This is a genomic window from Ekhidna lutea (assembly GCF_900188325.1).
Classification (GTDB): Bacteria; Bacteroidota; Bacteroidia; order Cytophagales; family Cyclobacteriaceae; genus Ekhidna; species Ekhidna lutea.
Genome location: NZ_FZPD01000007.1, coordinates 1 through 57,671 on the forward strand (window position 1 = coordinate 1; position 57,671 = coordinate 57,671).

Genomic DNA, 57,671 nt, shown 5'->3' on the forward strand with positions numbered 1-57,671 from the left:
AGGTCGGAACTCCTGAACGCGAACAGTATGAGGTTGAACTCAAATTGGAACTGATTGGAGACATGATCCAACAAGCCAGGAAGCAGCGTAACCTAACGCAGCAACAACTCGGTGAACTTATTGGAGTTAAGAAGGCACAGATTTCAAGACTTGAGAACAACACAGGGAACGTAACTATCGAAACGATTCTCAAAGTATTCAACGCTCTTGAAGCGAAGGTGAACTTCAACGTTAAGATGCTGAATAATAGAATAAACGTGGCGTAAACGGTGTGTAACAAACACTAGCAGGCATGGCCACATGAGCCATTTGCAGATTTCATTGGGCTAACCGCTCACCTTCCGCCAGGCAAATTTTGTTGCGTTCTACCCTGCCCTTCTGCTGGGGTTTCTTGTGTTTCGCAGTGTCTTTCTGGAAGTTAATCGCACCGTTCATGTTCGCTCTTTCTCCGCTATTTATTACTTTTATGGCCACAGCCCGCTAGTTGGGCGATATCTATGGTAAAATCAAGTCATTTGCACTTTATTTTGTCCAACTCGATCCTCATAAGGTGTTCCACGCTTCACAACCGCCACAATCCGATGTAATAGTTTGTTTCTAATAGCATTTAGGATGGTCATCTTCCCTTTCCCTTCTTCTCGTTTGCGCTTGTAGTATTCCTTCAATTCCGGACAATGTCTAATCGCACTCATAGCTGCCATGTGCAGGTGATATTTCAACACCCTATTAGCAAAACTCGATGTTCCCGGTGATCCTTTGATACTTGTTCCACTACTGTACTCAAACGGAGCTACGCCACAATAGCAGGCCAGCTTCTTCCCGTCCAGCATCCGGGTAAACCCATGCGTATAAACGATCAGGTCTGTAGCCAATACTTTGCCTACACACTTAACCGAGGTAATCAGCTCATACAATGCCCGCACTTCTTTGTCGATCTCAATGACCTCCAGCATTTTGTCTTCTACTTTCTTCAGCGATTGAGCCAGCCCTTCCAATGCTGTTTTACTCAATCGTTTCAGCTCATTGGCAGCTTTCTTATCAATCACTGAGCTCAATTGGATTAATTAGTTTTCTTGAAAAGAGTATCTGAACCATCTACTCTTGAGATATCAGAAAACTATGCAGACAAAGCTTACTTAGACGTTGAAGTGCGTAACCAAACCGCACAAAAGAAATACAATACTTTAAAGTTGAGTAAAACTATGTAGTAAAAAGCTCCTACTTTCGCTTTTCAACTATTTTATCCATGGATACACTCGAACTCATTGGCTGGCTGGGGGCCGGCTGCCTGCTCATCGGATTTGCACTTAATATCTTTCAGAAGATTCATGCAGAATCTAATACCTACCTCTTACTGAATCTCTTTGGTTCCATCCTCCTACTTTACAATGCATACATGAATGGTGCCTTTCCATTCGTAGCAGTAAATTTTGTTTGGGTAGTTTTTTCTTCTTTTAAGTTGATCCAAATGAGACTAAAAGCGTAATGGACGGGACAAAAAGAAGTGATATTCAAATTGGTTCTGAAGTAGCTGTTGTTCAGAAACATCATCAACGATCCGGCGAACTGACCGAAGGAATCGTCAAACGAATTTTAACCAAATCACCAAATCACCCTCATGGGATAAAAGTGATGCTGGAAGATGGGATAGTCGGGAGGGTGAAGCAAGTATTCTGATTGAGTGAAGCCACCAAAGCTTAGCCGTTGTATTTGCTGATTGATCGATGGCATAATGCACTCCGTCTTATAATTAATTCTAAAGGCTATTTCAGGGTATATATTAGTGAAACTAGTTAGTCACTATACCAAAAATAACCATGAGAAAAATTCTTAGTCTGTCAATTATTGCATGCTTTTGTTTCAACCTTACAGCGCAGAATATCCCTGATCATAATAAAAAAATATACAAGAATGAAGAGGGGAAAGTCTATGTAAATAAGGAACTTCCGCTTTACCTAAGTATATCCACAAGCCCGGATGGATCAGGCGGACAGGTGCTTGACGGAAAAGATCCTAAATACAGTAGTCCCATGTATCTGGATTCAGAGGGTTACAATACAATACGTACACCTTGGAAAGTAGACCCGGAAACCAAAAAAACCATCTACCCAAAAGAAGAGGTAATCTTCGAACTTTATGCCGATAGCAAACCACCAACCTCAAGTATTTCATTTGATTCGGATAAACCTGCCAGACTGGATAACAAAGTCATTTTAAAGGCTTGTGCAATCAGTTTGTCATCAAAAGATGAAACCTCCGGAATCGAATCTATTTACTACTCATTGGACAATGCTCCTTTTCAAAAATATGCCTCTCCGATTTCTTTGACGGATGAAAAAACTTATTCATTTACATACTATGCAGTGGACAATGTTGGGAATGTAGAGGAACAGAAAAGTTTATCCATTCAGGTTGATAATAGCGCACCAACTACGTCTATGGAGGTTGAGGGTGATCTTTCAGAAAACATCGTTTCATCCAGATCAAGCATTTCTCTAAACGCAAATGATAAAATTTCTAACGTTTCCAAAACTTTCTATACCATAGATGAAGGAAGAACATTTGAATATGGTTCGCCAATATCTTTAGCCGGATTGAGTGAAGGTGAGCATACCATTACCTATTTCTCAGTGGATATGGTAGATAATAATGAGGAAAAGAAAACTTATAGCTTCTACTTAGATAAGTCAGCACCTCGGGTTATCGATGAAATCATCGGTAATACATTCATTGCAAACGGCAAAGAATACTATTCCGGTAGAACGAAACTGAAATTGGTAGCCATGGATAATAAAGCTGGTGTTAAAGAAATTAGATACTCAGTCAATGGTGGAGAGTTTAAACTATATGAAGCTCCATTTTACCTTACCCAATCAGGAAATCTTAATATTGAAGTGTTGGCTATGGATAAAGTGAACAATAGGGTTCGCTCGACGGAATTTTCTGACAAAAACAACCTGTTGAGTTACGTTGATTTATCAGGACCATCCCTGAATTTTAATCTTTCAGGGCCTTCTTTCACTGTAAAAGACACGGTATATATCTCCAAAGAAACGGCGATTTCTTTAAGGGGAACAGACAATGATTCCGGATTCAAAGAGATTGACTATCAGATTGATAATGGCTCAGCTACTACATATAGCGAACCATTTAAAATTGAAGACGAGGGATTTCATGCTGTAACGTACAATGGCTATGACAATCTATCCAACTCCAGCACTGAATCTATTTTATGCATTGTAGATAATAGTGGACCTGAAGTATTTAGTCGATTCAGCATCGATTCGAATAAATCAAAAATGGTAGAAGGTAAAGAAATGAAGGTCTATCCACCACATGTCGTTTTGTTCTTATCATCGACTGACAGCTATGCAGGACTTGATAAAATCAGTTATCAGATAAATGATGGTCCCGTGCTTCCTTACAAAAGCCTGATCGAAAACTTCAAAAAAGATACACCATACAAAATAACGGTACTGGTTGTAGACAAGCTTGGCAATGAAAATCAGAAAGACATAATGTTCTACATTGATTAATGAATGACTTAAATTTGAAGTATGAACTATAGAAAAGCTGTACTCGTATGTGTAGCTTTCTTACACACCGCCTATTTGTGTTTTACTCAGGAGTTAAGTGAAGAAACCCAGAGCCAGCTCACACATTATGAGCAAGCTCTGAAAGTGGCACAAGACGAGGGTAAATACGATAATGCTGCAGGAATCTGTGGGAAAGTTGCATATATCTATTGGGACAATAGAAAGTACGCTGAAGCCATCTCCTATTTTGAGAAATCCATTGAATACAATGAGAAAGTAAATAATAGAAATGGCGTAAAAAGTGCCTACTACAATCTTGGACTTCTGCGCATTGATAATGAGCAATACGTGGAGGCACTTAATGATTTTAACAGCGGAATTGCCATCGCTAAAGAACTGAATCAAAAGAACCATGTGCTTTCGGGGCTGATAAATGCTGCTTCTGTAAGTCAAAGCTTAGGACAAAATCAGGAAGCAATCAATCTAGCTCTTGAAGCTTTGGATATCGCCAAAGAGATGGAAAACCTTAATTTGACAAAACGATGCTACGGCATACTTTATGAAAGCTATCAGTCTGTTGGTAATTCTGAAAAATCAATCGAGTACTTCGATCTTTATTCCACTGTAGACAGATTCCTAAGAAACGAGCAGGAAAAGAAAGTGAAAGAAGAGTCAGAGCGTCAAGTCGCAGTGATTTCCAGTCAAAAAGCACAGTCCGACCGAGACCTACTGAGCAGTAATCAAAAACTGCAAGTAGCAAAAGATTCGTTACAAAGGGCACGCGAGATCACCGAACGTCAAAGACTTCAGCTAAAGTTGAATGAAGTAACCTTAAGAGAGCAGGAAGCCCAGTTAGAAAACGAGCGATTGATTCGTAATGGACTAATCATTATTACGTCTTTAACCTTCCTTTTCCTGGTAATTCTGTACCTCCAATACCGACAAAAGCAGAAGAAAAACAAGCTGCTTAGCAAGCAAAACGACCAAATTACCAAGCAAAAAGAAGAGATTCAAAAGCAAGGGAAAAACCTTTCCATTAAAAATGAAGAACTCTCTGCTGTAAACAAAGAGAAGAATTTAATGATGAGTATGGTAGCTCACGATCTAAAAAAACCAATAAATGACCTGACTTCTCTTTCCCAAATTCTGGAACAATACAAGGACAAATTACCCGAAGACTTCAATCACCTGGTGAGCGTTCTGAAAAAATCCTCAAGTGGCTATCGGGAGATGGTACATAAAATTTTGGATGCAGGGGCAATTGAAAGCAGAAAGCTTAACGTAGTTCAGGAAAAGCTTAACGTAAGAGAGGTTTTGGAGGATAACGCACAGTCCCAAAGCCTAACTGCAGGTAAAAAGAGTATTTCTTTCGATTTGGGAAATATTCCTGATAACTCCTTCGTCAAAGGAGACCGAATTTATCTAACTCAGGCCATTGAAAATGTGCTTTACAATGCAGTGAAATATTCTCCGGAAGGATCTGTCATTGAACTTGGTGCAGCAGCTTCGAACGGAGAAAGTCTTGAGATTTTTGTAAAAGACCATGGACCGGGTATAACAAGTGAAGATCAAAAATATTTGTTTGAAACCTTCAAGCCATTGAAAAATGGAGATATGGAATCTACAGGCTTAGGCTTATCCATTTCCAAAAAATACATTGAAGCAATGAGTGGAGCCATCCGATTCGAAAGCAGTGAAGGTGAAGGCACGACCTTCTTCATGGAATTGCCAAAGTGGGATAGCTAAACTTTCCCTTGTTTCACCCATTCTTTTCGGTTTAGCTTAATTATAGGTTATTATAGGAATAGAAGACGAATTTTATTATTTCGATTTCTTTAACCGCTCTCCTTGCTCATTCATTATAATTCCGAATATTTACTATTTTAGATGATTAGGTTAATTTTTAATAAACCGTCGGATAGTTAAATAAATGGAAACTAGACCCAAAGAGGGGATTCAGGGATTAATTGAAAATTGGCGAAGTGATTTAATTGCGGCGGTGAGTGTCGCACTCATTGCTTTACCACTTTCATTAGGTATTGCGTTAGCAGCTGGGGCACCTGCGATGGCTGGTATCTTTTCAGCAGTTGTGGGTGGGGTGGTCACAACCTTTTATCGGGGAGGCCATATATCAGTCAACGGACCTGCCAAAGGAGTCATTGGCGTAATACTTTTGGGTATTACATTGATGGACGATGGTACAGGTCAGGCCTTTAATTATGTATTGGCAGCTGTAGTTGTTTCCGGGGCAATTCAAGTGTTATTAGGATTATTGAAATTGGGTCGATTAGCGGATATCTTCCATTCTTCCGTGATTCACGGCATTTTGGCAGCCATCGGAATTATCATTTTTGCGAAACAGATCCATGTTGCCCTTGGCACACATTCTGATAGTTCGAGCATCATACAAAACCTCATCGATGCGGTTGTATACTTACCTCAAGCCAATCCGTTTGTCGTGATCATTTCTTTGGCAGGCTTGCTTTTACTATTGTATCATTCCAAAATAAGCCTCCGGTTTTTTCATTTTTTACCTGCACCCATGTGGGTCATAGCCCTCTCCATTCCATTTGCCTATGCCTTCAATTTCTTTGACCAACATACCCTTTCATTCTTTGGAAAAGCATATGAGGTAGGTCCTCATCTATTGTTGGACATCCCCGATACCATCAAGGATTCAATCATGCACCCGAATTTCAGTAAAATCGATACACTGGATTTTTGGACAACTGTATTCTCCATTTTGATTATCACAAGCATTGAATCCCTGACTATAGCGAAAGCTGTTGATAAAATCGATCCTTATAAACGGAAGACTGATTTGGATAAGGATTTAACAGGTATTGGATTGAGTACCATGGCAGCTGGTTTGATTGGTGGTATGCCAATCATTGCAGTGATTATTCGGAGTACGGTTAATGTCCATAATGGTGCGAAGACCAGGTGGTCGAATATGTATCAGGGACTTTTGTTGCTGCTTTTTATTGTGGTTTTGAGCCCAATAATGAGACAAGTACCGCTATGTGCTTTTGCTATTCTACTCGTTTATACAGGATTTAAATTGGCATCACCTTCGGTATTCAAACAAGCCTATAATCAAGGAACTGAGCAACTAATATTCTTTATAGCGACGATGATTCTAACCCTCTATACCAATTTATTAATTGGTTTACTCGGTGGATTATTGTTGGCACTTGTCATTCACATGCTATTGGCAAGGCTGTCCATTTCTCAATTTTTTAGAATGGTTTATAACTCGCGCACAAAATTGCTAAAGCAACCAGATGGCAGTTTCGATTTAAAAATTAGAGGGATTGCAAATTTTTTAGGCATTCTGAAAGTCGACAAACTAGTAGCTCAAATTCCTCCCGGGGCTAATGTCAATATTGATTTATCAGAAACAAGACTGGTAGGCATGACCTATATGGACTACCTGGTGGAATTCTTAAAAATGCAAAGGAATACAGGTGGTAGCGTCTTTATAACAGGATTGGATTCACATGTTTCATCAACGACGTATAACAGAGCTTTAAAAATCAGTTTATCCGATTCAGCCGCTAAATTATCGCAAAGGCAAAAGCGATTACGAAATTTAGCAACCAAGAAAGATTATCAATTCACGAGTCATGTTGATTGGAATACGCTATATCTAAAGAAGTTCCACTTTTTTGAAATCAGGCCTATTGAACGCAAATACAATTGCCTCAAAGGAACATTTAACGATTTGAATGTGTCTTGGGAAATTGCGGACGTCACATTCAATGAAGGTCAGGCTTTTACAGCTGAGACGTTTAATACAACGCTAATGGTCATAAAGTTGAATAAAAAAATACCCATTTTCACAATGGAAAAAGAAGGGGTATTTGATAAAATATTTGATCGGGTGATTGCCTTTACAGGCTATAAGGATATTGATTTTGAGATGTACCCGGATTTTTCTAGAAAATTCCTGCTTAAGGGCAAAAGAGAATCTCAGATTCGGTCATTTTTTACAGATGAAATCATTCGCTTTTTCGAAAATCATCAAATTTATCATTTAGAAAGCAATGGCGAGGCGCTACTCATTTTTGATAAAATTAAACTGGCCCGAACCGATGAAACCATTAAGTTTATTAATTACGGTGAAGAATTGGCCCGGCTTTTAGTTGCAAAAACACCATAATCAAGATGCTATAACGAAAGCCCTCCAGTGTCATAGAATCAACACACTCGCACACTCATAGCATCAATGTCAGAAGGTCGTTTCTTTGGTCGTGTGAAAGTAATATTCATTTAATCCCTCACAATTGGGGGGAGCAACTATTTCTAACTACTTTGGAGGTTCGATGCTATTGGTAAAACCTAACTATGGATATTAATTACACACCTTTATTCATCATTATCGCCATCGCATGGCTTGTACCTCTTATACTCTCGTGGCTTCAGATTTCAGGATCTTATGCGGTCATACTAAAGATCATCTTAGGAGTTGTTATAGGCCCGTATGTGTTGGACTGGATGGCAGAAACACCTTACATGGACTTTCTGTCCAAAACCGGCTTCCTGTTCCTTATCTTTCTGGCAGGATTAGAAATAGATGTGAATAAGATTATCGCATCATTGCCTCGGAAATTAAGACTATCCGATATGGTCAGCAACACCCTAATAATGGCTACCATCATCTATTTTGGCTCATTATTGCTTTCAATTCCGGCCGCCTGGCTAATGAATCAGATGCTAGGTGTAGATATCGTCTTTTTCACTCTGCTTCTCCCAACAGTTGCCGTAAGCATCACTGTGCCTATCCTCAAGTCTGAGGGCCAGTTGACAAGGAGATTTGGGCAGGTATTGCTGATGGAAGGTGCCATTGCTACCGTGATGAGTATCATTTTGATCTCTATATATTCTGGGGTTCTTAACAAAGGTTTTCAGGTAGAATTGCTCCTGTTTGCGGTAATATTTGTTGTATTTGTTGTCACATACATAGTGGGCAAACGCTTGCTCAAAGTCCGTACCTTTCAAAAGCTGCTCTATACATTAGAACATGCAGCCAGTCAAATCCGAGTAAGGGGCGCAGTTGCATTGCTACTTTTCTTTGTAATCGTCGCACACCTTATCAACACAGAACTGGTGATGGGTGCCTTTTTTGCAGGAACATTACTTAGCATGTTTGTCAGTAAAGAACGTTCTGCGTTGCTGTTTAAACTAGATGGAATGAGCTATGGGTTCTTCATTCCAATATTCTTTATCATGGTGGGGGTAAATTTGGATCTTTCGGCACTTAGCAATTTTCAGGAATCCATTCCCTTAATTTTTACCCTGGTAGCCGGATTTTATATTATCCAGATTATTCCTTCTCTTATTATGACCAGGATATTCGGCATTAAGAAGGCTATCGCTGGAGGTATGCTCAATACAGCTCGAATGGGATTATGCATTGCTACAGCTCAAATCGGACTATCCCTAGGTGTAATTTCAACTGCAGATAACGCAGGAATTGTGGCTTCCGCTATCATTGTCAGCTTAGTCTCTCCGATGATTTACAGACTCCTGAGCAGTGAAAAAGAAGAGCACCATGGTATCTATATTTTCGGGGGTAGTAAGGCCAGTCTACACCTGGCAGAAAGATTAAACATGCATGATTCGTCATGCATCACCTATCTTCAGAATAAACAAATGGCTCCAGAGTTTGACCGCAAAGGCATCAACCATGAAGATGCAGATAAACTTGACACTGATTTTCTCAACACCCTTAACATTAGAAGAAGTGATTTAGTCATCGTGCTAACAGAGTCTCGTGTGCTTAATCTGGAACTCACACGACATTTAAAAAATGAACTAAAACACACAAAAATCATTACTCGAAAACAGTCAGCTGCTCATGACCTGATCGACCCGCAAGGTGAACTGAAAATTGTGGATCATGATGAAGTACTGGCTGGACATATTGAAGAAATGGTTACACGGCCTAATGCTGTGGGTACCCTGCAAGAAAGCTTTGGTACTTATAGAGTGGAAGAAATACATATAAAAAGGAAAGATATCCACCGAAAACTAGTGAAAGAAGTAGCTTTCCCTCCATCAGGATCGCTCGTTATCCAAAGAAGAAACGGGGAGGTATTTATACCACATGGTGATACTCACTTGCTCTTAGGAGATATAATCACAGTAATTGGAAACACGTCGGCTTTGCATGACTTTAGGGATATTCTTGAGGGCTGACCTGAATTTTAATAAACGCATTGGTCTGATCGGTTATCTTATACAGATCTGATATTCGGTACCCAACAACCCATGCGATCTGGTTATCTGACTCAACAACCAGCACTTTATTTTTTCGTGTTATTGGCACTTTCTCATCAATCAATAGATCACTTATCCTTTTCTTCCCCGTCATTCCTAAAGGTTGAAACTTGTCTCCTTCCTTCCATGACCTTATCACCAAGGGGAAACTGATCTTCTCGGCATCAAAAAAAGCTATCTCTGAATTGTTAAAAACAACCTGATCACTTTCAACCCGGCTAATTTCAAATGACAGGTCTCCAATCAAATATTCACCTGTGTTATTAACTTTGACACTCTTTAGTTGTAGGGAATGATCTTTATCAATGAAAATAGATTCACGATCCATCGTAATGAGCCAGTTCTCAACCGGAAAGCTTTTTCCGGATTTTCCTCTAGCTTCAAAGATTTCCTTTGAAGTGGCATAATTAGCACCAAAAACAGAAGCAATCTCGGCTAATATTAAAACATCTGATTCACCACTGATCCAATCTAACCTGAGCTCATAACTTCCTGATTTTTCTAAAAGAAACTTAGACTTAATTTCATCAACTCTTCGTTGAATGAGATCATCTGCATAATTCAAACGTTCAGCTGTTTTCGAAAAAGTGCTGATCAGAGAAATATTTAATTTTTCTAACTCTGGAATTACTTCATGTCGGATCAGATTCCTGTCATAATCGGACTTATTGTTACTGGAATCCTCCCTCCACTCAAGCCCTACATCCATAGCATAATTGTGTAAATCTTGTTTTGAAGAGAAAAGCAAAGGCCTGATGATTCGTTCATTTTTAATCGGAATACCTGAAACACCCTTTATACCTGTTCCGCGACTCAAGTTCAGAATAACAGTCTCTAAAGAATCATTTAAATGGTGTGCGGTAGCAATTTTATTTAGCTGATATTCAACAGCAAGTTCATTAAACCATTGATAACGGGCATTTCTTGCTTCAAGCTGGATAGATCCTGATCCAAGATCAAAGGCTTTTACAAAGCAATTAATGTGATGATCGTCTGCCCATTTCATCACAAAAGCTTCATCTGCATCGGATTCATCACCTCTCAAACCGAAATTGCAGTGGGCGAGGGAAACTGAAATTCCTTCATCCATGAAAAGCTTAGCCATAACCATGCTATCGAGTCCACCACTGACCGCTAAGAGTACTTTTTCATCTTTCTCAATCAAATGATTGGAATGAATGTAATCATGGAACTGTTTTTGTAAAGAATGCACAACTCGATCAGTTAATTTTGCCGCATGTGGAAGTTACTCCAAACCATTTTAGTTTTAATTTCCCTGTCCTGTACCTCTGGCCTCTTAGCTCAGAAGGTGGATAGGATCAAATACAAAGCTGATGATTTATTTGAATTTCGTAAAGATGGCGAAAAGATCAGAAGGTTAATTGGCAATGTGGTTTTCGCGCAGGAGACCTCTACCATGTATTGTGATAGCTCATATTACTATGTGAAGGATAACATAATGGAGGCCTTTGGCAAGGTGAGAATAGTGGACGATTCAGTAACCATTACTTCTCGGAAATTAATTTATAATGGACAGGATCGCACCGCCAAACTCCGGGAAAATGTTGTCTATGTAAAAGGCGATCAGCGACTTACCACAAATTTCCTTGACTATAACATGGATACCGAAGTAGGTAATTACTTCAATGGTGGCAAGCTTAAAGATTCAGTGAATGTGCTTACCAGTGAGACAGGCTACTACTACGGCATTCAGAAATATGCACTTTTCTGGGATGGTGTAGTACTCACTGCACCGGATTATGTATTAAAATCAGACACCCTCAGATACAATACCGTTCCGAAAATTGCCATTACCGAAGGGAAAACGACAATAATCACTGAAGATGAATCAATTCTTCATGCAAAAGGAGGAACCTTTAGAACCAAAATAGAACAATCAGAATTCGTTGATGGAACAGTCGAAACTAAAGATTACTATATGGAAGGTGACGAGCTTTTGTTCGATGACCTTAAGAAATACTATGATGCCAAAGGAAATGTAAAACTCACTTCCAAAGAAGATGATGTAGTTATCACCGGTGATAAAGGATTTGCTGATAAAGCCAATGGCATTAGTAAAGTGTACGGTAATGCACTGATGAGAAGATTTCTGGAAAAAGACACCCTATACCTTGCTGCTGATACCCTTGTTTCCATCGAGAGTGACTATGATTCAGCGAAGCGAATCCTGGCATATCATAATGTCAGAATATGGAAAAGAAACCTTCAGGGATTAGCAGATTCAGCCGCCTATTTCCTTCAAGACTCAATGCTGTACTTTTATAAAGATCCTATATTCTGGAATCTCAAAAATCAACTTGAGGGAGACACCATAGCTATGGAGGTTACAGAAAAAGAAATCAAAAACATGTCTTTGCTTCAAAATGCATTTCTTGCCACAGAGGACACCCTTCAGAACTACAACCAGATAAAAGGGCGTACAATGCTGGCGTCTTTTAAACGATCGGAAATTAAGCGGATCGATGTGAATGGAAATGGTGAAAGCATCTATTATGTGCTTGATGAAGATGATCCGAATAATATTATCACCCTGGGTATGAACCGAATTTTATGTAGTGACATGACCATCCGCTTCCAAAATGAAGAGTTGAAGAACATTTCGTTCTATGTAAAACCTGAAGCCAGATTTATCCCCCCTCATGAGTTAACAGATGGTGTCCAAAAATTAGGTGGCTTTGAGTGGCGTGGAGCTGAGAGGCCAAAATTGGAAGATTTACTTAGCGACCACATCACGCTTCAAACAGAAGAAGAAAAGCCCAAACAAATCATACCTCCGAAGAGGTTGAACATAGAAGGTGGCCCTAAAAAAGGAAATGATTTGTTAAAATCCCTTAAAGAGGGCGGTGAATAATAAACGCTTGTTTTCGTTTAAGGTATAAGTCCTTAGTTTTGCCGACCTATTAAAAAATTATGAGGGAAATTCGAATTCTTTTCTTGTTAATCATTGCCGTCAGTATTGTAGGGTGTGGCAAGTTTCGCAAGATTCAAAAAAGTGGAGACTGGAAAGTGAAGTATGAGGCAGCCCTTGCCTACTATGAAGAAGAAGATTATCACCGATCAATCATGCTGCTTGAAGATATTCTACCCATCATTCGTGGTACAGAGGAGGCTGAATTAGGTAATTTCTACCTCGCATACAGCTATTTTCATCAAAAGCAATACATTCTAAGCGCTCATCACTTCAGTGAGTTTGTGAAAATCTATGGACGATCAGAGTATGTCATGGAGGCAAGCTATATGAATGCATACTCCTTGTATCTTCAGTCACCTGACTATCAATTGGATCAAACAGTGACATATGAAGCCATTGCAGCCATGCAAAATTTCATCAATAGATATCCAACCTCAGATTATGCTTCTGATGCCGATCGAATCATTGATGATATGCAGCAAAAGCTTGAAAAGAAGGCATATGAGCAATGTAAATTGTATTACAAGCTAAGAAGGTATAAGTCAGCATTGGTCGTGTATCAAAACTTTGCCAATGATTTCCCGGACTCTCATTACAACGAAGAAGTTTCTTACTTAAGAATCGAAACTTCATATGATTATGCGAGAGAAAGTATCCGATCCAGACAAAAAGAAAGGTATCAAAATGCCATTGATCACTACCTGGCATTCATTGACAAATACCCAAATAGCAAATATTTGAAAGATGCTGAGAGAATTTATGATGAAAGCATCAAAGAAATAACTAAATTTGCAGATTCAAATTAAAAAGAGCGAAATGCAGCACGTAACTTCTTCACTTATTACCAGAGACAATCAGGACATTTTAGAGCCAACAGGCAATTTGTACGAATCTTTGGTGATTATCGCTAAAAGAGCAAGACAAATCAGTGCAAATCAGAAAGAAGAGCTTAACGCTAAGCTTGCTGAATTTGCTTCTTCAGTAGATAATTTGGAAGAAATCTTTGAAAATAGAGAGCAGATTGAAATCTCTAAGTTTTACGAGCGTATGCCAAAGCCTACCACCTCAGCAATTGAGGAGTTTCTTAATGGCGAATTAAATTTCAGATTACCTGAAGAAGAAGACGAGTCTCGCTCAGATTTAGCATAAATTAGTCGCCATGTTGGCGGGTAAGAAAATATTATTAGCGGTTTGTGGGTCAATAGCGGCCTATAAAACCGCTTTTTTTGTGCGTTTACTAAAGAAGGAAGGTGCTGAAGTGAAGGTTATTATGACCGAAAGTGCCAAAGACTTCATCACTCCTCTTACACTTGCTACACTTTCTAAAAATCCTGTCTTTTCGGAATACTTCAATAAAGAGAGTGGCGAATGGCACAACCATGTAGAGCTAGGTATGTGGGCCGATCTGATGCTAATAGCTCCGCTTAGTGCTAATACATTAGGGAAGATGGCCAACGGGATTTGTGACAACCTCCTTTTAGCTACTTACCTTTCAGCCAAATGTCCGGTAATGGTAGCTCCTGCAATGGACCTGGATATGTATCAGCATCCTTCTACGAAAGAGAATTTAAAAAAGCTTCAATCTTTTGGAAACGAAGTGATCGAAGCTCGAGATGGGGAGCTAGCCAGTGGCCTTTCAGGTCAGGGTAGAATGGCTGAACCGGAAGAATTACTTGAGATAATAAAAAAAAAGTTTGAAAGCTTCGAAGCACTGAGGGGCAAACGTGTGCTTATTACATCGGGACCTACTTTTGAAGCGATAGACCCGGTGAGATTTATTGGAAATCACTCATCTGGCAAAATGGGAACTGCCATTGCAAAAGCATTTCAAAATGCAGGTGCTGAGACTACCATGATATCCGGTCCGGCAGACTACTTTCCAGATCATGGAAACCTAATAAAAGTTCAATCAGCTAATGAGATGTTGGCTGAAGCAGAAAAACATTATTCAGAAGCTGACATTGTTATCTTTTCGGCTGCAGTATCTGACTACCGACCTGAAAATCCTGCAACGGAAAAAATCAAGAAAAAGGATGATACACTACAAGTCAACCTGGTAAAGAATCCGGACATTGCTGCGGAGCTTGGAAAGAAAAAGAAAAATCAATTCCACATTGGATTTGCACTGGAAACCAACAATGAAGAAGTCAACGCAAAAGAGAAGCTTAAAAAAAAGAATTTTGATCTGATTGTGTTAAACTCCCTCAACGATAATGGGGCTGGATTTCAACGTGACACGAATAAGGTTACCTTCTTTGACAATAACAATAACACATACAAATTTGAGTTGAAGAGTAAGACGGATGTGGCAACAGATATCGTGGATTATGTAATTAAAAACCTTAAATGAAATACTTAGGAGTTATCCTTCTTTTTATCACCTCACTCTCTCATTCACAGGAGCTCAACTGTAGGGTGATTGTCAATGCCCAGCAAATTCAAACTACTGAACGTGCCATTTTCACGGAAATGGAGACTGAATTCGCTCAGTTTCTTAATACAACCAAATGGACCAATGATGAATTTCAGGAAGAAGAAGTGATTAATTGTAACCTGGTGATTACTATGACTGATATGCCGAGTATAGGGGTATTTAAAGCATCGGTTCAGGTCCTTTCCAGCCGCCCTGTTCACGGAACCAGTTACGAGTCTGTAGTCATGAACTTCGCTGATCGTGACTGGGACTTTGAATATGTACAATCACAGCCACTTAGATTCAACGAAAACACTTTCACCAGTAATATCACATCTATGTTGGCGTACTACGCCTACATGATTATCGGATTTGATTATGACACGTTCTCTGAACTTGGCGGCACACCACATTTTGCAAATGCGTTCAAAATTGTAAATAATGCGCAGCAAACAAGCTACCCGGGTTGGCAGCAATTTAACAGTGTAAGAAACAGGTATTGGCTGGTTGAAAACGTACAAAATCCACAATTGGAGCCCATACGCAAAGCCTTGTACACTTATCATCGGCATGGATTGGACATCATGGCTGACAATCGTGAAGAAGCTGAAAAAAATATATTGGCTGCACTTTCTGAAATTCAAAAAGCAAACAGAGCACGACCGAGATCTATTCTTACCATCAGCTTCATGGATGCAAAAGCCGGTGAAATACAACAAATTTTTACCGAATCTAGCCTGGCTACCCGCAGACAGGCATACAACCTACTCAACAATGTAGATCCATCAAGAACAGATGAATATAAGGCGTTGATTGAGTAGTCTCTGATATCTTTGTGATCCTTTTATGATCAAGTCGCTACAGATAAAGAACTACGCACTTATTCGGGAATTGGAAATGTCCCCTTCTTCCCGATTAAATATCATAACCGGCGAGACCGGTGCAGGTAAATCGATCATGCTTGGCGCAGTAGGTCTGCTTCTTGGCAAGCGGGCAGATACAAAGGTATTGTTGGATGAAAATCAAAAGTGTATAGTAGAAGGAGTATTTGACATCTCTTCATACGCACTTCAAAGTATTTTTAAAACAGAAGACTTGGATTATGAATCCGAATGTGTCATCCGAAGAGAGATAAACCCTTCAGGAAAGTCACGTGCATTTGTAAATGATACACCTACCAACCTCAGCACATTAAAAGCTATTGGAGAGAAGCTCATGGATGTACACTCTCAGCATGAGTCACTGCAACTTGGTAGTAATTTATATCAACTCAATGCACTCGATGCTTTTGCTGCACATCCCGAATTGATAAGCAACTTTAAGCAGGCTTATAAAAGCTACTCAGCTGCAAAAAAGGATCTGGATAAGCTGCAGGCACTTGCTGCTCAAAGTGCAGAAGATGCTGACTATAAGCAGTTCTTGCTTAATGAGCTACTAGAAGCTAACCTTGACGACCTCAATCAGGAAGCATTGGAAAGTGAGCTTGAGGTGCTTGAAAATGCAGAAGATATCAAGCTCAAGTTATCACAGACAATTCATATGCTTGATGAATCTGAGGTTGCCATTATTCAGCAATTGACTGAATCAAAATCACTCATTCACTCTATTGCGTCTTTCTCAAAGGAGCTGGAAAACATTAGTGAACGTATTGACAGTGCTTCTATTGAACTTTCAGACATCTCCAATGAGATGCAGCGAATACAGGATAAAGTAGAACATGATCCTGAAAAGATTCAGGAACTAAAAGACCGACTGGATTTGCTGTTTAGACTACAAAAGAAACACACTGTTCTTACTGTATCAGAACTGATTCAAATTCGGGATGATTTAGATCTAAGTCTGAGTAAAGTTGCAAACCTGGATAGCGAAATAGCTAAAGCCCGGAAGGAGCTGGATGAAGCTGAGCGAGGAATGAAAGAAAAAGGAGCCAAACTTTCTGAATCAAGAAAACTCTCTGCTTTGAACTTCTCAGATGAAATCGAAAAGATCATTCATCAAATTGGAATTGAAAATGGGACAGTGGAGATTCAGGTAAATCCCGGCGAACCTTCTTCCAATGGCCTTGATACCATTGATATGCTTTTTAGCGCAAACAAAGGCATTAAGCCTCAGGAGTTAAAAGAGGTAGCTTCAGGAGGAGAATTTTCCAGATTAATCTTTGCTGTAAAGTACCTAATCGCAGATAAGACGGCTATGCCTACTATCATTTTTGATGAAATAGATACAGGTGTTTCAGGAGAGGTGGCTTTGCAGATGATTCGTATGATGAAACATATGTCTCAAAACCATCAGGTGATTAGCATTAGCCATCTTCCGCAGTTCGCAGCTGGCGGTGATGCGCATTACTTCGTATACAAAGATCACAGCTCTGATAGATCTGTAAGTAGAATCAAACGTCTTGCTGATGAAGATCGCATCGCGGAAATAGCTAAGATGATTGGCGGGGAAAACCCTGGTGCCTCTGCTTTAGCCAGTGCGAAGGAGCTACTGCAAATGTCCCCTGAAAGATCAAATTAAAAATCTGTCACCCCGAATATATTTCAGGGTCTATTTTTACTGAAATATATTTGAGCTCTGAAATAAGTTCAGAATGACAATTAATTGAAGAAAATATTATGTCAAATAACCTACTAAAAGGAAAAAGAGGAATTATCTCCGGTGCATTGGATCAAAATTCCATAGCATGGAAAGTTGCTGAAAAAGCGCATGAACAAGGAGCAACATTTACACTAACAAACGCTCCTATCGCCATGAGAATGGGAGAAATCAATAAGCTCGGTGAACAATGTAATGCAGAAATCATCCCAGCAGATGCCACCTCAATGGAAGATCTTGAAAACCTTTTTACCAAGTCCCAGGAAACACTTGGTGGAAAAATTGATTTTGTATTACACTCAATCGGGATGAGTCCTAATGTAAGAAAAGGCAAAGATTATGGTGACCTTAACTATGATTGGTTTCAAAAAACATTAGATGTTTCTGCTTTGTCCTTTCATAAAATGATGCAAACGGCAGAGAAGCTGGATGCGATGAATGAATGGGGATCGATTCTTGGGCTTTCCTATATTGCTGCACAGCGAACATTCCCTGATTACTCCGATATGGCTCAAGCCAAAGCTTTACTGGAGTCTATTGCAAGAAGCTACGGCTATCGATTCGGAATAAGCAAAAAGGTACGAGTAAATACCATCTCACAATCCCCTACAATGACAACCGCAGGTTCAGGAGTGCCCGGTTTTGATGTATTCTTTAACTATGCTGATAAAATGTCGCCTTTAGGAAATGCCGACGCAGAGAGCTGTGCAGATTATTGCATCAGCATGTTCTCTGACCTTACCCGCATGGTGACTATGCAGAACCTGATGCATGATGGTGGATTCTCTACTTCTGGCATTACGGATGCATTGGTTGAGGAACTTAGTAAGTAGCAACTTATTTGTCATCCTGAGCCTGTCGAAGGAGACATTATAGTAATTTTTCAAAGAACGTGTCATTCTGAGCCTGCCTGTCGGCAGACAGGCGTAGCGAAGAATCTTCTTAATTAAGGGTAGATCCTTCACTTCGTTCAGGATGACATCCTATAAAAATCACGTAAATGATATCGTTTCCCAACGCAAAAATCAATCTTGGGCTCAACATTGTGAGCAAGCGGGGGGATGGCTATCACAACATTGAAAGCTGTTTTTATCCTATTCCATGGCACGATTGCCTGGAAGTGATAGAAGCAGCTTCTTTTACTTTTCAAAGCTACGGGTTGAGCATTCCGGGAGGTGCTTCTTCCAATCTGTGCGTAAAAGCATACGAACTTCTAAAAGCAGACTTTGACATCCCTCCTGTAGAAATTCATTTACTCAAGAACATTCCTATGGGTGCAGGACTTGGGGGTGGTTCGGCGGATGGAGCATTTACGTTAATAATGCTGAATGAACTATTTGCTTTAGGAGTCTCTGACTTGCAACTTGAAAATTACGCATTGCAACTTGGTAGCGATTGCCCGTTCTTTATCAAAAACCATCCTGCAATTGCAAAAAGTCGAGGAGAAGAGTTGATGTCAATTGACCTGAAGCTATCAGGGCATTACTTAGCCATTCACAATCCAGACATCCATATATCTACCAAAGAGGCCTATGTCGGAGTGTCCCCAAAACAATCTGACCTCTCTGTTACTGAAATAATCAAGCGCCCCATTAGAGAATGGAAAGACACCTTAAAAAATGATTTTGAGGATTCAATATTTCCTAACCATCCCAAGGTCGAGCAGCTAAAAAATGAAATGTACGAAGCAGGAGCAACATATGCCTCAATGACAGGGAGTGGCAGTACGGTATTTGGGCTTTTTGAAGTGGCTCCTGAAAATTCAAATTGGAAGTTGATCAAGTTGTAAATCAGCTGATGGAAGTAGCTAAATTCACTCAATGAAATTTCGTTCGAATTTTTTCTCGGCTTTATCCGACTTATGAACTCCTATGCTACTCACAGCGCCACTTAACAACGATTTGCCCCAATAATTAAAAATAGCTCTGGAGCTGTCTCTACGTTGAAAAATGGTGCCCTTTCGTAAAAAAACAAGATAACTTGGATTCTTATTTTTAACCACGAACGTATTGGCAAAGAATGTCTTTATACCCTGTCCGAATCCTTGCGTATCATGGGTCTTCGTATTCAGAATTTGGATTTTTAGGTCGTCGTATCGGAAACGCATTTCACCTCTCGAAAGCGTATCATTTGCCCTGAAATTAAAATATAAATCCCTTGCATAGCCGCTCTTAATATTGACATTGGCCACCGGTCCAAGCATACGATTCATTGAATCAAGCTGAAAATCTTTCACCGTGCCGTTTAATGAAAAAGGCTCATTTTCATCTTTCAAATTAAACGCTCCATTGACTTCAAATCTGCCAGATTCCATCAATTTACCGTTAGCATGTAACAGCATCATATCTGCTGAGGTCATATCAACATTCCCTACATTCCGTAAGGTGACATCCAGGCTATCAAATGAAATCTCACCATAAGTGAAATAATTATCCGGCTTTTCCCTGTATTTGATTGCTCCCTTTAAACTAATAGTATCTATATGAAAGGCGGTTTCCAGCTCTCTGATATAATGCTGAGGCAGATGACGAATCTGATTTTCCGGAAATGGTACCCCTTTATCGCGATAAATGAGCGCACTCAGATCATCAACATTAACTTTTCCCACCTCATACCTCTTTTCTGAAAGTATTGCTTTTAGATCAATTTCATCTACGTAAATTGATCCGACAGATACATCAAACCAGTCATTTTGCCTTTCGAGGTTTTCAGAATATTCTAACGCTGAGTATTTAGGAATTAAATGAATATCATCCATGCCAAGTGTGTTTGCAGGATAATCAAATTGATACCTTTCAAGGGATAGGTTATAGTTTTCTCCAATCGGCATAAAATAGGGTCCGGCTTTAAACGACAGACGGTCCAGTCGATCCATAATTTGGTCTGCAGTCAATGTATCTTCAGACTGAAACGATTCAATTAAGAGGTCTCCATTTTGAACTAAATAATTCCGTTGATTTGTAGTGTCACTAAAATTAAAATTGATACCCGTTATAGATGTGTACCCGACCTCTATGGGTGAAGTAAATGGATTGTTTTTACCACTATTACCTATTTGCAAGTCACCAGATGGATTTCTTACCAAAAGAGAATCGACTTTAAATTTCTTGCTCTCATAAAGCCCTTCCAAATCGAGATTTTTGAATTGAATTGATGGAACCAGCAAGTGTGAGAACTGCTTATGATCAGCATAATAAAAAGAGTCAATAGTTAGGTTTTTGGTGGCGCTGTGATATGAAGTACGATTTAAGCTTAAAGAATCTCCAGAAGGTAGATATGGGCTAATCCGATTAGCAATAAAAATCATTGAATCTGAATAAATAGCTCCATCAGTAAATGGCTTGTCCCTGGGGAAACTCAGGTCGAATAATTCCACATTTAATACATCCAACCTAAGTGAATCGAGATTAGCCTCTCCTTGTGGGACGATCATTACATTTGACGAATCTATTTTAAGCCGCTTCATCACCATGGTAAATGGATTTCTTGATTGCAATGAGTCTGAACCTGCTTTCTTTCCCATTTTAGCTAATTGAAGTCTAATATTAGGACCGATTAAATGAACCAAATCAGTAAACAGGTGATTTTCATCAAAGAATTTGGATTGCTCAAATGCAGTTAATCTCACGAAAGGAACATCAGCATTCAAAAGCATACGGGAAGTATCGTGTGAATTGATTGGTTTAACCAGCAGGTCATAAAAGAGCATCTCACTATTGGAAGTATCATAGCTCCATTTCGCAAGCTCAACCTGATGATTATAGGCCGCCGATCGTAGGCTGATATTTTCAATACCCATACTCCTAAAAGCAGTAGAGTCTCCAACAAATATATCTGCATCCAGCCCGTCCATTGAGAGTTCTAGCGAATCGACATTTCCACTTAAGCGCCCACCACTTACGATCAATTCTTTCTCGATTCCTAAACCTCCTTTTTCACCTCCTTTTACCATGTGGACGTCAAATTCAAAATCTGGGTTTACTAAAAAAGCACGCCGAAAAGCAGTGTAGTTACCATCAATCAAGCTATCGATGCTGATTTCTGAAATCATCAGCGAATCAAAGCGCCCGTGTACATGCTGGTTATTTGTTTCAATGTCCACTTCCCAATCGATCAGCTGAAAAGCGGACATTCGATCATCGATTAAAAGGTTTTCTCCGATCACTTTAATGCTATCGCGATCGAAGGAAAAATTTCTGGCAATTAATTTTGAATCATTAAACAATCGCTGAAAACTGCGACTAGCGGCACTCACATGAATGTATCTCATGTCCAGATCAATCCGATTTACGTTGATGCCTTTTGGTAAGGTCAACTCCACATCCGAAAATCGTATCTGGTCAATTGAAATTTCCCTGAAGAAAGGAGCAATTGATTGGTATAGATTATTAACGGTAACCTTCTGCTGCTTTGTGGTACTTCCTGTATTTCTAACCACTAGTAAAGCATTGGAGAGTTCCATTGTTCCCGCGATAAGTACCTTATCAGCAATAGCCCGCTGAAAGTCTATATTCTTTAGCTTAAAATTGGGTACCTCAGCATCTACCAGGATTTTTGTTTCATTGCCCTCCCTTTCATGACTTATCTGCATGTTTTTAAAACTCAGCTCAGAATCAAATGAATTGACGCGCAAAAGCTCAAAGAAAACCGTATGGGTGCTGTCAGGCAAAAGATAGGAATAGTTGTGAATATCTAGCTCTATGTCTTCAAAATATTTGAACCGATGATCAAATCGATAATTGCTTGTATCCAAATGGATATTATGAAATACAACACTTGACTCCTCCACCTTCAACCGCTGATAGGTATCTACCTTGTCTATCTTAATATCTACGTGAGCGTTGTTCACTCTAAGCTTACCTACATCCAATGATCCGAAAATGTTGAAAATAAGTGTAAGCAAGGAATTATCAGTTTTATCCTTTTGCTTGATTGTGTGTGATTCATCATCCACAAACACGATTGGTTCATCCAAAATCAACTCTTCAATAATCAGGTGATTGTCCTGATAGGCTGATACATAATCAACCCCTTTAAAACTCAATTTAGGAACATGGATATCATATACGTTTACATCATTTTGTCCTTCAAATGTCACTCCTGACGAGGCTAATGGCTGTACTCTCAGATTCTCAAAAGTGAGAATAGAATCAGCAGTGGAAAGGATAAATTTGTCAAAGGTGATTTGGTGGATACTATCTGGTAGATGAAAGTGCTGGTTACGTATTTCCAGTTGGATTTGCTCCGAGTAAAAGACTTGATTTTTTCGAGCAGTTGAATCCATTAACAAATTCTTTACAAGAAAATCAATTTCTCCCAGTGCAAACTGATCCCCATCATATTGCAGATCCCCATCCTGAATTCGGAAATAGTCGATCTTAAGCACTTTGAGATAATCTGATATGGCCTTATACATATTACCAGCCTCAAAACTGAATTTTGTACGTTTGTCCGTTTCCAGACTGACCATATCAATGTCAGGATCCACCACACGCACACTTTTTATGATCAGCTCTTTGTCGAGGTATAGTTCATAGATAGACTCCAGATCGATGACCAGTTCAGCAAGATGAATTTCATAGATATTGTTGAGTCCCAGTTTGCTAAAATCGTGTGTAGAATCTGCTTGCAGATGCAGGTTATTGACCTTGATTCTACTTTCAAACGCATCAAAATCCAATGACTCAAATTTTATCTGATAAAATCCATTTGTCTCCCTTTTGATGACTTCATTGAGGATGGTGCCTGCATAGCTTTTACCCACAAAGAAAAGGGTAGCCCCCAGCCCAAGAATAAACAGTATTATTCCCATGCTCCAGAGGATAGTCCTCCTTGTATTAGGCTTGAATGGGTTAGGCATATTTCAGTGCCGATTTGGCGGCAACCTAAAATACGAAAAGAAATGCAGAACGTGTCTGCTCAGAGAGCATTATGGAATAAACATTCCATACATCCGCTATTTTTGAAAGGTGTATATCACGCATATACGTGATATATTAATGTTATATGCCATAAGTGCTACTTCAAAAATTTTCACCTCATGAAAACCAGCAGCCTCACAAAACTCATTTTTACTCTAATAACTCTTCTACTTACCAATCATATTTATGCTCAATCGGATTCTAAAAAATTGAAAAATATTACGTCTGAACTTGCAGATCTTTCAAATCAAACTTTTCATTCGTTTGTTGAAGACAAGGCATTTAAATTAATCCAAAATGGAAATGAGATTTACGATAACTCAAATACAAAAACGGACTTGGAAAAGCAATATTCGAAGTTCTTGGAAGTACAAAATGATATAAAATCAGTCGTCAAGGGAAAGTATCATTCAGCATATGAACAAGGAAAGCAAAACGTTCTTGCTGGAACAGTCCCAGGGTTTACTTCTAGGTCTTTACCGAAGGAAGAAGCTCAAAAATTGATCAAATTCTCTGTGAACCCCGCGTTAAATGAAGACTGGAATAGTTTGACAGAATATAGCCATATAATGACAGAGATGGAGCAGCTCTATCGTAACATTCAAGTCAATGGAGCAAATAAGTCTTCTAAAATAGAATATGATTCCCTTGACGCAATCTTTAAGAAGAACAAATACTACAAGAAGGTGGACATTAAAATTGAAGAATCAATATGTTCAAAAAACAAAAAATATCTTCAAACTTTAAAGCTAAACTTTGGATGGATAGCGGAACACACTAAGAATAAATCCAGACCCATTGCAGATATCACAGAGAGATTTAACCAATCCAAAAGAATTGCTGATGAATTGATTGGAAATGATTGCCTTTACGGTTTTTCAGTGCAGGACACTTTGACCAAATACCAAGAACGAATTAAAAACTTTAACAGCATTTCTCCCAAACATGAAATCCAAACTGAGGAACTTGATGTCAGTTCTTTTAGCGAACAAGAAAAAAAGGTTGATTGTGCCATTGCAAATAAATTCCTCGAACTAACTGGAGCAATTAAAACACATTTCTCATCAAATAAGCCGTCAGCACTCACATTAATTAACTTTTATAAAGATGGTTTAGGAATGGAGTACTATCGCTCTTACAGGGAACAACTAACCGAATCAGGGGCTCTATTTTATGATGAAATTCTTAAGATTGTTGGCTTGATAATGTACGACATAGAGAACGGGGCAAGTTCTAACCGTCAAGCTGGAATAGTTATGCAGACTTCATTTGCGAACTCAGACTTAACAACTAGAAAAGAGAAGCTTTGTGGAAAATAAAGGCATATAACAGACGCTCATCCGCCATGTGTCTAAGTGCTTTCTGAGAGAGCATTGGTACTCGCCCGCTACCCTGCCCATTCTGAAACTTCATCTCCCGCCCCCCTTCCTTCTTTCTGGACTTAGACTTGTAGAACGCATTTCTTCGTAGACACTTCATCGGTGTTGGGCAGTTTCGCTAGTTTAGTGCTCTTTACAACTAGTGGGCATACTCTCGCTAGTTAAGCGTTGTGATCCATTGACTGCAAATCGGAAATTCTCTAACTTTACTGTATGGCAACTAAGGAAAAACTAAGAAAAGCGATCCTCAACAAGATCAAGAAACTTTCGGACGACAAACTTTCGAACCTGGATGCCTATATCTCTGATTTAGAGTCGCACTTGTCAACTGAGAAATCAACTTTGTCATTCAGCGGAATTTTCAAGGAACTTGAATTAACCGAACTAACTTCTGAACTCCATAAGTCAAGAGAAGATAATAACGAGCGAATTCCACAGTTTTGAACCCTTCACTTATTGACACAGACATTCTTTCATACTTTTTGAAAGGCAACAAACAAGTGACCGAGAACTTTGAACTTTATCTTAAGGAACAATCGAAAATCACTATTTCAGAAATAACCTATTTTGAGGTTCTGTCCGGCTTAACTTTCAAAAAGGCCACTAAACAAATCCAAGAATTCGAAGACTTCATTTCAACATGTGAAGTTCTGAAACTCTCAACAACTTCATTGCGTATTTCGGCGAACATCTACGCTGAGCTGAGAGAAAAAGGAGTAACAATCGGAACTGCTGACCTGTTGATTTCTGGTATCGCCCTTGCTAATAAGCTAACACTGGTTACGAACAACCAGAAACATTACCAGCCTATTACGAAACTTGCAACTTCCAACTGGAACGAGTAAAACCTGACTCCCGAATATCTATCTGAAACTTAAGATGGGAAAGCAGGTACCAAATCGTCCAATAGGCCTCAATACCTTGGTTAGCGCATGGTTCTTTACCTGACTTTCCTATCTTTAAGTTACAAAATCAGTTTCTTGGAATATTTATACGAAGGGAAGCTAAAGGTTATCAGCAATATCCTTACAGAATTGAGATCTACTTATCAACTAATACTAGTTTCCTTTTTGATACTGAGTTGTTCTAGTTCAACAACAGAAGAATCCAGTGAACGTCGTACTATCGATAGTCTTTATTCAAGTGATATGTCCTACTTGGCCCTTTTGAACTCAGAGGACAAAAGATATATTCTGACCATACTTCAGGATACACTTCACATTTTAGATTCAACAATAGCTTCGGAAGGTTACCATACCCCTTTGATTAATATGTCTTGGTCAGACTTGGCTTTGACCGTCAAAGTTGATAATGATTTTGGTGATAACATAAGAGAATTGAAATTTGACTACTCATCAAACTATACACCTAAAAAAGATCCAAAAACAAAGATCAGTCAGATAACACTCACAGATAAGATTTACTTGTCTGGTTCAGAGAGACATTTTAACAATAGTGAGAATTGTGAATTCTATTTTCCATGTGACTGCTGCATGGGTAAGTTACTGTTCACTAGTGCTAGTAACTATATGCTTGTCAACTATTGTATGTCCGACTTTGTAGTGACCAAAGGAACCTATGAGATGAGAGACGGAAGTATAACCCTGAACTCCGACGGATCACGAATTGATGTAAAGTACAACTATGAGCGTGAGGCTAACCCAGATGCAAAGCCAGCTTTTTTCGTAGAGGGCTCAACAACTTCAGGATATCAACTCAACTACAGAATTGATACCTGTACGCGAACTATGCTAGTAAGCGAACGGGATAACGGAACATTTATCGCAATAGAGACGGATTTACAGTTAACAGATGAACTTGAACATCTAAAGGAGTTTCAACTAGCAGAACTCCTGGAATTGAAATGAAGCTGATAACAATTGCTAGCACGAATGCGCCTGAGTGCTATTCACAAATTTTATCTGATCTTCACAGCTCCGCTACCCACCTGCCTGCCGGCAGGCAGGTTCTGAAAGTGTCTGCTCTCCTAGCAACTTTGGTGCTTCTGGCATTTGTCTTTTAGAAGCATTTTTCCTTAGATAGCTTTTGAGGGTGGTGCACCTTCGTTACTTTTAGTGGCATTGTACTCAATTAAAACTACACAATGGATTCAAAATTCTACATACCCAGCGGACAAGGAGAAAACTATGACTACTCGCAGGATCACTGCTTTATCAAAGTTTCATCCAAAGACACTAATGGTGAATTATGCTTGATTGAGGACACAATTAAACCTGGCTTCCATCTAAAAAGACATCATCATAAAATAATGACAGAAGTGTTTTATATGCTGGAAGGTGAAATGGAATTGATTTTTGACGATAGTACAATTCTGCTAAAATCTGGAGATACGATCACAGTAGCTCCTAATGTCTGGCATGAGGCTAGATGCAGTAAAGGTGGTAAGATGCTCACCATTTTCAAAAATGGTCAGTTCGATGTTTTCCTGGAACAGCTTTCTACAATGTCACAAGAGGATTTTTCCAACGTTGAATTGATGAAATCGTTTTCGGCTAAATTCGATATTTACGAAGAGTAAAACTGAGTACAACAAACGATTTTGTGGTATGATAAACTTTTTTCTGAAACTTGTTTTAATCAGTTTGGCAAATACCTAGAAATCCCATCTTCATCGAAAACCGTTTTTGATTTTAATAGCCAATTGCCTTTTATCCCATCATTTAGTTAGCTTAGTGAAATCTCATTTTTGTTAACGCCTAGCCAATTAAAACCATGAAAAGAATCATTGCAATAGCTTTCATCGCTATTTTCAGTTTAACACTATCAAATCAAACCATAGCCCAAGTCAAAATCTCCAAAGTGCCCATAGAATGGCTGGCTGGGGAACAGCCTAAACTACTTAGTGCTATGGCCAATTCGCCATCTTCCAGAGAGCAATTGGCAGGTAATAGTAGAAGCCTAACCTCTCTTGCCGGAGGCTGGCATGCACAGGCCATTAGTCAATACAAAGACTATGTATATGTCGCATTCAGTGACGGCACAAAGGGAAAAGGAGACCTTGCTGTTGGAGAAAAGAACCCTGCAGGAAAGCTTTGGATCTACAATATAAAAACCAAGGAGAGTAAAATTATTGACCTGGAGAAAGGATACGCTCATCCATGTTCCATTCAGATCACAGGGAATTACCTGGCTATTACGACAGAAGCAGAATATGGAGTGAGTCAGGGTCTTGGTGTAGAGCGAGAAAGACGTTCATTGATTCAGATTTTCGATCTTTCAAAAGATCCCAATTGTTCGGTGGAAGTAGGAAGAATTTCACAGGATGACACAAACAGTGGAGGCGGTGGCCTTACGTATAGTCCGGTGAACAAGTGCTGGTATATGCTGGTGGATATGCTCAACCATAAAAAGGTAGCTTTATATAAGACCACTGATGAAAAATTAGATTCCTGGCAAAAGGAACCAGTAGCCTACTACAAAAGGTATGGAACAGGTGCAGGCCTAAACCTGATCACTGCCTCTGACAATTCCATCTGGGGTCTGTACTATGGGAATTCTGAACTTCACGGAAAGAATCTGGAAAATTTCGATATCGCATCAGACCATGTGAGGCTGTTTAAAATCATGAACCCGGATGGTAAAACTGTGGCGCAGCGGGATGTTTACAAGCAAATAGTAAACGTAAGCTCACCGCGTGTAAAAGGTGCGGGAGAGCTACTTGCAGATAGACCTGGAATGCGATTTGGAGCAAGCCTAAGGTATGAGGGGAGCAATCTTGAATTGCTTGTATGCCAGCGGAACATGAATGAAATATTCAACATTGATAGAGTCCCTCTAAAAGAGGGGAACCGATCACAAGTAATGTTTGCCAATCTTGCAAAAGCAAAAGGTGAGATTTACGCGTCTTCAGTTTCAAATGCTTCTCAAAGCTTTCACCTCAAGAAAAATCAATCAGAATCAGAGAGTGTGATCCTACAATCACCTATTAAAGGCGATGTTAACTACTTCTCAGAAAAAAGTGTTTCTTCGTCCGGTTTTGGAGGACTTAAGAGCCTGAAGAAGGCAGTTGAGTGGACCGATGCTTTGGAAGCACAATCTAACGCACCATTGGTTTTCTTTTACCTTGAAGGGCTCACAGATATTAATGCTCAAATGATTGAGTTTAAAGCTGAAAAAGAAACTGACACTAAACTAGAATAGAAGTATGGGAGGCTAAAATTTCTCCTCCACTCCTAATCCAAATAAGGCAAAATCATATTTAACTGGATCCAATGGGTCCAGTTTTTTTAGGTTTTGAGTAAGCTCTTTGGCTGTCAGCCAATCTGTTTGCTTCCGCTTGATCAATCCCAGCTTACGAGCAACTCTATCTACATGAAGATCGCAAGGACAAACCAATTGATCGGGCTTTATTTTTTTCCAAATCCCAAAATCAACTCCTTTATCATCTTGTCTCACCATCCAGCGAAGAAACATGTTGATCCGCTTACATGCAGATTTACGTGCCGGATTCGGAATGTGTTTGTAAGTGCGGACCGGATGATCGGGCAAGGAGAAAAACAGTTCAAAAAAATGTGTCAGCATGGCTTCCATCTGTGCACCTTCACCAAGGTTTCCCACAAATGCCTCCTCCAGGGAATCGTGTCTTTCATAAAACCAACGAAAGAAATAAAGAAAATAAAGGGCATCTGTGCTGTTGAACGTCCGGTGCTTAAAAGCAAGGAAGGGCTTTAGGTCATTCTCTGAGTAATTAAGGACGAACTCATGAGGCTTGTCATCCATTAACCTAAGAAATTCATGGCTCTTATTGATGATCGTTTTTCGCTGACCCCATGCAAAGACAGCAGCCATAAGTCCGGCTATCTCTATGTCTTGCTTCTTTGTAAAAGAATGCGGAATACATACCGGATCGTTCGCAATAAACCCGGGCTGATTATACTCCTCAACCTTTAAGTCTAAAAAGTCCTTTAGCTGATGTTGGTTCACTGCTGATTGTATGAAACCTCAACACGAGATTTAGAATCGAGTATGCCCAGCTGATCATAAGCCGGCTGAGAGAGTCTAAGTAACAAGTTTTTATTCAACCCTGTATTGGGGAGCTTGCCTACCACTTTTACATGGACCACCTGATTGTTCATAAGATTTCTCACCTCCAGGTTAGTTCCAATTGGCAGTGTGCGATGAAGCGCCAAATATCTTGAAGTATTCATCGTTTGGATCACCGAAGCTACTCCCTCTTCATATACTCTTCTGAATCCTTTTTCATCAATCTGAGTTCGTACTTTTTCTTTCGGTGCATTGATTGATGAGGTATCTCCCTCCTTCGATTCTTTAAAAAAAAGCTGCTGCCCAATCTTCAGGTAATCGCTTCTCATATTATTCCAAACCTTCAAACTATCTATACTTACTCCAATTTTATGTGCTATTGTCGATAAGGTTTCGCCAGTTTGGACCAGGTATTTTCCAAAATCAGCGTAGGGATCGCTTTCCACATCCACACTGTCTTCTTCAACTTCCTCAATAACTGTAGGTGAGGTCTCTTTCTTCACCTCGTCCTTTCTGGTGTCAGGCTCAGCATCTTTGCTAAGCTTAAGCTGCATCCCCGGAGAAATATTGTTATCTGGCAGATTATTCCATCTTCGCAAGTCTTTTAACTTAACATCATGTTTGCGTGAAATACTATAGAGGGTTTCGCCCAGCTCAACTATATGAATTCCATCAGAAGATGAAGGTTTTTCGACCACAACCGCCTGAACCGGATTTTCACTTTCAATCAGGACATAAATGACCTGACCTATTTCAATCCTATTGTCAACGATTTGATTGTGCTTAACAATTCCATGTACCGATCCGCCGTATCGTCTTGCTATTGAATAGATAGTTTCCTCCTCTTCAACCTGATGAACGACGAACATGCCTTCTTCCCGCTGTTCTGCTCTCAAGCTATCCATGGAATTTGCCAGAGAAACAAATCCCAAAAACATACTAGCCAGTGTAAACGCAAACTTCATTTCGATTTTTTATAAATATTAATTGATCTTGAAATACAAAAAATGCGCCAGGTGAGAATCCTTTCATTGCAGTGTCCTGTTTCAGCTTCCACTTCTTCTCCTCTCCTTCCAAAAGCAGCAAATATCGATCATATCCACCACCAGAACGAAGATAGTAGCTGATTATGATTTTATCATCCCACTCTAGGTATTCGCAAGACAATGGTAGCTCCAACGCAAGAAAGGATGCAACAGTTTTATGGTACGCAGTTCCTTGTTCATAAACATTTGGAGGCCAAATAGCTGGTGTTTTCTCCGGTATTGCGTCAACCTTGCTCAAGGTATCATCACCCCATTGCATTTTAAAATACGATTGATTAGCAGGGTCATTCTGATCTTCGTATTTCACAAAATAGATTTCTTGCTCATATACATCCATCATTTGGCTCCACCATGAGTTACTAACTGACTGAGTTGCTGCTTTAAGCTCATTTAGATCTATCTGAACGAGCTGGATTGTTCGATTTTTCACATCTCTTACATCGAGGTATAAGATTTTGGATTCCTCATCCAGTACAGTTCCCCATACTACACCTTCCAGTTTGATTTGATTTACAGAATCGGGAATCATTCACCAGAGAAAATTAGTCGCTCGTTCAATTTTAGGATAACTTTAACCTCCGTTCTTCAGTTTCAAAGTTGAAGCTTTTGTATGGATTTATGTATCTATTATGAGAAAACTATTTGCACTACTTGCATTGCTCTTTTCATCCATTTTAATGGCACAGGACAATGAAAAACCCACGGTTCTTCACCTGAAAATTAATGATGTCATTGATCCAAGAACAAACCGCTATTCAGAGCTTGGCCTAGAAAGAGCAGAGGAAATTGGTGCTGATTATGTAATACTTGAATTGGACACGTATGGAGGCGCCCTCAATGATGCCGACGATATTCGTACCCGAATACTGAATTATGAACGACCCATTTTTGCTTTTATCAATAAAGATGCCGCCTCTGCCGGCGCGCTGATTTCGATAGCATGTGATAGTATCTACATGGCGAAAGGGTCAAGTATTGGCGCTGCGACTGTAGTAACTCAAGACGGAGCTGCTGCTCCGGACAAATACCAGTCATATATGAGATCTATTATGCGATCTACTGCAGAAGCTAAAGGTCGAGACCCCCGAATGGCCGAAGCAATGGTGGATGAGGATATTGAGCTGGATAGCATAGCTTCAGAGGGCAAAATCCTCACACTTTCTACTTCTGAAGCTATCAAATTCGGCTTCTGTGAAGCAGAAGTCAGCAGCATTGATGACATCATGAGTCGAGTGGGTGTGAATGAATATGAGCTGGAAGAATTTAATCTTGGGGCAACAGAAAAAATTATATCCCTTTTTCTCAACCCGTTTGTTAGTGGCATCCTAATCCTGATTATCATAGGTGGGATTTATTTTGAGCTACAGACGCCCGGTGTTGGATTTCCAATATTGGCCTCTCTTATAGCAGTCATCCTCTACTTCGTACCAAACTACCTGAATGGGCTCGCAGAAAATTGGGAAATTATCCTGTTTGGAGTTGGTGTCATTCTTATCGCGATGGAGGTTTTTGTTATCCCAGGATTTGGAATCGCGGGAATCGCAGGATTGATATGCACAATTGGGTCTTTGGTCTTAGTAATGTTAAACAATGATGTATTCGATTTTTCTTTCGTTGGCGAAGAGCAAATTTTTATCTCTGTTACTACAGTTATTGCAGGTATGTTGGGCGCCATAGTAGTTATGTTTTTTGGAGGTGCAAGACTTCTCAATAGTAATGTTTTCAAACGTATTGCTTTACAAGAAGTACAAAACAAAGATGAAGGATATACTTCTACCTTTTACAAATCAAAATCACTTGTGGGTAAGAAGGGAAAGACATTTACCCGCCTCAGACCTAGTGGGCGCATTGAAATAGAAGGTGAAATCTATGATGCATTTACCAGGGGTAATTTCATCGATGAAGGAGTGGAAATTGTTGTTGTCTCAGATGAAGGTACTAGTTTAAAAGTGAAGGAGGCTTAAGTCTTTAATCACAGAAAAATCTGAGAAATAACATTGAGCTTTCTGAGTTATTCTCTGCGTCCTTTGTGGTTACATTTGTGGACATGAAGCTATTCCCAACCCTTATCTGGACATTCACCATATTGGCGTTCGCTTTTCTTTTCTTCTCATTACGAACTGAAACCAACCAATTAATTTATAGTTTAGTCGCTTTGGGCATGTGGGGCATAGCATTTTTACTCAACAAGTTTAAACCCGGTGAAAAAGAGAAGGAAACATAAAGCTTGCCTCAATTGCGGTGAGCTACTTCAACAAAAACATAATTATTGCCCTAACTGCGGTCAGGAAAACACTGACAACCATGTGAGTATTGGGCTTTTACTCAGGGAGTTTACCTCTAATTTCTTTTCATTGGATTCGCGGTTTGGAAGGAGTTTTAAACCTTTTCTAATTAGACCCGGGGACTTAACCAATGCTTTTAATCAAGGTAGAAGAGTACTCTATGCCAATCCCATTCGCTGGTACCTGGTTATCAGTATTTTCCATTTTTTCTTCCTCTCCAAAGTATTTGAGCCTACAATCAAGGATAAGCAGCAACGAACTTTTATTGGTGAAGACCTGGAGTTATCTGAAGCAGAGTTTGACAGCCTATATAATATAACTGACACGACAGATTCATGGCCTTTTTCAAACGAGCAACAGAAGCTAGTCAATCATCTGATAAACCATTCCAGTTTGCCTGATGAAAAAATTTATGACACATTGAAGTTGGAGCGGTCATGGATAAGTGAATTTGCTACGAAGAAATCAATCAGGATATCCAGAGAGACAACTGCTTCATTAAACGCTTACATCTTACGCCAAATCCCTATAATCATATTCTTTATTCTCCCCATTTACGCCTTTTTACTTAAACTATTCTTTTGGCGTAAGGGGCTCTATATTAAACATTTGATCCACTCCCTTCACTTACACTCTTTCTTTTTCTTCGTCTTAGGATGGATATGGGTTATTGCTTTGTTCTACACTCCTTTGAAAGATTCGGTAGGAAGTATTGCTTCCCTTATAACCATTATCTACATCGTCATAAGCTTCAAACGTGTCTATCAGCAAAAAACGATTTGGTGTATCCTTAAGCTTTTTATGATCGGTTTGATCTATGCGATACTCCTGGGAATCACGCTCCTGCTAGGCGTATTACTATCCCTGGCTTTGTTTTAGAAATTGATCAAACGTTTGAATGATTTTCTGCACTTCTTCACCACCAATACAGGTTGAAATAAACCAGGTTTCAAATTGTGATGGTGGCAGGTAAACGCCATTTTCAAGATTAAACCTAAAATATTTACCAAAAAGCTCAGTATCACATGATTTTGCAGTTTCAAAGTCAAATACTTTTTGATCAGTGAAAAATAAACTGATCATACTCCCAATCTGGTTCATAGTGTAGTTTAGCTTGTGCTTTTTCAGCACTTTCTGATAACCTTCCAGTATCTGCTTTGTTGTTTTTTCCAGATCAGTATAAACCTCAGGGTTCTCATTAAGGTAGCTGAGCTGCGCATAACCTGCAGCCATTGCTACCGGGTTTCCCGATAATGTCCCAGCTTGATAAACAGGTCCTTGTGGAGATACAAAATCCATGATGTCTTTCCTACCACCATAAGCCCCCACCGGCATTCCTCCACCGATAATTTTCCCCAGTGTGGTTAAATCTGGCTTAATTCCATAGACTTCCTGAGCTCCTCCTTTGGCAAGACGAAATCCGGACATTACCTCATCAAATATCAACACGATCCCTTCTTCGTCGCATAGCGATCGCAATCCTTCTAAAAATCCTGAATTTGGCAACACACACCCCATATTTCCAGGTACAGGCTCTATGATGATAGCAGCTATTTCACCTTTATTTGATGCCGTTACTTCTTTTACCTTTTCAAGATCATTGAAAGGTGCCAGAAGTGTATCCTTAGCTGTTCCCTCTGTCACTCCAGGGCTATTAGGTATACCCATGGTAGCTGCTCCACTACCGGCGGCAATCAAGAATGAGTCACCATGGCCGTGGTAACATCCTTCAAATTTTAAGACTTTATCACGCTTAGTAAATCCGCGCGCTAAACGAATTGCAGACATGGTAGCCTCAGTGCCCGAGTTTACCATCCGCACCTTCTCAATGGAAGGAACCATCTCAGTGATCAATTCGGCTAGTTCAACTTCCATTCGACTTGGAGCTCCAAAGGATGGGGAACCAATCACTGCTTTGAAAATTGCTTCTTCTACTTGTTTATTAGCATGCCCAAGGATCATAGGGCCCCAGCTATTGATCAAATCCAGATAGGCGTTTCCATCCTCATCATACATGTATGCACCTTCGGCTTTTGCAAAAAAAATGGGGTCACCCCCCACCGCTTTAAAAGCCCGAACCGGTGAGTTTACTCCACCCGGTATATAGTCTTGTGCTCGCTCAAAAAGTTCTTTACTTGTCGCTATATTCATCTGATCCTTCAACTTCTTGTTTTGCGTTATTGATTTGCAACTGCAAATCTTTCAATGTAGTGATTGGTACAACCTGATTGTCTTTATAAGGCCCATACTTTAGGCCTTCCATGATATTCCCTGACAGATATTCTCCACTTATCCATCCTCGCTGAAAATACTTTCCGTGCTTTTTTAGTGCCTGTCCAATATGCCAAATCAATTCATAACCGTAGATATGGTACTCAGAAGGAGCTGTCCCAATACTATCTACAAACTTGTCTGATACTATTTCAAAATCAATGTCTTCTTCATTGTAGAATGATGGACTTAAGAAATCAACCTGTAGTCGTTCCAACTGATCGTAGGCAACTAAGGAAAAATCAAGCCAATCATCATAGCCGATGATCCCGATACTATCACTTCTCACTTCAGCCATGCTTATGAAGTTATTGGCAAGCAGATTACTTGAAGTTGCTGCGAAAATATGACCAATACTATCCGGCTGCACCTTAAACTTCACTTCATATGACTCAATAACATCTTCACCATTTGAATCTCGAATAATTCGGCCAGACACCTCATTCCTTAAACTTCTCGTTCTTACCAGCCTGCCAGGAATCTCAGCAATTGAATCAATCTCAGCTTGAGAATACATCGTATCTAATCGCACCTCATACTGTTCTGTGAAATCTTTTTGGATTTGCTGAGCATCCTCATTCGTCAGTCGTTCAAACCTTACCACAAAAAAGCTGTCTCGCTCAATCGTCTCACGATAGGCATTTGCTACGATACTATCCCGATCTGTTTCATAAAAAATGAAAAGCTTCTTATTGTCTTCAAACTTCCTTGCGGCAAACTTTGCGGCCTCTCTACCCTGTGTGCTATAAGATGGTTTGAAAAGATAAGAATACGGATTATCACCTATGATCTCATCATTGGATGAAACAGGGTTGACCATAGTTACCTTGTTTTCTTTTGAAAATTTGCTGATATACCTTGAGGGGCCGGAATACAATGGCCCAACAATAACATCCGCCTTATCCAGGTGTTTATTCTTTATCAAATCATAAGTAACAGCCCCCTTTTTCTGCGTATCAAAGGGAAATAGGTTTAGGTTGATGTTAACATTTCTCAGCTCTTTCTCGGCTAACTGCATACCCTGATACAAGTCGAAAATAATCGAGTTTCTTATCACCGATTGTGGTGTTTCGAGGGATTCAAACATGAATGGTAAGACAACAGCAACAGCATATTCATCTTTCTTAATAATTGGCAAATTTTCATCGGAACCAATCTCAATATTATGCTTCTCAGCAAGTTCAGTGAGCATGAAATAATCCCGTTCTTCATATGGCAGGGCCTTAATAGCCTCCGCATAGTATTTCGCTATATATGCATTTTTAGGATTAAGCGCATATGCTGAGTCTAATCCCGAAACAGACATCTGTCCTAAGAACTGGTCGATAATGAAATTTTTATCATCTTCCGGTAAAGATTCTGCTTCTCTAAATGCTTGCCATAGTCTTCCTTGCTGAAAGGCCACATATGTAAGCCAGAAATTAACTTCAGGTTGGTTTTCCCAGTCAGGATACCTAACCCTGATCTGCTTCCACATGTCTTCAGCAACTTTAAGTTCCTCTAGCTTTAGAGCGGAAAGCGCATAGTAAAAGGAGGCATACTCACCAAATGTATCATCATTGCTGAGCGACTGAAAAGACTGCTTGGCTACTTTGTAGTTACCCAGTGAAAATTGACGCTTGGCCTCAAGATACTCCCCTTGACTTGACTGGGAATACCCTAATAAAAAATAACTGATGAGTAGACTAAATAGTGTTAATCTCACGGCTGATTCTTTTTTTCAAAGCTAATGATTATTCCCACTCGATCGTGGCAGGTGGCTTGGAACTAATATCATAAACCACCCGATTGACTCCTTTAACCTGGTTGATGATTTTATTCGATATTCTTCCAAGAAATTCATAAGGCAAGTGCACCCAATCGGCAGTCATTCCATCCAGGCTGGCAACAGCTCTCAAGGCTACCACATTTTCGTATGTTCGCTCATCTCCCATTACTCCTACCGACTGAACAGGAAGCAACATTGCTCCGGCTTGCCACACCTCGTCATAAAGCCCTTCTTCCTTTAATCCATTAATAAAAATAGCGTCAACATCCTGCAGGATTCGTACTTTTTCAGGGGTAATATCACTTAGAATTCTAATACCAAGGCCTGGTCCCGGAAATGGATGTCTTCCTAAAATAAAATCAGGAATTTCCAGACTTCTACCTACATTTCTTACTTCATCCTTGAATAATGTGTTGAGAGGTTCCACCACTTTTAGATTCATTTTGGCTGGTAGACCACCTACATTATGATGTGATTTAATGGTGACAGAAGGTCCATTGACAGAAACAGATTCGATAACATCCGGGTAGATGGTTCCTTGTCCGAGCCACTTTACGTCTTTGATACTTTTGGCTTCTTCGTCAAACACCTCAATAAATACTCGCCCGATGATCTTTCGCTTCTTCTCTGGATCACTCGCTCCTTTAAGCTCATCATAAAACCTTGATTTTGCGTCAACACCTTTTACGTTGAGCCCTAATCCTTCATAAGATTTAAGCACTCCTTCAAATTCATCTTTTCTTAGCAATCCATTATCAACGAAAATGCAGTAAAGGTTTTTCCCAATAGCCTGATGAATTAACATGGCAGCTACTGATGAGTCCACTCCCCCGGAAAGTCCCAAAACAACTTTATCATCCCCCAGCTGCTTTTTCAGATTAGCGACCGTCTCTTCAACAAAAATATCAGGTGTCCAATCCTGCGATGCTCCGCATATATGAACCACAAAATTTCTAAGTACAATTTTGCCCTGAGTGGTGTGAGTTACTTCAGGGTGAAATTGAATACCATAAACGGGTTTACCTTCTATTTTATAGGCTGCTACCGGAATCGATTCAGTAGCAGATATTAGCTGGAATTTATCTGGAAGGTTTGTGATGGTATCTCCATGTGACATCCACACCTGGCTTCCTATCTCTATCTCCTTTAATAGGTCAAAATGTGAGTCGACAGTCTTAAGATTGGCACGCCCGTATTCTCTATGGTTGGATTTTGCTACTGTCCCGCCGTTTTTCTTGACCAACAGCTGTGCGCCGTAGCAGATTCCCAGCACGGGCAATTCACCAAGCTCTTCCATGTCCATATCCGGGCTTCCTTCATCCAGTACTGAGCAAGGACCACCGGAAAGGATAACTCCTTTTACATCCGGGGTTATCTCGAACTTACTGAAAGGATGAATTTCACAGTATACGTTTAATTCACGAACCCTGCGAGCAATGAGCTGTGTATATTGTGAGCCAAAATCAAGGATCAGGATTTTATCTTGCATGGCCGCAAAATTACAGGCTTAAGGTGATACTGAAGGTGTACTCCTTTATCGAAAATTCATAGATATGCAGGATTTATTAACTATGGAATAATTTTGGATTTATACCTTCGCCATATCTAAACCTCCAAACATGAAGAAATTCTTTTTCACGCTACTCCTAATGCTATTTTTTCGGGGATTCTCTCAAGAAAAACCGAAGCTAGTTGTAGGGATTGTAGTTGATCAGATGAGATACGACTATATATCCCGATATTATTCAGATTTTGAAGATGGTGGATTTAAACGACTTATAGAAGAAGGATTTTTATACCGAAATGCTCACTACAACTACATGCCTACCAAAACCGGCCCGGGTCATGCATCTATTTTCACTGGTACAACTCCAGCAAGGCATGGTATTATTGGAAATGATTGGTTCGTGCCCTCCATCAACCGACGATTTAACTGCGTAGAAGACACTGCTTCCTCAGTAGTTGGAGGCGTTTCAAATGGAGCGGTTTCATCAAGAAACCTAAAAGCAACAACCATCACTGATGAGCTCAGACTCTACTATAACTTCACTTCAAAGGTGATTGGAGTTTCGCTAAAAGATCGTGGAGCAGCACTTCCCGCAGGGCATAACCCAACGGGAGCATATTGGTATGACCTTCAAAGTGGTAATATGATTACTAGCACATATTACAGAGATGAATTGCCCTCTTGGGTAGATGCCTTTAATAAGGAAAATAGACCCAGTGCATTCCTGTCCAATAAATGGGAACTGTTTAGAGATGAAGAAGTATATAATGAAAGCATTGAGGATGAGAATCCTTATGAGCAGGAGCTGAGAAAAGGACTGGGCGTTTCCTTTCCTCACGATCTTCCCAAACACAAAAAAGATCTTTCATTGCTTAAATACACTCCTTTCACCAATACTTTAATCAAAGAGTTTTCAATGAAGGCGGTGGTAGAAGAAGAAATGGGACTTGACTCTATTCCGGATTTTTTAACCATGAGCTTTTCCGCTACCGACGACATTGGTCATAGATTTGGTCCCCGATCCGTGGAGGTACAGGATACATATCTGCGATTGGACAGGGAGTTAAGCGAATTTCTAAGTTTTCTTGACGATACAATCGGTAAAAACGAGTATGTCGTATTCCTTTCTGCAGATCATGGAGCTACTGATGTCCCATCCTATATGTATAAAAACAAAATGCCTGGAGGCTATCATAATAATGGTTTTATTAAGAGTCTGCTAAATGATGGTCTTGGTGAGGTGTTTGGTGAAGGGAAGTGGATCAGTTCAATTATAAATGAACAGATTTATTTGAATCATGAGCTCATTTCGGAGAAAGGTGCAAATACGGATGAAGTCAAGCAAAAAACCATTGAAATTCTGATGGGTGAAGACTATGTGTATGAAGCCTTCGATGCTAACCTTGTTGCCAAACGAATGTTTACCGATCCTTTACTCATCAAACTGCAGAATGGATATGAAAATAAACGTTCAGGTGACATCCTTTACGTCTTAACTCCAAGTGATCTTAATGATTCATGGGGACGGCAAGGGACAGATCATCGCTCGCCTTATACATACGACACGCACATCCCAATCATCTTCTTCGGTAAGGGAATAAAGCCAGGAAAAACCGTACGACCAGTTTCTATCACTGATATTGCTCCGACTCTGTCTATGCTATTAGATATTTCACTACCAAGCATGTCGAATGGGCAACCACTAAAAGAGTTATTTGAATAACTATTTGATTCAGGATGAGTATAATTGATCTATGAGAAATCTCTGGGTTCTTTTTGTAGTCGCGTCAGTATCATCTTTTGCACAGCCTGTCAAAATAGGCAAGCTTAAATATGATGGTGGAGGTGACTGGTATGCGAATAAAACAGCACTCCCAAATTTGATTGAGTTTTGTAACCAACAGATCAATACAAACCTGGCTGTTTCTGAAGATGTAGTGGAAGTAGGCAGTCCTGATCTCTTTCTCTACCCGTATATTTATATGACAGGGCATGGCAATGTGGTTTTCAACAATGCACAGGCTGAAAACCTAAGAAGCTACCTTACATCAGGTGGTTTCCTGCACATTGATGATAATTATGGCCTTGATCCATTCGTGCGAATCGAAATGAAAAAGGTATTTCCGGAGCTTGAATTAGTCGAGATTCCTTTTGACCACCCTATTTATCATCAGAAGTTTGACTTTGATGATGGGTTGCCCAAAATCCACCAACATGACGGAAAACCTCCAAAAGGATACGGAATTATTTATGAAGGACGTCTTGTTTGCTTTTATTCCTATGAGTCTGACTTAGGAAACGGATGGGAGGATCAATCGATTTATAATGACCCGCAGGAGGTAAGAATAGAAGCGCTAAAAATGGGAGCTAACATCATCTCTTACGCCTTTACATCCTCACTCTAAAAGAGTAAAGCCCCAATCCTCCGAAGAATCATGGGGCAATTACCTACCTGAAGAACTATTTGACTCCTAGTTTCTTTTACCTCTTGGCTCTACTGTGTGTGTGGTTGTCTCACCATTTATTGTAATAGTTACTTCATTATCACAATCACCATCTCCAAAGTTGATTACAGCTACATTGTCTCCAAAAGTGATTTGTTTGATACCAGAGACCGGAATAAACACTCTGCTGGCACGGCAAGATCTCTTAAAAACTAATTTCTCCAGAATTTCAACCTCATACCGAATGTCCTCCCTATTAGATCCGCTGGCGCCACCTTCTACATGGAATTCATCATTAAGTGGGTTATTTGCTCTGATCCAGGTCTTAGTATGGTCCGCATCTCTTGTCGCTGTTGAACCATCTTCGAATGTTAGCTTTCCGTCTTCAAGGACGATATTAAATGTCAGATTGTCATCAAGACTTTCTGAAATATTGGTTAGCGTTCTAGTGCCTTCTACTTGCACTTCATCTATAAAGAAGTCTTCCAACGTGATGATTCTAAATGCTCCCGGGACCAATTTTCTTTCATTGTATTCAATGATGATTTTTCCTTTCAACACACGTCCTCCTCTTATTTCACATCCATCACCATAATCAATGGTTAAGGTTTTATTTTCTTTGTCGTGCGTGATTTCTGCACATTCAAGAACCGTATCTCGCTCTACCCTTCCTGACTCATCGGCAAATGCCAGACCTGCCTCTGCAATTAGATCTACATCTTCATAATTAGCTTCAAGAGCTGCCTCTGAATCTGCGTCAAGCTCTGCAACCAGGTCAACAGGGGCGGTTTCACTGTCATCACTACATGAACTAAAGATGATGACAAAGATTAGTGCAGGGATAAATAATAACTTTTTCATGATATTCATTTTTCGTGTTTTTCAAATTGTTTGCTCCTTTGACATTCATGAAATAAGAAGGTTTAATCCTTCAATATTTTTTTAAAAAAGTCAGACAGGCGATTACAAATAGTAGACACTCGTATTATGGTCTAGTTCCTATAGGTGAAGTGGTTCATGATTGTTTATTATTGTATAAGCATAATTTAATCACACTGCTATGCTAAAACTGCGTCATCTTATTCTTATTGCTAGTTCTTTACTTTTGGTTTCGCAACCATATGCTCAAGGCTGTAGTGATGCCGGGTTTTGCACCATGGGTGCTATGAAGCCTGATCAGAATTATAGTAAAAGAATCGCCATTAAGCTTCGATCTATTGAGCTTAATTATTACAAAGGAACCAGTATCATCTCTCCTGTGATTAGTGCTGCTACCATTGATTTCAATCTTGGAATCAATGATTATAGTGCCTTCCAAATCAAAGTTCCTTATATGTGGATAACGGGGAACCTGGGTGATAATGCAGGGCTAGGTGATATTTCTTTAAGTTACACTCGTCTTCTAAAAGCGACTAATAACTGGAATGTCAACGGGACTTTAGGAGCTAAATTACCCTCAAATGATGCCAATGCGACTATCAGTAATGAGCACACTGGTGGAATGGAGTCACCGCTTCATATGTATTATCAGACAAGTTTGGGATCTTATGATGCAATTGCGGGCGTTTCTGCTCTAAGTGGGGAGTGGCTACTGGCAACAGGCATCCAAATAGCGCTTACAGAAAACAATAATCAGTTTGTTTGGAGTGATTTCCCAAACTACCCAGATCGGGAGTATCTTGAAAAAAACAATCGTGGAATAGAATTGAAACGTGGGATTGATGTAATGCTTAGAGTAGAACGAAACTGGAGGTTTACAAACTTCAATTTTTCACTTGGCGCTTTACCTATTTACCGAATTACAAAAGATGAGGCGATCATTCCAGGAACGACTGAAAGAGGTAAGATAGAAGGTACAACTGGACTTGCTTTGTCTATTTTAGGAAGCTTTGGTTATCACTTTGACGTTAATAATAGTGTTAAAATTATTCAGGGAATTAAGCTGGTAGACCGAGATGTAAACCCTGACGGGCTTACTCGAGATGAGGTATTGAGCATAAGTTATGTGTACAAATTTTAAGGAATGAAGCAGCTACTTTTCTTTTTCATTACACTATTTTCTATTGAGTCTCTTGCTCAGGAAACTCAACTAAAACAAGCAGAAGCAACATATGCTAATGGTGATTTTGATAACGCTTATGTGCTCTTCAAAAAGGCTGGGGATTTATATTTTGCCAATGAAGCTTTTGTCCAATACATAGACACGCATCTGAAAATGATTGATTGCCAGTTGCAGGCCGGCAACCCCTTTCATGCAAAAAGTTTGGCCGAAAACACATTGGATTTTATTGAAACTGAGGTTGAAGAAGAGCAAAATCTTCGAGCCAGATGCCTGACACTCCTTGGCCTCAGTTACCTCAACCTCGGACGAAATGACGATGCGCTTGAGGTTCTCTTGGAAGGAGAAGGTTTTTTTTCAGCAGAAGACACAAAAGCCAAAGCCAACTGCCTGGATGCGCTTGGATTGGTCTATACCAATAATGAAAATAAACAACTTGCCGCACAGTATCATGAGCAGGCATTCGTCATGCGAAGGAAGCTATTTGGTGCGCAATCCATCGAAGTGGCCAATTCATACAACAATCTGGGCCGGGTATTTTTAAATAGTGACCCTCTTCAGGCACTTATCTATTTCAATAGAGCGAAAGGAATTTATGAGGAAAAACTTGGCAACAGCAGCAGAAGAGCACTTCGTGCAAACCTGAATATAGCTTTTGCTAACATGGAGCAGAACAATTATGATGAAGCTTTAGAGCAACTAAATGATGTGAAGCTTATTTATGACGCTACCTACCAGGACGATCATCCTAATAAGGCATACATTCAGTCGATTATTGGTCGGGTATACTTGCTAAAAGAAGAATATGAGAAGGCTCTGCTTAATCAAAAAGAGGCTCTGCAAATGTATATTAGCTTGTTTGGTGAAAAGCACCCTGATGTTGCCAACACCTACTATTTGATTGGTGAAATCTATAAGGCTAAAAGTGAATTTAAGGTAGCTGTCGAATTTTATCAGCGAGCGATCTACGCTAATCTTCCTGAGCAGGTTTACACCGAAATTTATGACCTACCAAAGCTGGAAAACTACTTTAATGCAGACATTCTTTTAAGAACACTTCAGGCAAAAGCGATCGCACTCGGTGCATTGCATTTTGAGAAATCGCTGAATGTAAGAGATATAGTTGGGGCGATAGAGACCTATCAAAAATGTGATGACCTGATCACCATTATCCGAAGGAAACGCCTCAATGAGCAGGATAAACTACGACTCGGTCAGATAGCCAAAGAAGTGTATGAAAGCGGAATTCAGCTTTCTCTCATCTTAAGCGAGCAAAGCTTTAATCGAAAAAAACACCTGCAAACGGCATTTGACTTTTGTGAGCGTAGCAAATCATCCGTATTGCTGGAAGCAATAACGGAATCCAAAGCCAAAAAATTTGCTGGCATTCCGGATGAGCAAATCCAATTGGAGGATAGCCTCAAAGATGAGATCTCCTTTCTTGAGCAGCAGTTGGCTCTTCAGGAAAATGCTGACAACAGAGAGATGAAGGATCTGCTATTTGCATATCAAAATTCCTACAGAGCATTTATTGCTAACCTGGAATCTCAATATCCTGAATATTATAAGCTCAAATACGATCAGCAGATTGCAACAGTGGCTTCAGTGCAGGAGCATCTGACGGAGCGTGCTGCTCTCTTATCTTACTTTATTGGCGAAAACGAGTTGTACATTTTCGTAATTACTAAAAAAGATGTTCGAGCAGAACGTAGGCCAAAAGGCGCTGATTTTCAGAAAATGATAACAGGCCTTCGAAATGCCATCAAGTACAACAGCGAACGAACCTTTCTGTCAACAGCCAGATCGCTGCACTCCCTAATAATGCCAGATTTTTCATCGAGTATCAAAGAGTTGATAATCCTGCCTGATGGAATTTTGGGGACCTTGCCATTTGAAGCATTTGTTTCATCTGGAGATGAGACTAGCTCCTACACTAATGCTAATTTCCTCATTGAGGATTTTCAGATTTCTTATGATTATTCTGCAACGCTTTTCACACAGCGTGTTGCAGATGATGAGCAGATACTTCCGGAAATTCTTTTGATCGCTCCGATAAGCTTTGAGGACAATGAGGTGAGAATGTCTAACCTGCCCGGATCAGAAAAAGAAATTGATGAGATCAGATACCTCTTTATGGGCAGTAATTGTGAAACAAAAGTTCAGACTGGTTCTGAAGCCAGTGAATCGAATTTTAAAAGTGAGGATCTGGGCAAATACCGATACCTCCATTTCGCAACCCATGGGATTGTCAATGAATCAGAGCCTGCGCTTTCACGAATATTTCTGAAACCCGGAAACAACGAAGATGGTAGCTTGTATACTGGCGAAATCTATAACCTTAATATCAATGCAGATCTAGTTACACTCTCAGCGTGTGAAACTGGATTGGGAAAAGTAGCCAAAGGCGAGGGAATCGTCGGACTAAGTAGGGCGTTGCAGTATGCCGGAGCGAATAATATTATTGTTTCATTGTGGCAGGTAGCTGATGCCTCCACAGCTCAAATGATGATCGAGTTTTATAAATACAACCTAAATAATGACCACCACGGTTATAATTCAGCACTTAGAGAAGCAAAGCTATCACTGCTAAATTCTGAACAATACGCCAGACCTTATTACTGGGCTCCTTTCATTTTGGTAGGAATGTAACCCAATGAATAGAAGAACCTCCATATTATTGATTGCCTTCATCATTGGACTTATATTTTTCGATGCGTTTCAGCAGAAGTACTACCTGGAAACATTTGACCTCTCCCCTACGGGTAATGTTTCTTTTCTTGAGCTTTTGGGCAACCATTTAATTCGCTGGTTTTTCTGGATAGTAGTTAATATTCCTTTTGGATTAATTGTTTGGAATCTATACTTCAAAAAAAAGCCGCCGACAAATAAAGACTGGATGCTTATATCCATTTGCATTTTTGTTAATGCGCTTTTTTCAATCGCACTAATTAGCACACATTCAATCATTGCTCAGGGAGTTCCCTTTATTGAATTCTGGGAGTTTTTTGAATTTTTCATCTTCCAGAAAGGCCTGACATTTGCTCTGGCTTCTTCTATGGTTACCCTTCTACTTTTCAATCATTCCAAACTGAAAACCATTAGTAAACAGGAAGTAGAAATAAAGAATCTAAAGAAAACAACTTCTGATTTAAAGGAAGTATTACATCAGGATGAAACCCCCCACCTAAACATAAAGACGGGTTACAAACTAAAACCGGTACCCTTGGAAGACATTATCTGGATTCAATCCGATGATTATTGTGTCAAAATACATACGGCTGAGACGACATTCACCCTTCGTCAAAGTCTAAAAGCTCTTGAAGATAAGCTTTCACCATTTCGCTTTATACGAATCCACCGCACAGCACTTGTCAACTTAGATTATCTTGATCAGATCAACTATGAAACAGCGAAAGTGAGGCTTTTGAATGAAACCGAAGTGCCATACTCAAAAACCGGATATAAATCACTCAAGGAGAAGATGAGAGATATTTCAGCCTAGCTTACTGCAAAACCAGCGGTGTTTACTGCAAAACATAGTGTTTTAAAATGACAGAAGAGTTTAGTTTAAAAAAACAAAAACTCATGAAAGCACTTAACCTGATTTTACTATTTGTTGCCGGCTCTGTATTTGCTCAGTATGAATACCAGCCTACCGCCGAAAATCCATACGGAAAACTGAACCCTGAAGCACCGGAGCAAACGGCTGACTTTGCCCCCTTAATCGGCACATGTACATGCAAGTCCGTCTCCAGAGTTGACCAAAATAACTGGGCAGATACTGTTATGATGAACTGGACTTTTAAGTATATCATGAATGGCATGGGCGTACAGGATGAGACATTGAAGGAAGATGGTGCTCATTCCGGAAGTATCAGGCAATACAACGCAGATAGTGCCAAATGGTATGTACATTATTACTCATCAATCACACCAACTCCTACCCTATCCAGCTGGGAAGGCAACAAAAATGAAAATGGTGATATCGTGCTCTACCGTGAGCAAAAAGCTCCAAATGGAATGGATGGATTTTACCGATTGACCTTTTCAGACATTTCCGAAAACGGATACAACTGGGCCGGCGAATGGGTCAATACCTCTGAAACATTCAGTTATCCAACATGGAGAATCTTTTGTCGAAGAAGCGAGTAGTAATTCATAAATATTTACAAATAGTCAGCTGATTGTCAGCGTTCTCTGGAAATATTTTAGCACATTGCAATACCTAATAACCTGGAATCGATTGATATGAAGAGGATAAAAATCGGTGACATGGTGGAGAGTGATTATGGCAAAGGACGTGTCCTGGCGGAAACGAATGAATGGATAATTCATGATAATTCAGCCAATGGAAGTGATACAGAATTTGCTATTTTGAAGACCGACGATCATTATGAAATAGTGAACGAAATGGAACTTCAGACATCCTAAATGTCAAAAAATAAATGGCTACTCAGCTAGTAGCTGATCGACTATTTCATTAAAACGTCGATCAAATGCCTGATAATATTCACCTGTTGCCGGGCCATTGAAATAGCTGTGTACATACCTTACATATCCTTGCTTGTCTAGAATGACGAGTGTAGGGAAGGCTTCAATGCGCTTCATAAAAGGAAAAGGCATTGCAGCTCCTGTTTTACTCAATCTTCCTCCCAAAACCATGTCGTAAGGAATACCATTCATTTCCTTATAATCATCCAAACGTTCTAACCCATACTCCTGAGAGTAATTTGCTTCAAACGAAGAGGCCAGTATCGCAACATCTCTAGCCTTGTTCTTCTCGTACCAATTCACCAAATATGTGGTTTGATCGTGGCTATTAGGACACCAGGTGCCGAATAGTTGAATGATGAGTACCTGCCCATCATATTTCAATGGGTCTATTGCATCTTTCCCTTCACCAGCTCCTAGCAGATCATAATAGGGTTTCTCCTTACCGGGCTCAACCTCTACCATCTCAAACGGATCTTTTAATTCCGCTTCCTTATCATAAGTAGCCGTCCATGGTTCAGCATATCCGTCATCATAAATCATCATGCCGGCCCATCCCGCATCCGGAGACCATTTACCATAGAAACCAAAAGCATGAGCTCCGTCAAAACAGGATAGCTTAATGGAGTCTCCATCAAGAATGCCTTCGAAATATCGATAATCACTTACCTCTGTCATGATTGTGCCTGACACTACATTTCCCTTTTGTTTAAATAGCCCGACACCACGTGACATACCGGAGGAAGAAGGCGAAAAAGTGATTGCCCATCGTTCTTCAATCACAGGAGAAGGACGTACACTTTTTTTCATCATTCTAGGTTTTCCGAAGGCAGCAGAAAATGATCTGCTGGCATTTCGATAATGCTTCAGGTAATTTCCACGCATATCCATGGCAGAAAACTTTGCGCGAATTTCAACATCAAAAGGATCCAGTGGTATGGAAATACTGTCACCTTCAATAGTGGAATTGCTAATCACTCTCCGCTCTTTTCCGTTGATCAAGGTAATTTCAGGCACCTCATCAGTGGGATATCCCACCTCAAACGTAAAAGGTATGCTTGCATCGGAGTAATGAATCTCCCCTTGCCATTGTCCGGGCTTAATGAGTTGACTATATCCAGAAAAACAAATGATAGCGCAGCTAACAGCAAGCAGATATTTCATAAGATGAAAGTAAAAAGAACTGACCGTATTGAAGAGTTTAAGGTATATTTATTCTAATAACCAACCTAAATTAATTATGACAAATCAATCAGTAAAGCCACCTATTTGGTTTTGGGTAGTCGCCGTTTTTGCACTTCTTTGGAATTTAATGGGTGTGAAAGCCTATCTGGATCAGGCATTTATGTCTGATGACGCGTTTGCTCAGTTAGAAGCAGCAATGCAGGATATTTTCAATCAAACCCCGGCATGGGTAACAGCAGCTTTTGCTATAGCCGTGTGGGGTGGAGCACTTGGTAGCTTGCTATTGATCCTCAGGAAATCGCTGGCGCATACGGTCCTTATCATTTCATTGGTAGGTATTGTTATTCAAATGTTCCACAATGTTTTTCTTAGTGACAACCTGGATGCGTACGGACCCGGTGGGATTCCTATGGCACTTATGATTCTAGGCTTTGGAGTTGGTTTGGTCTTCTTTTCTAAAAAATCCAAATCTGCCGGATGGATTAGATAAATTTTATCAGAAGCTGTATAGACTGATTTTTGATCAGCCTCGCAGCTTCTTTTTATTTCAAGGATTAATGCATCTTTGCCGCAATGACATTCAATGATTTTAATCTGGACGATCAGTTAACCGAAGCGATCGATCACATGGGCTTCTCGGAAGCCACACCCATACAAGAAGAGGCCATCCCGGCTATTTTAGAAGGAAGAGACCTGATAGCATGCGCACAAACAGGAACAGGAAAGACAGCCGCCTTTGTAATTCCTACCCTAAACTACCTAGCGCAAAATCCCAGTGAGGATGTGAAGGTGTTGGTGGTTGTGCCAACACGTGAGCTTGCCATACAAATTGATCAGCAATTTGAGGGATTCTCTTATTATCTGCCCGTTCACTCCATTGCTATCTATGGCGGTGGCGATGGTTCTGATTTTGCACAGCAAAAGAAAGCACTGACTCAGGGAAGCAATGTGGTAGTAGCCACACCGGGTAAGCTTATATCCCATCTTAACCTGGGTTATGTGAAGTTTGATAAAGTCACCCATCTCATCCTGGATGAAGCTGATCGCATGCTGGACATGAACTTCTATGATGACATCAAGAAGATCATCACGTTCTTACCAAATCTGAACCAGACCTCCATGTTTAGTGCTACCATGGCACCTAAAATTGAGAAATTGGCAAGAGAGGTTTTAAAGGATCCCAAAAAGATTGAGCTGGCGCTGGCTAAGCCTGCCGAAAATATTAGTCAGGAGGTATATAGAGTTGAGGAAGGATACAAAAGCGAGCTTATCAGTAAACTCATTGGTCGGTACGATGCTTTCGAGAGTATCCTAATATTTTCTTCTACAAAGAAGAAAGTCTCAGAGATTGTGCAAAGCCTCAAGAAAGCAGGATTAGAAGCTAAAGGCATCTCTTCCATGTTGGAGCAGGATGAAAGGGAGCGAATCTTATTGAAGTTCCGAGCGAAGAAATTACGAATCCTTGTCGCAACAGATGTGCTTTCTCGTGGTATCGACATTAAGGACATCAACCTGGTAGTCAACTACGACGTACCGAATGATGCCGCTGACTATGTTCATAGAATAGGAAGAACCGCTCGCGCAAAAACCAGTGGAGTTGCCATCACACTTGTGAGTAAAGACGACAACTATAAGATGAAGCGCATCGAAAAACTAATCGAGCGTGAGTTGGAAAAGGTGGATTATCCGATGCGGAGGAGGTGAACCTATTGTAGTCGGTTAGTTTGTAGATAAAGTATCCCTTCACGTTATTTGTAAATAAAATAACGTTTAAATGGATTTATGAATGTTTCTTTATAGATAAAGGTAATTGAAAATGCGAAGAAACAGAATTACCATAAATAGAACAGTCAGATTACGAGTTAAAAGAAAGGCTAACTCGAAATCATCCAGTAAACTCTCGCCCTCGTTGGTGTTGTCACCGACGATCCTCCTGAATGTTAAATCCATCACACAAATCAGTTAATCCCCTCAATAAAAAATTGTTGGTCACAAGACCAACAATGGCAAAAAGTTGATACATAAGCACTTTGATTTTAAGTTGTTTGAATAATGATATCAATGAAAGTCAATCATTTGAAATGATTCCATGAAAAATCGTTAATTTGTAATATGAGTATTCAGGAACGAAAATATTCGGTAATTGAAAAGATCATGCATCTGAATGAAAATGATCTTGATAAGATAGAGGCGATCCTTCAAGATGAAATAGAGTTGAACGATGCACTCGATAAATCCCTGCAACAAGTAAAAGAAGGTAAGGTTACCTACCACTCACAAATTCGAAAAAAGTATGAAAAATGGCTTTAGAAATTGTCTGGACGGATGAGGCCAAAAATCAACTTGATGAGATCATTGCATATTAAGAAAACTGGACACACAAGGAAATATCAAAATTCTTTATCCGATTAGAAGAATTCTGATAGAGATAAGTCAGAACCCACGCATTTATAAAGATTCCCAAAGAAAACCGGGGACTAAAGAATTTCAACACTCAAAACATACAACTATCTTTTACTCCTATGACAAGAAGGTAGTGAATGTCTTATTGCTGTGGCCCAACCGTAAGAATCCAAATCGGTTAGGTAATTGAAGACATTAGTCCAATCAAAAAAATCTCCAAATCGTCCAATCTTCAAATCAAACTACCCTTCCCTCCTCAACACCTCCAACGGTGACTGTCGCACCACACTTCTGCTATTAAGTAAACCAATGGTCACACTCATTCCGGTCACTAAGAAGAACACCGTAACCATCTGGACAAAGTTTGGAATGAAAGTAAACTCAAACACAAACTGACCGAGCAGTGTAGAGAATAGACCGGCCAGAAAGATGCCGCTGATAGCTGCAAGACTTCCCAAAAAGAAATACTCAGCAATGGTGATGGTCCAGAGTTGTTTTTTTGAAGCTCCAAGTGTGCGTAGAAGTACATTTTCCTGCACCCGCTGAAACTTGCTGAGGATGATTGAGCTGATCATGACAATGATGCCCGTACCAATACTGAAGAAGGCCATAAACTGAATCACAAATGCCACTTTGCCCAACACATCTTCCAATGTTTTCAATATCAGTTCAAGATCAATGATGGATACATTTGGAAACTGCTTCACCACTGCCTGCTGATACTTCGCAGAAGTTATCATGTCATCGATGCGGGTTACCAGGACATGAAACTGTGGTGCCTGCTCCAATACACCTTCCGGAAACAATACAATGAAATTGGTCTGTACCCTGCGCCAGTCTATCTCTCTGAAGCTACCCACATAGGTTTTTATGATTGCGCCCTGTACATTAAACAAAAGCTCATCTCCCAGTTCTATATCGAGGTTGTCTTTAAACGATTCGGCAATACTGATGAAAATACTATCATTGCGAACCTGACCAATCCACTCCCCTTCCACAATCGTCTCCGAATCAATCAATGAATCCCGATAAGTCACCCGATATTCCCGACTGTAAGCCCAGTCTGAAATGGAAACGGTTGTGTCATTGAATGCTTCATCTTTTGTGAACCCTTTCACTTCACGCAACCGCATCGTTACAATTGGCACATCCTGAATAATGGGTAAGTTATATTCGTTGGTAACTGCTTTTACAGCCTCATGTTGGCTGGACTGTATATCAAAAAGTACGGTATTCGGTCTGTCATTTGCGGCAGATAAGGATACTCGCTGCACCAATAAGTCCTGCATGAAGTACAGCGTAGCTAAAAAGGCCGTCCCCAGTCCCAGTGCCATAATGAGAATGACTGTCTGGTTATTTGGGCGGTAGAGATTGGAGAATCCCTGTCGCCAAACATAGGAAAGGTTTTCAGGGATCAATTTTCTGGTAAGCCAGCTAATCCCCTTTCCCATTGCGCCGAGAAAAAGGATAGCGCCGATCAGTATTCCTGAAAAGGCAAGTGCCTGAGTGAATGATTGAATCTGCCAATAAACAGATAGAAAGATGAAGATAAGTATACCACCGATAATAGGGATTAAGTACTTATCAAACTTGAGCTTGCTCTCTCCAAAACCTAATCGTATGGCTGAAAGTGGACTGATGTTTCGGAGACTAATAAGTGAAAGTAATCCAAACATCAGGGAGATCACGATTCCAATCAACACCCCTACCAGCACAGCAGGCCAGTATGGCACAGGAACTATATCAATCGGAATAAAATCCTGAACGATTGCCGGGAGGTAGAGATGAATGACCATCCCGAGTATGCTCCCAATTATGGAACCTATGAGTCCAAATAAGGAAACCTGAATGAGGTACACACCTACTGCCTGTTTTGCCTTCATACCCAGACATCTGAGCACAGCAACCGACTGCACTTTTCCTTTCGCATATACATAAATGGAGCTTGCAACACCAAGGCAACCAAGGAGTAAGGCTGTAAATGCCACCAATTCCAGAAAATTGGATAGGTTATCAAAATCTTCACCGGTCTCCCGTTTTTCTTCCTCTATGGTCTCTACATCAAAGCCTTTACTCTCAGTCTTAGCTGCCAATTTTCCCCAGCCAGTTGAGTCCACCTCTTCTGAAAACTGGAAATAATGCACATAATTAACACGGCTTCCTTTCTGAATTAAGCCCGTTGCATCCAGGTATTGATGAGGAATGTAAACAACAGGAGAAATGGAGGCTGAGACATCCGTTTGCCCGGGTATTTGAGTGATCATACCAATGATCTCAAAATTGACAGCACCCACACTTAAGCTATCGCCCACTTGCGCATCATACTGGATCATCAGCTTCTCATCTACCAATGCATACTTTCCGGATTGAAACTGATCGGCAGCTTCTATTGGCTTGGTGACAATATCTCCATAGTAAGGATAGGCTCCTTCAAGTGCTCGTACTTGCACAAGTCGGGTACCTCCGGTCTCAGGAAACAGGACCATCGATGCGAAATAGTTTTCCTTAGAAAAATCGGCGGCTTTGGATCGAAAGGATTGTAAAACGGTATCGGCCAGGTCTCTTCTTCCTCGAATCCGCACATCTGATCCTACCAGCTCTTGCGCCTGCTTATCAATTTCATCCATCAGGTTTTCCCTAAAGGAAGTGATGCCAACCATCGCCGCAATCCCAAGTGAAATCGAAGCAATAAAAAGCAGGAGTTTGCCTCTACTTTTTCTGCTATCGCGCCAGGCCATCTTCCAGGGCCATGATCGGCTGTACTTTGCTTCTTCTATTTTGATTTTCTTATCCATCATTTCAAGAAGCTGCAGTTCTCATATGAACTTCGTTGTTACCTTTTCGATGATCAATAATCTTCCCTCCTTTTAATTGAATGATCTGATTCGTCTTTTCCGCCAGCTCCATGTCATGTGTCACCAAAATAAGGGTGGTGCTTTTTTCTCTGTTTATTTCGAAAAGCAATTCCTCCACAGATGTCCCGGTTTCTTCATCGAGATTTCCTGTAGGTTCATCAGCGAAAAGGATCTTAGGTTCATTGGAAAATGCCCGTGCGATAGCTACCCGTTGCTGCTCTCCTCCGGATAGCTGTGAAGGGTAATGGCTCATTCGTTCACCCAGGCCTACCCGCTCTAATAGCCCACTGGCTTGTTTTCTTGCTGTCTTCACCCCTCTCAGTTCCAATGGGATCATTACATTCTCTAGTGCGGTCAGTGTTTGAATCAGTTGGAAATTTTGGAAAACAAATCCCACAAATTGGTTCCTGACCTGTGCCAACTCATCCTCGTTTAGCCGATCCAGTAAAATGTGATTAAGCGTAATTGAGCCTGTAGTTGGTCGGTCTAGCCCGGCACATAGTCCAAGTAAGGTTGTTTTCCCACTTCCGGATGGGCCCACCACAGCGAGTGAGGAGCCCTCTTCTACATGAAACTCAATGTCGGCAAGCACCTGGATTTCATTGGAACCGCTTTTGAATGACTTGGAAAGAGTTGAAACTTCTAAAATTGATGATCCGTTCGACATGTAAAAATTTTAACTAGTTAACGAAAAGCCCACCCACATGTTTGTAACTTCCATGTTTGGTCAAATACATCATCCAATGGGGACTCGTACGCTAAATCTATGACATACATTCGAAACATACTGCTTACTCTACTTTTGATCGGTTGTGGTAGTACTCAGGAATCTGGTAACAATGAGTCCTCAGATCAGAAGGCCACAAAGGAAGTTCAGAGCCCAGCTGAAGAAAAAAAGGTGATTTTATTCTTTGGCAATAGCATCACCGCAGGCTATCAACTGGATATGGATCAGGCATTTCCTGCACTTATTCAAGAGCGGATTGATTCACTCGGCTTGAACTACAAAACCATCAATGCCGGGCTCAGTGGAGAAACCTCCGCAGGAGGTAAGAGCCGAATTGAATGGGTGCTACAAACGGTTCCGGATATTTTCTTTCTGGAATTGGGTGCCAATGACGGCTTGCGTGGTTTACCTTTAGACGAAACCATAAAAAACCTTCAGGATATCATTGATGCAGTGAAGAATGAGAACCCTGAGGTTGAAATCATCATAGCGGGCATGATGGTTCCACCAAACCTTGGTCAAGGCTATAGCGACAAATTCAGTCAAATATTTCCTAAACTAGCTGAGGCAAATGATGCAACACTCATTCCATTTGTACTGGAAGGTGTGGCCGGAAACCCAGAACTAAATCTATCGGATGGCATTCACCCGACTCCTGAGGGACATGAAATAGTGGCTGATACAGTTTGGAAGTATTTAGAACCTCTGCTCTAATCACTCAAAGTAGAGCTGAAACGCATCAACATACTGTTTTGCCTCCATCACGGAAGTGATTTCGAGCTTTTGATTGATGGCTTTACGATGTGTAGCAACCGTGTGAACAGATAGAAACAATACAGAAGCTATTTCTTTAGAGGTCATCCCTTTCGCCATCATAATTAATACTTGCTTTTCTCGTGGAGTCAAAAGCAAATATTGCTTCATATGATGTTTTACAAATTCTCCCTCTTCGGATAAGTACTTGAAGGATTTTAGAGCACTGATCACACTTGTAGAAGGTGTTTTCACTGTGAAAACAGAGTGTCCATTTTCATCTTCACCCTCAAATGTGATTTTGGTTTTTCCAGATGCATTGAACTCTTGTTTGTCATAATCCAACCATTTACGTGCCCTTTCTTCCGAAGAAAAATGCCTCACTTCACTATCAATCGGGTTATCATCAAAGTGATCCATGACCATTAAATGGACTAATGCGTCCTCCCCAACGACAAAAGCGACTTTGGTTGCTGTCTCAGAACATGGCACATTTATATTTTCCTGCACCCAACCAAGTTGTTTCTCCGTCAAAGCCAGATTGTAGTTTTTATGTAGCCATAAAGCTTGTTTAATCTCATTCTCAATAAAATACTTTTTGTAAACCAACATTTCCTTTTGAAATTCCTTAAAATGGGAAGGTGGCTTATGCCAAAACATCACATAGCGATGAGCTTCTTTTTCATATTCTATCGTAAGATGATCTCCGTTGTGAATTATCATTTGATAAGATTAAATCGCAATGTAAAGAATCGTTTATGGTAGTCTAATACTTATTCAGCAAGACTCCAACATGAGTTGGTTCAAAAAACCTAATCTTCGGGTTTAAGAATTTCGCTCACCTTTCGAATCACCTGATCCAACTCCTCCGCTGAGGATAGAATACTTGCATTGAGCTGTTTTCTTTGCTCTTCATTTAATGGGTCGCTCGACTTTAGTTGAGCAGTGATGCCTAGAATCCGAGCCAAAGGAGCGCGAACATGATGAGCATTTGAAAATGCATACTCTTTGAGCTTCTCATTCTGCGCCTGAATTTTATTTGTTCTTTTCTTTACTTCAGCCTCGAGAGATTCATTTATACTTTGAATTTCCTCATTTACTCTGATCAGTTCGTCTGCCTGCTCAGCAAGAATTTTTGATTGAAGTGTTATCTCTCTATTTTTTCTCTTCAGTAGCTCAATTGATCTTTTTCTTGACTTATAATATCGGTATCCAATATACATCGTCCCTAAGGAAAGGAGAAACATTATGGTGCCTCCATATATCAACAAATTTTGTCGTTGAATTTGGAGGCGGCTCTTTTCTAATTCAGCCTGGTTGAGCTCGTTCTGACTTGCCAGCATTTTATTCTCAGCTGAGATTCGCTCCATCTCAAACCTATTCTCATACATAGCTATCTCTTTAGCATGTGTGTCCTGATTGATGCTATCACGGTAAGCTTTATGCAACAAGGAGTATTCAAATGCTTTCTCATAATCGCCTATTCCCTGATAAGATTCATAGAGCAATTGAGCTGCCTGGCTAATTTCCTTCTTAACCTTGAGTTCCTTGGATAATTCTAAACTTCTTTGGCCCATAGCAATTGCGTATCCGTAGCTCTCTAGACCTTTATATACCTGCCCAATATATAGCTGTGATTGGCTAACGCCAATTCTGTGTCCTATTTCAGTATAAATGTGCCTAGCAGTTTCAAAATTGTTCAACGCCAGTTCATAAGCTCTTCTTTGCAAATGCAATCTTCCAATGTCAATTTTCAAATTAGCTTCCAGAATTCTACTACCATGATTCTTAGAAGTTTCAAGGCTGGCTTCATAA

Annotated in this window: 51 protein-coding genes (1 of these 51 running past the window's edge); 35 read left to right on the forward strand and 16 right to left on the reverse strand. The window is 40.1% G+C overall.

What is annotated here, in order from left to right:
- Positions 1-266 (forward strand): helix-turn-helix domain-containing protein (locus tag CHB71_RS17640; RefSeq protein WP_144017480.1); only part of this gene is annotated, 266 nt, incomplete at its 5' end.
- Positions 267-506: 240 nt separating this feature from the next.
- On the opposite strand, the gene CHB71_RS17645 is transcribed toward CHB71_RS17640, so the two are convergent.
- On the reverse strand, positions 507-1,046 hold the full coding sequence (locus CHB71_RS17645) for a transposase (protein ID WP_089358289.1): 540 nt from the start codon (positions 1,044-1,046) through the stop codon (positions 507-509).
- 200 nt (positions 1,047-1,246) lie between these two features.
- On the opposite strand from CHB71_RS17645, the gene CHB71_RS17650 reads away from it, so the two are divergent.
- The 6 genes from CHB71_RS17650 to CHB71_RS17675 all read left to right on the forward strand — a co-directional run bounded on the left by CHB71_RS17650 (position 1,247) and on the right by CHB71_RS17675 (position 9,737).
- Positions 1,247-1,486, forward strand: a complete 240-nt coding sequence (locus tag CHB71_RS17650) for a CBU_0592 family membrane protein (protein WP_089358290.1) — start codon at positions 1,247-1,249, stop codon at positions 1,484-1,486.
- A complete protein-coding gene (locus CHB71_RS17655; RefSeq protein WP_089358291.1) occupies positions 1,486-1,677 on the forward strand; it encodes a YwbE family protein in 192 nt (63 codons plus the stop codon). The genes CHB71_RS17650 and CHB71_RS17655 overlap by 1 nt, the downstream gene beginning before the upstream one ends.
- A 140-nt stretch (positions 1,678-1,817) precedes the next feature.
- Complete coding sequence (locus tag CHB71_RS17660) at positions 1,818-3,536, forward strand: OmpL47-type beta-barrel domain-containing protein (protein ID WP_089358292.1); 1,719 nt, start codon at positions 1,818-1,820, stop codon at positions 3,534-3,536.
- A 21-nt stretch (positions 3,537-3,557) separates the two neighbouring features.
- The gene (locus CHB71_RS17665; protein ID WP_089358293.1) at positions 3,558-5,282 is read left to right on the forward strand and encodes a tetratricopeptide repeat-containing sensor histidine kinase; all 1,725 of its coding nucleotides are present in this window, start codon (positions 3,558-3,560) and stop codon (positions 5,280-5,282) included.
- 184 nt (positions 5,283-5,466) lie between these two features.
- Positions 5,467-7,698, forward strand: a complete 2,232-nt coding sequence (locus CHB71_RS17670) for a SulP family inorganic anion transporter (protein ID WP_089358294.1) — start codon at positions 5,467-5,469, stop codon at positions 7,696-7,698.
- Between the two features lie 185 nt (positions 7,699-7,883).
- Positions 7,884-9,737 (forward strand): cation:proton antiporter domain-containing protein, encoded by a 1,854-nt coding sequence (locus CHB71_RS17675; protein ID WP_089358295.1) that lies wholly within the window; start codon positions 7,884-7,886, stop codon positions 9,735-9,737.
- Here CHB71_RS17675 and tilS read toward each other — a convergent pair.
- On the reverse strand, positions 9,715-11,031 hold the full coding sequence (gene tilS, locus CHB71_RS17680; RefSeq protein WP_144017481.1) for a tRNA lysidine(34) synthetase TilS: 1,317 nt from the start codon (positions 11,029-11,031) through the stop codon (positions 9,715-9,717). The two genes, CHB71_RS17675 and tilS, sit on opposite strands and share 23 nt — an antisense overlap.
- Positions 11,032-11,055: 24 nt before the next feature.
- On the opposite strand from tilS, the gene CHB71_RS17685 reads away from it, so the two are divergent.
- From CHB71_RS17685 to ispE, 8 genes are all read left to right on the forward strand, one after another.
- Positions 11,056-12,690, forward strand: coding sequence for an OstA-like protein (locus CHB71_RS17685; RefSeq protein WP_089358297.1), 1,635 nt, complete (start codon positions 11,056-11,058; stop codon positions 12,688-12,690).
- 59 nt (positions 12,691-12,749) lie between these two features.
- Positions 12,750-13,556, forward strand: a complete 807-nt coding sequence (locus CHB71_RS17690; protein WP_089358298.1) for an outer membrane protein assembly factor BamD — start codon at positions 12,750-12,752, stop codon at positions 13,554-13,556.
- A 10-nt stretch (positions 13,557-13,566) separates the two neighbouring features.
- Positions 13,567-13,899, forward strand: a complete 333-nt coding sequence (locus CHB71_RS17695) for a DNA-directed RNA polymerase subunit omega (RefSeq protein WP_089358299.1) — start codon at positions 13,567-13,569, stop codon at positions 13,897-13,899.
- A gap of 10 nt (positions 13,900-13,909) precedes the next feature.
- Positions 13,910-15,100 carry a bifunctional phosphopantothenoylcysteine decarboxylase/phosphopantothenate--cysteine ligase CoaBC gene (gene coaBC, locus CHB71_RS17700; RefSeq protein WP_089358300.1) on the forward strand — a complete coding sequence of 397 codons (1,191 nt, stop codon included), beginning with the start codon at positions 13,910-13,912 and terminating at the stop codon, positions 15,098-15,100.
- The gene (gene porD / locus CHB71_RS17705; protein WP_089358301.1) at positions 15,097-15,984 is read left to right on the forward strand and encodes a type IX secretion system protein PorD; all 888 of its coding nucleotides are present in this window, start codon (positions 15,097-15,099) and stop codon (positions 15,982-15,984) included. The genes coaBC and porD overlap by 4 nt, the downstream gene beginning before the upstream one ends.
- A gap of 25 nt (positions 15,985-16,009) precedes the next feature.
- Positions 16,010-17,680 (forward strand): DNA repair protein RecN, encoded by a 1,671-nt coding sequence (gene recN, locus CHB71_RS17710; RefSeq protein WP_089358302.1) that lies wholly within the window; start codon positions 16,010-16,012, stop codon positions 17,678-17,680.
- A gap of 98 nt (positions 17,681-17,778) precedes the next feature.
- Positions 17,779-18,591 carry an enoyl-ACP reductase FabI gene (locus CHB71_RS17715; RefSeq protein ID WP_089358303.1) on the forward strand — a complete coding sequence of 271 codons (813 nt, stop codon included), beginning with the start codon at positions 17,779-17,781 and terminating at the stop codon, positions 18,589-18,591.
- Between the two features lie 167 nt (positions 18,592-18,758).
- Entirely contained in the window at positions 18,759-19,547 is a 789-nt protein-coding gene (gene ispE, locus CHB71_RS17720) for a 4-(cytidine 5'-diphospho)-2-C-methyl-D-erythritol kinase (RefSeq protein ID WP_089358304.1), read from the forward strand.
- A 24-nt stretch (positions 19,548-19,571) separates the two neighbouring features.
- Here the strand turns inward: ispE and CHB71_RS17725 are convergent, their stop codons facing one another.
- A complete protein-coding gene (locus CHB71_RS17725) occupies positions 19,572-23,570 on the reverse strand; it encodes a hypothetical protein (protein ID WP_221406763.1) in 3,999 nt (1,332 codons plus the stop codon).
- Positions 23,571-23,798: 228 nt separating this feature from the next.
- On the opposite strand from CHB71_RS17725, the gene CHB71_RS17730 reads away from it, so the two are divergent.
- Positions 23,799-24,998, forward strand: coding sequence for a hypothetical protein (locus CHB71_RS17730; protein WP_089358306.1), 1,200 nt, complete (start codon positions 23,799-23,801; stop codon positions 24,996-24,998).
- Here CHB71_RS17730 and CHB71_RS18750 read toward each other — a convergent pair.
- The gene (locus CHB71_RS18750; protein WP_144017482.1) at positions 24,970-25,158 is read right to left on the reverse strand and encodes a hypothetical protein; all 189 of its coding nucleotides are present in this window, start codon (positions 25,156-25,158) and stop codon (positions 24,970-24,972) included. The genes CHB71_RS17730 and CHB71_RS18750 overlap by 29 nt on opposite strands.
- A 113-nt stretch (positions 25,159-25,271) precedes the next feature.
- Here CHB71_RS18750 and CHB71_RS17735 point away from each other — a divergent pair, with 113 nt between their 5' ends.
- The 5 genes from CHB71_RS17735 (at position 25,272) to CHB71_RS17755 (ending at position 29,219) form a co-directional block, all read left to right on the forward strand.
- The gene (locus CHB71_RS17735) at positions 25,272-25,502 is read left to right on the forward strand and encodes a hypothetical protein (RefSeq protein WP_089358307.1); all 231 of its coding nucleotides are present in this window, start codon (positions 25,272-25,274) and stop codon (positions 25,500-25,502) included.
- On the forward strand, positions 25,499-25,903 hold the full coding sequence (locus tag CHB71_RS17740) for a type II toxin-antitoxin system VapC family toxin (RefSeq protein WP_089358308.1): 405 nt from the start codon (positions 25,499-25,501) through the stop codon (positions 25,901-25,903). The genes CHB71_RS17735 and CHB71_RS17740 overlap by 4 nt, the downstream gene beginning before the upstream one ends.
- Before the next feature lie 135 nt (positions 25,904-26,038).
- On the forward strand, positions 26,039-26,926 hold the full coding sequence (locus CHB71_RS17745; protein ID WP_144017483.1) for a hypothetical protein: 888 nt from the start codon (positions 26,039-26,041) through the stop codon (positions 26,924-26,926).
- A 236-nt stretch (positions 26,927-27,162) separates the two neighbouring features.
- Positions 27,163-27,597, forward strand: a complete 435-nt coding sequence (locus tag CHB71_RS17750) for a cupin domain-containing protein (protein WP_089358310.1) — start codon at positions 27,163-27,165, stop codon at positions 27,595-27,597.
- Between the two features lie 194 nt (positions 27,598-27,791).
- Complete coding sequence (locus CHB71_RS17755; RefSeq protein WP_089358311.1) at positions 27,792-29,219, forward strand: LVIVD repeat-containing protein; 1,428 nt, start codon at positions 27,792-27,794, stop codon at positions 29,217-29,219.
- A gap of 12 nt (positions 29,220-29,231) precedes the next feature.
- On the opposite strand, the gene CHB71_RS17760 is transcribed toward CHB71_RS17755, so the two are convergent.
- The 3 genes from CHB71_RS17760 to CHB71_RS17770 are packed head-to-tail and all read right to left on the reverse strand — an operon-like array spanning position 29,232 to position 31,637.
- The gene (locus tag CHB71_RS17760) at positions 29,232-30,002 is read right to left on the reverse strand and encodes a TIGR02757 family protein (RefSeq protein WP_089358312.1); all 771 of its coding nucleotides are present in this window, start codon (positions 30,000-30,002) and stop codon (positions 29,232-29,234) included.
- On the reverse strand, positions 29,999-31,027 hold the full coding sequence (locus tag CHB71_RS17765) for a LysM peptidoglycan-binding domain-containing protein (protein ID WP_089358313.1): 1,029 nt from the start codon (positions 31,025-31,027) through the stop codon (positions 29,999-30,001). The genes CHB71_RS17760 and CHB71_RS17765 overlap by 4 nt, the downstream gene beginning before the upstream one ends.
- Positions 31,002-31,637, reverse strand: coding sequence for a DUF4905 domain-containing protein (locus CHB71_RS17770; RefSeq protein WP_089358314.1), 636 nt, complete (start codon positions 31,635-31,637; stop codon positions 31,002-31,004). The genes CHB71_RS17765 and CHB71_RS17770 overlap by 26 nt, the downstream gene beginning before the upstream one ends.
- A gap of 100 nt (positions 31,638-31,737) precedes the next feature.
- Here CHB71_RS17770 and CHB71_RS17775 point away from each other — a divergent pair, with 100 nt between their 5' ends.
- From CHB71_RS17775 to CHB71_RS17780, 3 genes are all read left to right on the forward strand, one after another.
- Entirely contained in the window at positions 31,738-33,072 is a 1,335-nt protein-coding gene (locus tag CHB71_RS17775) for an NfeD family protein (protein ID WP_089358315.1), read from the forward strand.
- An 83-nt stretch (positions 33,073-33,155) separates the two neighbouring features.
- The gene (locus CHB71_RS18895; RefSeq protein WP_179213466.1) at positions 33,156-33,332 is read left to right on the forward strand and encodes a hypothetical protein; all 177 of its coding nucleotides are present in this window, start codon (positions 33,156-33,158) and stop codon (positions 33,330-33,332) included.
- Complete coding sequence (locus CHB71_RS17780; RefSeq protein ID WP_089358316.1) at positions 33,310-34,272, forward strand: DUF3667 domain-containing protein; 963 nt, start codon at positions 33,310-33,312, stop codon at positions 34,270-34,272. The genes CHB71_RS18895 and CHB71_RS17780 overlap by 23 nt, the downstream gene beginning before the upstream one ends.
- Here the strand turns inward: CHB71_RS17780 and hemL are convergent.
- From hemL to guaA, 3 genes are read right to left on the reverse strand one after another with little or no spacing between them, the layout of a single operon-like run.
- Entirely contained in the window at positions 34,252-35,544 is a 1,293-nt protein-coding gene (hemL, locus tag CHB71_RS17785) for a glutamate-1-semialdehyde 2,1-aminomutase (protein ID WP_089358390.1), read from the reverse strand. The genes CHB71_RS17780 and hemL overlap by 21 nt on opposite strands.
- Positions 35,525-37,369 (reverse strand): type 1 periplasmic-binding domain-containing protein, encoded by a 1,845-nt coding sequence (locus CHB71_RS17790; RefSeq protein ID WP_089358317.1) that lies wholly within the window; start codon positions 37,367-37,369, stop codon positions 35,525-35,527. The genes hemL and CHB71_RS17790 overlap by 20 nt, the downstream gene beginning before the upstream one ends.
- Positions 37,370-37,397: 28 nt before the next feature.
- Positions 37,398-38,921 carry a glutamine-hydrolyzing GMP synthase gene (gene guaA / locus CHB71_RS17795; protein ID WP_089358318.1) on the reverse strand — a complete coding sequence of 508 codons (1,524 nt, stop codon included), beginning with the start codon at positions 38,919-38,921 and terminating at the stop codon, positions 37,398-37,400.
- Between the two features lie 130 nt (positions 38,922-39,051).
- On the opposite strand from guaA, the gene pafA reads away from it, so the two are divergent.
- Both pafA and CHB71_RS17805 read left to right on the forward strand, forming a co-directional pair.
- Complete coding sequence (gene pafA / locus CHB71_RS17800) at positions 39,052-40,662, forward strand: alkaline phosphatase PafA (RefSeq protein ID WP_089358319.1); 1,611 nt, start codon at positions 39,052-39,054, stop codon at positions 40,660-40,662.
- Between the two features lie 31 nt (positions 40,663-40,693).
- The gene (locus tag CHB71_RS17805) at positions 40,694-41,344 is read left to right on the forward strand and encodes a DUF4159 domain-containing protein (protein ID WP_089358320.1); all 651 of its coding nucleotides are present in this window, start codon (positions 40,694-40,696) and stop codon (positions 41,342-41,344) included.
- Between the two features lie 66 nt (positions 41,345-41,410).
- Here CHB71_RS17805 and CHB71_RS17810 read toward each other — a convergent pair whose 3' ends face one another.
- Entirely contained in the window at positions 41,411-42,244 is an 834-nt protein-coding gene (locus CHB71_RS17810; RefSeq protein ID WP_144017484.1) for a hypothetical protein, read from the reverse strand.
- 199 nt (positions 42,245-42,443) lie between these two features.
- Between CHB71_RS17810 and CHB71_RS17815 the strand changes: the two genes are divergently transcribed.
- The 5 genes from CHB71_RS17815 (at position 42,444) to CHB71_RS17835 (ending at position 47,873) form a co-directional block, all read left to right on the forward strand.
- The gene (locus CHB71_RS17815) at positions 42,444-43,403 is read left to right on the forward strand and encodes a hypothetical protein (RefSeq protein WP_144017485.1); all 960 of its coding nucleotides are present in this window, start codon (positions 42,444-42,446) and stop codon (positions 43,401-43,403) included.
- A gap of 3 nt (positions 43,404-43,406) precedes the next feature.
- On the forward strand, positions 43,407-46,091 hold the full coding sequence (locus CHB71_RS17820) for a CHAT domain-containing protein (protein ID WP_089358323.1): 2,685 nt from the start codon (positions 43,407-43,409) through the stop codon (positions 46,089-46,091).
- A gap of 4 nt (positions 46,092-46,095) precedes the next feature.
- Positions 46,096-46,944, forward strand: a complete 849-nt coding sequence (locus CHB71_RS17825) for a LytR/AlgR family response regulator transcription factor (protein ID WP_089358324.1) — start codon at positions 46,096-46,098, stop codon at positions 46,942-46,944.
- A gap of 83 nt (positions 46,945-47,027) precedes the next feature.
- The gene (locus CHB71_RS17830) at positions 47,028-47,594 is read left to right on the forward strand and encodes a hypothetical protein (RefSeq protein WP_089358391.1); all 567 of its coding nucleotides are present in this window, start codon (positions 47,028-47,030) and stop codon (positions 47,592-47,594) included.
- A gap of 96 nt (positions 47,595-47,690) precedes the next feature.
- Positions 47,691-47,873, forward strand: coding sequence for a hypothetical protein (locus CHB71_RS17835; protein WP_089358325.1), 183 nt, complete (start codon positions 47,691-47,693; stop codon positions 47,871-47,873).
- Positions 47,874-47,891: 18 nt separating this feature from the next.
- Here the strand turns inward: CHB71_RS17835 and CHB71_RS17840 are convergent, their stop codons facing one another.
- Entirely contained in the window at positions 47,892-49,097 is a 1,206-nt protein-coding gene (locus tag CHB71_RS17840) for a TlpA disulfide reductase family protein (RefSeq protein WP_089358326.1), read from the reverse strand.
- 76 nt (positions 49,098-49,173) lie between these two features.
- Between CHB71_RS17840 and CHB71_RS17845 the strand changes: the two genes are divergently transcribed.
- The 3 genes from CHB71_RS17845 to CHB71_RS17855 all read left to right on the forward strand — a co-directional run bounded on the left by CHB71_RS17845 (position 49,174) and on the right by CHB71_RS17855 (position 51,428).
- Positions 49,174-49,608 carry a hypothetical protein gene (locus tag CHB71_RS17845; RefSeq protein ID WP_089358327.1) on the forward strand — a complete coding sequence of 145 codons (435 nt, stop codon included), beginning with the start codon at positions 49,174-49,176 and terminating at the stop codon, positions 49,606-49,608.
- Positions 49,609-49,691: 83 nt separating this feature from the next.
- Positions 49,692-50,822: a DEAD/DEAH box helicase gene (locus CHB71_RS17850; RefSeq protein WP_089358328.1), complete on the forward strand. Its 1,131-nt coding sequence runs from the start codon at positions 49,692-49,694 to the stop codon at positions 50,820-50,822.
- A 408-nt stretch (positions 50,823-51,230) separates the two neighbouring features.
- Complete coding sequence (locus CHB71_RS17855; RefSeq protein ID WP_089358329.1) at positions 51,231-51,428, forward strand: hypothetical protein; 198 nt, start codon at positions 51,231-51,233, stop codon at positions 51,426-51,428.
- Positions 51,429-51,763: 335 nt separating this feature from the next.
- Here CHB71_RS17855 and CHB71_RS17860 read toward each other — a convergent pair whose 3' ends face one another.
- Complete coding sequence (locus CHB71_RS17860; RefSeq protein WP_245811362.1) at positions 51,764-54,319, reverse strand: ABC transporter permease; 2,556 nt, start codon at positions 54,317-54,319, stop codon at positions 51,764-51,766.
- A gap of 1 nt (position 54,320) precedes the next feature.
- Positions 54,321-55,043, reverse strand: a complete 723-nt coding sequence (locus CHB71_RS17865) for an ABC transporter ATP-binding protein (protein WP_089358330.1) — start codon at positions 55,041-55,043, stop codon at positions 54,321-54,323.
- Between the two features lie 99 nt (positions 55,044-55,142).
- Here CHB71_RS17865 and CHB71_RS17870 point away from each other — a divergent pair, with 99 nt between their 5' ends.
- Positions 55,143-55,817, forward strand: a complete 675-nt coding sequence (locus tag CHB71_RS17870) for an arylesterase (protein WP_089358331.1) — start codon at positions 55,143-55,145, stop codon at positions 55,815-55,817.
- On the opposite strand, the gene CHB71_RS18950 is transcribed toward CHB71_RS17870, so the two are convergent.
- Together CHB71_RS18950 and CHB71_RS17880 are read right to left on the reverse strand one after the other, a co-directional pair.
- On the reverse strand, positions 55,818-56,579 hold the full coding sequence (locus CHB71_RS18950; RefSeq protein WP_221406764.1) for a response regulator transcription factor: 762 nt from the start codon (positions 56,577-56,579) through the stop codon (positions 55,818-55,820).
- Positions 56,580-56,668: 89 nt separating this feature from the next.
- Positions 56,669-57,671 carry the 3' portion of a tetratricopeptide repeat protein gene (locus CHB71_RS17880; RefSeq protein ID WP_089358332.1) on the reverse strand. The gene runs 782 nt beyond the window's last position, so the window shows 1,003 of its 1,785 coding nt (coding positions 783-1,785); the start codon falls outside the window, past its right edge; its stop codon occupies positions 56,669-56,671.

What these genes read in the sequence shown, in the direction of transcription:
- CHB71_RS17650 (WP_089358290.1), top strand. Translation starts at nt 1,247, where the DNA reads ATGGATACACTCGAACTCATTGGCTGGCTGGGGGCCGGCTGCCTGCTC.
- CHB71_RS17655 (WP_089358291.1), top strand. Translation starts at nt 1,486, where the DNA reads ATGGACGGGACAAAAAGAAGTGATATTCAAATTGGTTCTGAAGTAGCT.
- CHB71_RS17660 (WP_089358292.1), top strand. Translation starts at nt 1,818, where the DNA reads ATGAGAAAAATTCTTAGTCTGTCAATTATTGCATGCTTTTGTTTCAAC.
- CHB71_RS17665 (WP_089358293.1), top strand. Translation starts at nt 3,558, where the DNA reads ATGAACTATAGAAAAGCTGTACTCGTATGTGTAGCTTTCTTACACACC.
- CHB71_RS17670 (WP_089358294.1), top strand. Translation starts at nt 5,467, where the DNA reads ATGGAAACTAGACCCAAAGAGGGGATTCAGGGATTAATTGAAAATTGG.
- CHB71_RS17675 (WP_089358295.1), top strand. Translation starts at nt 7,884, where the DNA reads ATGGATATTAATTACACACCTTTATTCATCATTATCGCCATCGCATGG.
- CHB71_RS17685 (WP_089358297.1), top strand. Translation starts at nt 11,056, where the DNA reads ATGTGGAAGTTACTCCAAACCATTTTAGTTTTAATTTCCCTGTCCTGT.
- CHB71_RS17690 (WP_089358298.1), top strand. Translation starts at nt 12,750, where the DNA reads ATGAGGGAAATTCGAATTCTTTTCTTGTTAATCATTGCCGTCAGTATT.
- CHB71_RS17695 (WP_089358299.1), top strand. Translation starts at nt 13,567, where the DNA reads ATGCAGCACGTAACTTCTTCACTTATTACCAGAGACAATCAGGACATT.
- coaBC (WP_089358300.1), top strand. Translation starts at nt 13,910, where the DNA reads ATGTTGGCGGGTAAGAAAATATTATTAGCGGTTTGTGGGTCAATAGCG.
- porD (WP_089358301.1), top strand. Translation starts at nt 15,097, where the DNA reads ATGAAATACTTAGGAGTTATCCTTCTTTTTATCACCTCACTCTCTCAT.
- recN (WP_089358302.1), top strand. Translation starts at nt 16,010, where the DNA reads ATGATCAAGTCGCTACAGATAAAGAACTACGCACTTATTCGGGAATTG.
- CHB71_RS17715 (WP_089358303.1), top strand. Translation starts at nt 17,779, where the DNA reads ATGTCAAATAACCTACTAAAAGGAAAAAGAGGAATTATCTCCGGTGCA.
- ispE (WP_089358304.1), top strand. Translation starts at nt 18,759, where the DNA reads ATGATATCGTTTCCCAACGCAAAAATCAATCTTGGGCTCAACATTGTG.
- CHB71_RS17725 (WP_221406763.1), bottom strand. Translation starts at nt 23,570, where the DNA reads ATGGGAATAATACTGTTTATTCTTGGGCTGGGGGCTACCCTTTTCTTT.
- CHB71_RS17730 (WP_089358306.1), top strand. Translation starts at nt 23,799, where the DNA reads ATGAAAACCAGCAGCCTCACAAAACTCATTTTTACTCTAATAACTCTT.
- CHB71_RS18750 (WP_144017482.1), bottom strand. Translation starts at nt 25,158, where the DNA reads ATGAAGTGTCTACGAAGAAATGCGTTCTACAAGTCTAAGTCCAGAAAG.
- CHB71_RS17735 (WP_089358307.1), top strand. Translation starts at nt 25,272, where the DNA reads ATGGCAACTAAGGAAAAACTAAGAAAAGCGATCCTCAACAAGATCAAG.
- CHB71_RS17750 (WP_089358310.1), top strand. Translation starts at nt 27,163, where the DNA reads ATGGATTCAAAATTCTACATACCCAGCGGACAAGGAGAAAACTATGAC.
- CHB71_RS17755 (WP_089358311.1), top strand. Translation starts at nt 27,792, where the DNA reads ATGAAAAGAATCATTGCAATAGCTTTCATCGCTATTTTCAGTTTAACA.
- CHB71_RS17765 (WP_089358313.1), bottom strand. Translation starts at nt 31,027, where the DNA reads ATGAAGTTTGCGTTTACACTGGCTAGTATGTTTTTGGGATTTGTTTCT.
- CHB71_RS17770 (WP_089358314.1), bottom strand. Translation starts at nt 31,637, where the DNA reads ATGATTCCCGATTCTGTAAATCAAATCAAACTGGAAGGTGTAGTATGG.
- CHB71_RS17775 (WP_089358315.1), top strand. Translation starts at nt 31,738, where the DNA reads ATGAGAAAACTATTTGCACTACTTGCATTGCTCTTTTCATCCATTTTA.
- CHB71_RS18895 (WP_179213466.1), top strand. Translation starts at nt 33,156, where the DNA reads ATGAAGCTATTCCCAACCCTTATCTGGACATTCACCATATTGGCGTTC.
- hemL (WP_089358390.1), bottom strand. Translation starts at nt 35,544, where the DNA reads ATGAATATAGCGACAAGTAAAGAACTTTTTGAGCGAGCACAAGACTAT.
- guaA (WP_089358318.1), bottom strand. Translation starts at nt 38,921, where the DNA reads ATGCAAGATAAAATCCTGATCCTTGATTTTGGCTCACAATATACACAG.
- pafA (WP_089358319.1), top strand. Translation starts at nt 39,052, where the DNA reads ATGAAGAAATTCTTTTTCACGCTACTCCTAATGCTATTTTTTCGGGGA.
- CHB71_RS17805 (WP_089358320.1), top strand. Translation starts at nt 40,694, where the DNA reads ATGAGAAATCTCTGGGTTCTTTTTGTAGTCGCGTCAGTATCATCTTTT.
- CHB71_RS17810 (WP_144017484.1), bottom strand. Translation starts at nt 42,244, where the DNA reads ATGAAAAAGTTATTATTTATCCCTGCACTAATCTTTGTCATCATCTTT.
- CHB71_RS17815 (WP_144017485.1), top strand. Translation starts at nt 42,444, where the DNA reads ATGCTAAAACTGCGTCATCTTATTCTTATTGCTAGTTCTTTACTTTTG.
- CHB71_RS17820 (WP_089358323.1), top strand. Translation starts at nt 43,407, where the DNA reads ATGAAGCAGCTACTTTTCTTTTTCATTACACTATTTTCTATTGAGTCT.
- CHB71_RS17825 (WP_089358324.1), top strand. Translation starts at nt 46,096, where the DNA reads ATGAATAGAAGAACCTCCATATTATTGATTGCCTTCATCATTGGACTT.
- CHB71_RS17830 (WP_089358391.1), top strand. Translation starts at nt 47,028, where the DNA reads ATGAAAGCACTTAACCTGATTTTACTATTTGTTGCCGGCTCTGTATTT.
- CHB71_RS17835 (WP_089358325.1), top strand. Translation starts at nt 47,691, where the DNA reads ATGAAGAGGATAAAAATCGGTGACATGGTGGAGAGTGATTATGGCAAA.
- CHB71_RS17840 (WP_089358326.1), bottom strand. Translation starts at nt 49,097, where the DNA reads ATGAAATATCTGCTTGCTGTTAGCTGCGCTATCATTTGTTTTTCTGGA.
- CHB71_RS17845 (WP_089358327.1), top strand. Translation starts at nt 49,174, where the DNA reads ATGACAAATCAATCAGTAAAGCCACCTATTTGGTTTTGGGTAGTCGCC.
- CHB71_RS17850 (WP_089358328.1), top strand. Translation starts at nt 49,692, where the DNA reads ATGACATTCAATGATTTTAATCTGGACGATCAGTTAACCGAAGCGATC.
- CHB71_RS17855 (WP_089358329.1), top strand. Translation starts at nt 51,231, where the DNA reads ATGAGTATTCAGGAACGAAAATATTCGGTAATTGAAAAGATCATGCAT.
- CHB71_RS17860 (WP_245811362.1), bottom strand. Translation starts at nt 54,319, where the DNA reads ATGATGGATAAGAAAATCAAAATAGAAGAAGCAAAGTACAGCCGATCA.
- CHB71_RS17865 (WP_089358330.1), bottom strand. Translation starts at nt 55,043, where the DNA reads ATGTCGAACGGATCATCAATTTTAGAAGTTTCAACTCTTTCCAAGTCA.
- CHB71_RS17870 (WP_089358331.1), top strand. Translation starts at nt 55,143, where the DNA reads ATGACATACATTCGAAACATACTGCTTACTCTACTTTTGATCGGTTGT.
- CHB71_RS18950 (WP_221406764.1), bottom strand. Translation starts at nt 56,579, where the DNA reads ATGATAATTCACAACGGAGATCATCTTACGATAGAATATGAAAAAGAA.